Raw genomic sequence first — 57,671 nt, forward strand, 5'->3', positions numbered from 1 at the left:
ATGAGTATCTGCCTATCCTTGACTCTCTATAGAGTACGTGTTGATAAGCAGTTACACAAAATTAGTTACAGTCTCATTAGATAAGTAAATACCTGTTGTTAACTATGTAAAAGGAAGACTTAGGTCTTCCTTTTTTATTTATCTTGTTCTGGTTTACCTGCATAGTCAGTTTACTCATCATTTCATTTGTAGATGGGTAGTTTTATATGTGATTACTCAATTAATATCGCTCTTCAAATTGTTTGCTAGCCTCAAAACCCTCTTGTATGGCTGTAATGCTACGCCATTGCAAAATCCTTGCGTTAAAGTAATTATCAATATGTTGCGTAATTGTTTATTAACGCGCGTGTAGGCCTTTAAATGCCTAAGTCTCTTGCTAGTGATAATCTCCTTCTGCTACTGTCGAAATCGACCATATCAATAAGACTTGGTAAAACGACCAATAAATAAAAACCATACGGGACTCATGTTTTGAACTTAAAAATACTTGGCTCAATCGCCATTGTTGCAGGAACTGCTATTGGTGGGGGGATGTTAGCTTTACCACTTGCTACCGCAGCGCTAGGTATTATGCCTGCGATTTTATTGCTGGTAGTTATCTGGGGATTATCAGCTTATACCTCTTTATTAATGTTAGAAATTAACTTACGTACTGGTGTGGGTGATAACGTCCACGCCATTACAGGCAAAACCTTAGGCAAGGTTGGTCAACTTATTCAAGGCGGATCGTTTTTAAGTTTGTTATTTGCCCTGACCATGGTGTATCTAATGGGCGGATCATCGCTACTTGAATCTCGCTTAGAGCCATTATTAGATGTCGATTTAAATAACCAAGTGTCAGTACTGCTATTTACGTTAGTATTTGGTGGCCTAATTGCCGTTGGCGTGAAGTGGATTGATAAAGTATCTCGGGTGTTATTTACCGCGATGATCGTGTTATTGGTTCTAGTGGTGGCATTTTTGCTACCTGAAGTAAACCTTGTGGCATCATTAAGTAATTTTTCAGCCAATGTCGCCGAAGGCGATAAGCTTGACCATTTATGGTTAGCGGCTATTCCTGTGGTATTTACCTCATTTGGTTTCCATGTGTGTATTGCGACCATTGTTCGTTACTTAGACGGTGATGCCGTTTCGTTAAGAAAAGTGCTATTGATTGGCTCTACTATCCCGCTAGTTTGCTATATCTTATGGATTTTGGTCACTTTAGGTACCTTAGGCGGTGAAACGGTAAATGGTTTTGCAGGGTCATTACCTGCGCTAGTTAATGCATTACAAGCTGTAGCTAACTCAGCGGTTGTCAGTCAGTTTATTGATTTATTTGCCAATCTTGCACTCGTGACTTCTTTCTTAGGCGTTACCATGAGCTTGTTTGACTATGTTGCCGAGTTAACCCGAGCAAAAGATGATAAAGCAGGCCGTGCTAAAACTTGGTTAGTCACTTTCGTGCCGCCACTATTATGTGCTTTATATTACCCTGATGGCTTTTTCCAAGTGCTCGGCTTTGCGGCCATACCGTTAGTGGTTATGATTATCTTCTTGCCGATAGTCATGGCATTAAAACTGCGTAAGCAACAATTAGGTGGCTATGAAGTGTGTGGTGGCAAGCTTGCCTTAGCTATCGCAGGTCTATTAGGTTTGTTGATTGTGGTTGCTCAGTTGATGGTGGCTTTAAGCTAAAAAAGCCAATAAATGAAGCTGTGTTGTCGATAAGCTTTGTAACGGCATTTTTCAAAGACTATTTCTTTGTAGAAACAATATGATAAAGTCAGGCTATCCGCCTGACTTTTTTATGCCTTAAATCTGAACATTGTTGCTTCAATATGACATTGTGACCGCATTAAAATACAGGCAATTTGGGGCTCTTTTATTAAAAATGGAATAATAATGAAAACATGGTTATTAAGCGCTGCAATTTTGGCAACATTTGCCAGCCAAGCAGACGAAGGAATGTGGCAGCCTTATCAGCTACCTGCAATGGCTGATGAGCTTAAAGCAAAAGGATTGGAGATTGATGCCAAATCGATTTCAAAATTAACCGAATTTCCAATGAATGCCGTGATTAGCCTAGGTGGCTGCACAGCATCATTTGTGTCGCCTAAAGGCTTGGTTGTTACTAATCATCATTGTGCTTATGGCGCTATTCAGTACAACTCAACCCCAGAGAACAACCTGTTACAAGATGGTTTTTTAGCTAAAACTTATGCAGAAGAATTACCTGCTACACCGGGTTCACGTATTTATGTTACTGAAGCTGTTACTGATGTCACCGCTAAAATAAAAGACGGTGAAATGAGCAAAACTGGTAATGACTTTTACAAAGGCATTGAGCAAAAAGAGAAATCATTAGTCGCAGAGTGTGAAGCGCAAGATGGTTACCGCTGTAAGGTTTATAGTTTTCATGGTGGTCTTGAGTATTACTTAGTTAAACAGATGGAAATCCGCGATGTTCGCCTAACTTATAATCCTGCAGCCAGTGTGGGTAAATATGGCGGCGATATCGATAACTGGATGTGGCCACGTCACACTGGCGATTTTTCATTCTACCGTGCTTACGTCGGTAAAGATGGTAAGCCTGCCGATTTCAGTAAAGATAATGTCCCATACGAGCCTAAAAGCTTTCTTAAAGTGTCTGCAAAAGGCGTAAGCGAAGGGGACTTTGTTATGGTGGCAGGTTACCCCGGCCGTACTAACCGTTATCGCATCGCGAATGAAATCGAAAACCAATTTGAGTGGGCTTATCCGCAAGGTAAAGTGTTGCGTGAACGTTTAATTGAAATCATCAAAGACACAGCCCCAGAAGGCAGTGATGAGCGAATTAAATATGAAAGCTCAATTGCAGGATTAGCCAATTACGCTAAAAACTTTACTTCGATGATTGAGTTTTACGGTAAATCTACCATGTTAGATGAGCGTAAAAGTTTAGAGCAAAAATTAGCTAAGTGGATTAGCAAAGATAGCAAGCGTCAGGCGAAATATGGTGAAACATTAGCTCAGTTAGATAAGTTAATTGCCTTAGACCAACAAGGCCAAGAACGTGACTTACTGCTGAGTTACATGGGTTATTCAACCATGAAGAACACCGCTGAGCGCCTATATCGTTTAGCTCATGAAAAAGCGTTACCGGATATGCAGCGTGAGCCTGGCTATCAAGAACGCGACATGACTCAGTTTACCTCAAGTATGGAGCGTATTGACCGTCGTTATGCTGCCAGCGTTGATAAAGCCATGTTAGCAGACTTACTCAAGCGTTATGCCGCTTTGCCAACCTCTGAGCGTTTAGCTGATTTTGATAAGGCTTTCTCGATTGGTAAAAACTTCGATGAAGCCAAGCTAATGAAAACCCTTGATAGCATGTATGCCAATACCACACTGTCAGATAAAGACGTCCGCTTAGCTTGGATGAATAAGTCGGTAGCTGAGTTTAATCAGTCGAAAGATCCGTTTATTCAATATGCGGTGATGACCTTTGATGAAAAAATGCAACGCGAACAAGCGCAAAAACAACTTGCTGGAGACTTAATGAAAGTGCGTCCACAGTATATGGATGCGGTCATTGCCTATAATCGTGAGCTAGGTAAACCGGTTTACGCTGATGCTAACTCAAGCTTACGAGTCACGATTGGTAACGTAAAAGGATACTCGCCCCAAGATGGTTTAGTGGCGGCGCCGTTTACTCGTCTTGAAGGTATTGTTGCGAAAGATACTGGTGCAGCTCCATTTGATGCACCGACTAAGCAACTTGAGCTTATTAAGCAAAAGCAGTACGGCGATTTCTACATGAAATCAATCGATTCTGTACCGGTTAACTTCTTATCGACTTTAGATACCACTGGTGGTAACTCAGGTTCTCCAACTTTGAATGGCCGCGCTGAATTAGTGGGTTTACTGTTTGATGGCGTTTACGAAAGCATCATTGGTGACTGGGGTTATGATCCTCAAACTAACCGCTCAATCCAAGTGGATAGCCGTTACATGCTGTGGGTGATGAAGTATTTAGATAATGCTGACAACTTACTTGAAGAAATGGACATCGTAAAATAATTGATAAGCAGCTACAACTTAAGTAGCTGCTGCAGTGTGACTAATTCTGCGGCCTCTAGGGGCCGCATTTTTGTTTCTGGCAACTGAGCAAGCTGACAATTCATCATGCTCACTCTTAGCAAATCAACAACGTGATAGCCCAGCGCTTGGGACATTCTGCGAATTTGTCGATTAAGCCCTTGGGTTAACGTTATCTCAAATTGGCACTCGTCAATGACAGAGACCTTACAAGGTTTAGTGGTCACATCTCGATAGCTGACTCCTGCACTCATTAACGCGGCAAAATCATTTTTAAGTGGTTTATTTACCGTGACTTGATAGACTTTTTCATGGCCAAAATCAGGATGCATCAGTCGATGAGTTAGCGCGCCATCATTTGTCAGTAGTAATAATCCGCGCGAGTCCTTATCTAATCTTCCTGCAGGGTACAGCCGGGGTGAAGCGGGTAAGTGATGGATTAAACTGGAGGCTAACTCAGGTAATAAGCGGCAATCAATGCCCACGGGTTTGTGATATAGCCAATATTGTTTGCTCTCTAGTGGCGCAATAGTTTCACCGTCTAGTAAAATATTGGGGTTTACCACATTGGGGCTGACGCGATCTAACTCTGAGGCGATTTGACCATTAAAGCACACTCTACCTGCGGCAATAAGCCTTTGGGCTTGGCGCCTTGAGCAGACTCCGCAGTGAGCTAAATACTGCTCTAAGCGCATATTATTGGCCAAAATTAGTTTCCTACAAGCGATAAGTTGGCAAGGTGATGTTGCTGCTTAATACGGTTTTTCATATCAATGGCTAACACCATACACCACAAAATATTGGTTTGAGTCAGTACCCACATCACCAAGGACATCCAACAAATGTCACTGGCAGCATGGCTGCAAGGATCAAAATCTAATGTCGACCAGTTAAGCAAAGACATCAATATTATTGAAAATATTAACCCAATAATATTTAGAGCGAATAATGGACTGGTTAAAGCGCTACGCTTGCGAAAGTATTCCATAAAGCAAAAACAATGCAGCAAAAAGGTGCAAATGAGATAACCGGTTGAAAACAGACGGTGTTGCTCTAAAAAGTTAATTGGAAAGATACCAATGAGTACAATTAATACGCCTAAGGTAGCGCCAGTGACGGTAATACCTCGGCTGTAGCCATCTTCAAAGACAAAGTAGCGCGCTGACATAGCCAGTATTAAACACATTCCAGCAATGACTAATGACATATTGTAAACAATGGCTAACGGTGAACTCATATAGTCACCTAAGGTATCAGCTCTAATGCTCAGTGGGTTAATACCCAAACGAGACACTTCAGCAATTAACGCCGCCCCAATGCCAAGGCCACTAATTACAGCAGTCGCTAACGACATGAAAATAATCATTAAATATAAATCGTAATGTTTATTAAACTGAATTGATTGGCTCATGGGTTGTTTGATATACAAATGTTAACTTTAGACTAACACTTTTAAACCGCTCTTTTATATAAAATAAAACCTGAGTTCAACCATCATTAAGTCGGTTGTTCTCAGGTTTTATGCCGTTGGTTTGACAGTGAATTAAGCGCGTTTACGCAATATCACAATTGAAATAGCAACCACAGCTAAAATCATACAATACCAAGCGTGTGAAATAGCAGCTAATGGGCTAATGGCAAAGGTTGATGCTATCAATAGTGCTTGAGCGCCATGGGGAATTAACCCTTGAATGATACAAGCAAAGATATCTAAAACACTCGCCGCGCGCTTAGGTGCAACGCCATGCTTGCTGGCTAAGTCTTTGGCAATGTCACCGACAACCACAATCGATACCGTATTGTTAGCGACACACACATTGGTTGCTGCAACCATACCTGCCATACCTAGTTCAGCAGCGCGGGGTGATGCGTCAGCTTTGGCTTTAGAGAAGCGGGCGATCAAAGATTCAATCTTCTGGCTTACAAAGGTTAAACCGCCTTGTTGTGTCATCAGCGCAGCTAAACCACCAACAAGCATAGATAGAATGAAGATTTCTTGCATGTTGGTGAAACCAGCATAGATATCTTGACCAAATTGGACCGCACTATAATCCATAGTGAACAGGCCTGTAGCGCCAGCTAGCAGTATGCCTACGGTTAGTACCACAAACACATTAACTCCTGATACTGCTAAAAATAATATCGTTAGGTAAGGAATAACGTTAATGAAGTCAATTTCTTGGGCGGCAATGTCAGCTTGTCCCTGACCCGCAATAGCAAATAACACTAAGGCAATTGCTGATGCTGGCAGCGAGAAAATTAAGTTCTCACGGAACTTGTCTTTCATTTCACAGCCCTGAGTACGGGTTGAGGCAATGGTGGTATCAGAAATAATAGATAAGTTATCACCAAATAATGCACCAGATAATACTGCGCCAGCCATTAATGCATAATCAATTTGCGCTTGATCAGCAACGCCTAATGCAATCGGCGCTACCGCTGCAATGGTACCCATTGAGGTGCCCATCGCGGTAGCAATGAAGGCAGCAATAACAAAAAAGCCGGGTAATAATAAGTTCGATGGGATCATTGATAAGCCCAGCGCAACCGTAGCATCAACACCACCAGTCGCTTTAGCGACAGAGGCAAAGGCGCCTGCCAATAGATAAATCAGACACATAGCAATAATATTGCTGTGACCAATACCGGCAATGAAAGTATCAATGGATTGATTTAATTTTTGCTTAGACAGTAATAACGCCAAGATAATCGCCGGTAAAATCGCGATAACACTAGGTAACTGATAAAAAGCAAAGTCTACACCTTGGCTTTGAAAGTAAACCCCAGCGCCAATAAATAAGGCTAAAAAAGCAAATAGTGGCAGTAAAGCAACAAAGGAGGCTGGGCTGGTGGCCGATTTTTGTGTTTGTGTGGTCAAGTGAGTCTCTCTTATTATCTTATTCAATTCATTGATGGTTATTGGTGCTGCACCAATAGGCTGCGAGTTACTTTAGCAATCCATGTTATTTCAGTTTCAATGATGATAGCTTGTGCAATGATAGTCAGCATAGGAGATCTACAAATTAGTGTCAATCTAGACGTCTAGACTTCTTTGCTTCTAGGGTTGGTTTTACTTTAATGGCACATGCTAACTGTATTTGCAGCACAATAAAGTATACATCTCATTAACCTTGAGGCGGTTTGGTGGCTGTATTTTGACCTTTAACAGCCGCTGCAATATTATCGGCGTTCATTGATGCAAGAGCCGCTTGATTATGAAACCAGATAGAATGACTGCAATGCAGCAACTTATAAACCAAGTTAAAGATACCTTTCCCTTAGATGATCCTGCTTTAGCCGTATGTGGTTTTAATAGTAGCTGTATTGGCTGTCCCAAAAAACTGCTTGAAATTGTTGATAGTGAAGTGAGTTATTGGCAATCATCGCTGGACAATAATGCCACCCCGAGCTTTGGCGATTTAGAAAAATTTGCCAAGTTATGTAAAAACGTTCATCGAGGTTTAAAGCGCAACGGTTTGTTTGATAGTCAATAGTGCGAATATTGCCTGTGAGGGCTTGATGGTTATTAGGATTGTTATCAAGCTGCCTTTTACTACCTCACTTTCCTGCCTCAAACTCCCATATCCGCTGTAATTTTAGATTTCATTTTTTCCCTTAAGATGGTTAGCATTGCCTAAGCTATGTTGATAACCGATAACTGACTAGCGAAATTGATAAAGCGTACTGTTGTGGCACAAAGCAATAGGCTATCTTAGCGAGGTAGCCTCACTATAGGAATAATAATGGCACTGACACTTTCGCAAATTGAAGCTTTTTGTTTGGTCGCAGAGCTGGGCTCTGTGTCAGAAGCGGCGAGACAAACAGAACAGAATCGCACCAAAATGACCATGGCGATTAAAGCGATGGAAAAAGATCTCGATACCGCATTATTTGATCGCACCGGTAACCAAGTCACATTGTCCGAAGCAGGTAAGGCTATTTATAAAGATTGCCAAAGTATGCTGACAGCGGCGCAGCGGATCCGCCAAACCTGTCGTCAAGTTAAAGGTGAGTTTGCTGCAGAAGTATGGATTGCCCGTGACGACTCTTTACCTGACGATATTTGGTTAGAGTTGACTCATCAGCTTAATAATCACTTTCCAGCAACCTCATTTAATATTGTGCTGGCCTCCACCGGCGATCTGGCCAATTTAGTTGAAACTGAGCAAGTTAATTTTGCTTTTGGAATTGACTATGAAAGCACTGATAGTGCCATGGTGACATCACATCCTTTAGGTAAAATTCGCATGATGTCAGTGTGCCGTCATGACCACCCCTTGGCAGCAAAACGCCGAGTGTCAGATGAAGACTTGCGCAGCGCCATGCAAGCATCAATGGTATATTTAAATGAAAAGTCCAATCCTGAATTACAGCCTTTTTCCCGTAACTATATTGGTTTTTCAAGTTTTGATTACATTCTTAGCTCCATTCAAACTGAAGATGCTTGGGGTGTAATGCCTGAACCCTTGATTAAACATTTATTGAGGCAGCAATCCATTGCGGTGATTAAGCATACTTACGGTTTATTGCAGGAAGACTATTGCATGTTTGCAGCAAGTGGCCTTAATGAGCATCCCGCGACAAACTGGTTAGCCGATCAGTTAAATGACTATCTATTTGCTTTTTAATCTTGTGTTCATGATAAGCCCATCCTCGATGGGTCATTAAATCAAACTGTTCAACTGGTCCATTTCAATAACCAGCTATCACCTTTGTATTAGCTTATTCGTGTTATTTCGGATTCATGCCAAGCACTCACTGTCAATATAATTGACAGATGGTTGCTAAACTAAGTCATTGAATAGCCTTGCTATAATAATATTACTATCAAAATAACCTCACAGACGTTGAGTTTGTCATTGCTGATTTAATACAGAATGCCAAACTGTACTCAATTACCTATACGGGTAAATGATTAATTTTATGAGGAATTCATATGTGTGTGCCATCTCAAGCAATAGAGCAAAAAGTGTTGATACTGTCTTCAGTATTTGCGCTGATGTTTGCTGTAGGCGGCTTGGCGGTTGGGCTGATATTGGGTTCCTTAGTCATAGCCTTTGATGGTTTATACTCGTTAATTAGTTTGCTGTTAACTATTTTGTCACTGCTCGCCGCTAAGCTTATCCATTCCCCGAAAGATAAGCGTTTTCCCAATGGTAAGGCGATGTTTGAACCTATTGTTATTGCGATCAAAGGTTTAGTGATTATGAGTCTAGTGATTTATTCACTGTTCGGCGCAATCGATAGTTTAATACAAGGTGTCAAGCCGTTAGACATTGGTGTAGCGAGTGTTTTTGGGCTGGTAAATACCCTTGGTTGTGGTTTTGCTTGGTGGAAAATAACCCAAATGAGCCGCGAGTCGCACTCAGGGTTAATTGAAGCAGAAACTAAGCAGTGGCAGATGGATACTTTGCTCAGCATGGCTATTACGCTGGGGTTTGTTATCGCATGGGGCTTAACGCAAACTTCGCTGGCTCAATATGCAGGTTATGCCGATCCACTCATGATGATATTAATTTCAGCTTACTTTTTGAAAGTTCCTTTTTCTATGGTGAGTCAAGCGGTCAAAGAGTTATTGCAAATGGCACCACAACAAGAACTGATTGCAGAAGTATCCAAAGGCATGAAAGAAGTTGATAGCCAAGAAACCCTGCATTTAGGCAGTGTCGTCAAAGTGGGAAATGAGCTTAGAATTGATATCAATGTCGTACCTAGTGAAGAGTCAATTATAAAGACCGGTGATATCAAAGTATTTCAGCAAAATCTCAAGCAAAAGTTATCAGCGCTGCCATACAAGTTAGAGCTTAAAATGAATATTGCCATTTAACCATTTAGTCATCAAGCTATTGCTAGTCACTACAATAACCATATTCGATTATTGGTACCATTTGAGTCTTAACGAAGACTCACTTATCCGCCGCAACAACCACTAACTTGCTCATTACGCTTCATTTAGCGAGACAAACTTGATGCTAAATACGGCCTTTCAATAATGGCTTTTTTGCGCTATCTAGGTGCAGCTTGCACTACTTACAACCATTTTCAAAAAATCTAATTAGATTAGGGTATTGATTTATAAGCATTTATCAACCTTGGTATGAAGTTGGCTTATTAGCAGTCAACTACATAACTATAGGGAATGCACTATGTCATATATCGAGCCAAAGGAGTTTGCTACCAAGATGGTAGATGCTGGGGAGCAAAAAATCTTCATGTCGACACGAGATACATTAGTTAGGGCATTTATGGCTGGCGCGATACTGGGACTTGCCGCTTTTTTTGCCATTACCGTTATCGTGAAAACAGGTAGCTTGTTAGTCGGATCATTATTATTCCCGGTTGGGTTTATTATGTTGTATCTGATGAAGTTTGATTTGCTGACAGGTGTATTTACCTTAGTGCCTTTAGCTGTCCTTAACAAGCGACCGGGATGTACCTGGGAGCAACTTTTTAGGAATTGGGGGTTAGTGTTTGTGGGGAATTTTGCCGGCGCGTTAACCGTGGCATTTTTTGCATCCTATATCCTAACTTATGGTTACAACACTGACGGTGGAGTATTAGCGGCTAAAGTGAGCTCAATTGGTGAGTCACGTACGTTAGGGTATCAAGAGCATGGCGTGGCAGGCTGGTTTACTATTTTTATTCGCGGCATGTTGTGTAACTGGATGGTGTCTATGGGAGTGGTAGGCGCTATGATCTCAACCTCAGTGAGCGGCAAAATGGCTGCAATGTGGATGCCTGTGATGCTGTTCTTCTTTATGGGTTTTGAGCATTCAATCGTTAATATGTTCCTATTTCCATTTTCAATGATCATGGGCGGTGACTTTACTGTTAGCGACTACCTATTGTGGAATGAAATCCCAACGGCATTAGGTAATTTAGTCGGCGGCTTTTTACTCGTGGGCTTACCTTTGTACTTAACCCATGTTAAGACAAGCCCTGAGCGTAAAACTGCTGCTGAAAAAGAAAGCTTAGCTTTATAAGCAGTGCTAAGGCCTATCCTTGTCTCGATTGGGCTTTGTTATGGCGATTCAAGTGATACCTGCTTACTTAATGGTAAGCCGTTGATGGTTTTATCGGTAAATACTATTAGCTTGAACACTATTAACCTAAATAAAATAGCTTGAACAAAAAATGCCCGCAGCTGCGGGCATTTTTATGGTTTCAAACCTGCTAATTATTAGTCTTCAGCATCACCAAGGGACAATAACGTCGCGTTACCGCCAATGGCAGTAATATTGTTGGTGCGGGTTTTTTCAGTAATAAAACGAGTAAGGTAGTGTGGTCCGCCTGCTTTGGGGCCAGTACCTGATAAACCTTGACCGCCAAAAGGCTGTACACCCACTACTGCGCCAATTTGGTTACGATTAATATAGACGTTACCCACATCAACCTTGTCTGCAAGATTTAACGCATGGCCTTCATTGCGGCTATGAATTCCTAAAGTAAGACCAAAGCCGGTGCTGTTTATCTCGTCAATAACCGCGGCTAAATTAGCGGCTTTATAACGAATAACGTGCAAAATTGGCCCGAAATGTTCTTTCTCAAGCACTTTAATTGAATCAATTTCTACCGCTGTTGGCGACACAAAGTGGCCATTTTCAGTGCCTGCGGGTAAGTCGATTTTCTTAATTAACTTACCAACTTGCGAGATATGATCAATATGGGCATTTAGGTTCGCTTTTGCAGTGGCATCAATCACAGGGCCAACGTCAGTTTGAACAAAGCTTGGGTTACCAATACTGAGCTCTTCCATCGCGCCTTGCATTACATCTAATACGCGATCGGCAATATCTTCTTGTAAGAACAGCACTCGCAATGCCGAGCAGCGCTGGCCTGCACTGGTAAACGACGATGAAACCACATCTGCAACCACTTGTTCTGCTTGTGAGGTCGAGTCAACTATCATCGCATTTTGACCGCCAGTTTCAGCGATGAGCGGAATGATAGCACCTTCACGATTAGCTAATGTGCGGTTAATCAATTTGGCAGTGCCGGTTGAACCAGTAAAGCACACACCGCCAATACGTTCATCAGCGGTGATCGCTGCGCCAACAGTAGCGCCAGTGCCTGGTAAGAACTGCAGTACATCGACAGGAATGCCTGCTTCATGAGCTAATTGCACAGCGCGGTAGCCCACTAATGACGTTTGCTCAGCGGGTTTGGCAATCACGGTATTACCAGCAGCTAGCGCCGCAGTAACTTGGCCCAAGAAAATCGCTAATGGGAAGTTCCAAGGGCTAATACAAACAAAGATGCCGCGGCCTTGAATGAATAGTTCATTTAATTCACCCGTCGGCCCAGGAAGCAAAGTTGGCGCCGCCATCATTTTCTTGGCTTGAATAGCATAGTAGCGACAAAAATCTACTGCTTCACGGACTTCATCAATGCCATCTTGTAAGCTTTTACCTGCTTCACGAGTACAAAGGGCAATCAGCTCTTCGCGGTTCTCTTCAAGTAAGTCAGCCAGTTTTTGCAGTGCAGATGCACGCTGCTCAACGGGGGTATGACTCCAACGATGAAAAGCGCCATGGGCAGAACTTAATGCAGCTTCAATTGCCTGATTATTGGCAAAAGCTACTTGTCCCACCGTTTTAGTGGTGTCAAATGGGCTGAGTACATTTTTGGTTTCGCCGCTTAAGGTCTCGCCATTGACTAATGGCCCAGCAGTCCATTGGGTATCGTTAAATTGGTCAACGCCGGCAAAAAATGGCGCAGACTCAGAAATGATGTTCATGTTTAATCCTTTAGAGTTTTTACGTTCTATACCAAAAATATCTTCCGGTAGAACAATTTTATTATTAGCTAAAGTTTTATAAGCTTTTAAAGTGGTTAATGGATGCACCACTAAGCTTTCGATAGGGGTTTTCGGGTCCACTAATTTGTGAACAAACGAGGTGTTAGCGCCGTTTTCTAATAGGCGCCTTACCAGATAAGGCAGTAGATCTTTATGGGCACCAATAGGCGCGTAGATACGCACGGATTTTGCGCCACTTTCAGCCAGCATAGTGTCGTAGAGCTCTTCACCCATGCCATGTAGGCGCTGGAACTCATAGTGACGATTCGCGCCCATCGCACTGATACTGGCAACTGTTTGGGCATTATGGGTGGCAAATTGCGGGTATATGGCGCCTGTAGTGGCGTCAGAGAGTAAATAACGAGCACAGGCTAAATATGATACGTCCGTGCCGGCTTTGCGAGTGTAAAGTGGGTAGCCACCGTCGCCAGCTTGCTGAGCCCATTTTAACTCACTGTCCCAATAAGCGCCTTTTACTAGTCTCACTGGAATTTCATCGCCTTGCTCGCGGGATAACTTAGTTAACCAACATAATACCGGCAGGGCACGTTTTGAGTAGGCTTGAACCACAATCCCCAGTAAGCCCCAACCTTGAGTTTCGTTGGCGTTATATAGCTTCTGGAATAACTTGAGTGATAATTCAAGGCGATCCATTTCTTCGGCATCGATTGAAATACCGATGTTGAGCTCGCGCGCTTGCACGATGAGTTTAATGACAGTGTCATATAATTCACTGAGTACACGTGATTCATTGGCGACTTCATAGCGTGGATGCAGCGCCGATAATTTGATTGAGATTGTGGGGCGAGGAGCGCTTGATAGATCGTATTCTTGTGCGCCTAATTCAGCAATCGCATGGCTATATTCAGTGTAATACTTATGTGCATCTTTAGCGGTTAAGGCGGCTTCACCGAGCATATCATAGCTGTGGGTGTAACCTTGCTGGCGCTTAGCAACACTGTTTTTAAGGGCCTCTTTAACCGTTTGTCCCAACACAAACTGTTTACCCATAATCTTCATCGCGGCATTCATTGCTTGACGAATAACAGGCTCACCAACACGATTAACTAAACGGTTTAGCAAGTTACTAGGTTTGCCGTCGATGTTTTTATCTAACTTAACGATTTTACCTGTGAGCATTAAGCCCCAAGTGGATGCGTTAACTAACACTGAATCACTTTTACTTAAGTGCGCATCCCACTTAGCGCCAGAGAGCTTATCTTCGATTAAGGCATCTGCAGTAGCGGCATCAGGGATACGCAATAATGCTTCAGCAAGACACATCAAGATAATGCCTTCTTGAGTTTCTAAGCTGTATTGCTGCAAGAAAGCATCAATGCCAATCATTAGGCCTTTCTTTTCAAATTGGCGCACTTTCAAGACCAGTTGATGGGCTTTATCAGTGATTTGCTTAATTTCAGTATCAGACGATGGCACTAATTTAATAAGCTCAGATAAATACAGTTCTTCATCAACGATGTAATTATTAGTTATGGCTGAGAATAGCTCATCTAAGCTAGCATTATTGTAATGACCGTTTAGGACTTCACTGGCATTGAACATAATTTTCATTCCGTCTTGAGCTGTTTACTAACTTTGTAAACAAGATGTTTATTATGATGTTTTTTATTTTGTATACAATGTACGAAATCGAGGCGAGTATACGATTAAAATGTGATGTTGAGCAAGATTTAGTGTCAGTTGTGATGATGAAATATAGCCTAGGTGTTTTTTATACCTCTTGCAGGCAAAATTACGACTTTTTTGAGGGGGTAAATATTGTGCTTTTGTTGCCAGCGTAAGCTCAAAAAGCAGAAACAAAAAAGCCAATGCAATGGCATTGGCTTTTCAGGTAAGATAAGTCGCGTAATTGAGCTAGGACTACATCCAGCGGCTGTTCTTCTTACGTTGTGGTCTTGGTAGATAGACTAGGAAAATACCGATTAAGGCGCCTAATCCAGCAATTAATGCGCCTTGTTGCCACATTCTTGATTGAGCATTATCTTGAATCGCATTCAATTCTTTAATCGCATGGTCGCGCTGTTGAGATGCGCTAGCAAGCTCTGATTCTAGAGATAAAATCTGTTGGTTAGCTGCTGTTAGCTGTTGGGTTACAGACTCAGAGCTTTGATCTAGCTGCGCTAAAGTTTGCTTGGCTTTAGCGAGTTCTGCTTCAACAATTGGCAAACGGTTTCTAAGGCCGGTGCCTTTTTTAACTAACTCAGAAATCACCCAACCTTCACGGTTTTTATGATCACGAATTTTACTGTAATCGTTTTGGCTTTCGTTTAATAAGGTAACTGATTGGCCTGCTTCGATGGTGCCTAAAATACGGTATTGAGTCCCTGGACCACTATGCATGTAAATATCGACATCATCGGTAATGAAATGCGTCGCTTGTTGCGCCATTAAGCCATTTGAGAGCAGTAGTAATACTACCATTGTGAACATTCTTAACACGTTATTTTTCCATACCATTAGAACTACCCGTCATGCTATTTATTTAGCGACTTGATTGCAAGGAAGAACGCAAAAGTCTTATTCAAATAAGCGATATTACTGATTAATCTAATGGGATTATGCGTAAAACGTTATGCTTTGGCTAAATGAAGCGAATAATTAGCCCGCTGATTAACGAAAGTTTGCTATTTGAAACAAAAAAGCCGGACATTAATATGACCGGCTTTTGCGTGGTTAGCTTAATAACTGACGAGTTATTAGCTAAATATCCCTTTGATGGTGAAGAAGAACAGGATAGATAATGCCGCACCCGCAGGTAAGGTAACAACCCAAGAAACAACGATGTTACGTACTACACCGATATTAATTGCGGCAATACCACGAGCCATACCCACACCTAATACCGCACCAACTAGTGTTTGAGTTGTCGAGATAGGTAAACCGGTACCTGATGCAATAACAACTGTTGATGCTGCAGCAAGTTCAGCAGCAAAACCACGGCTTGGGGTTAAGTGAGTGATGTTTTTACCAATGGTTTGCATTACACGCTTACCAAAGATAGCTAGACCCATCACAATACCAACCGCACCTAATGGTAAAATCCACCAAGCTAAAGCCGCTTTAGAGCCAATTTCACCGCCGCTGTTAACAACTGAAACTACAGCTGCTAATGGGCCAATGGCGTTAGCAACGTCATTTGAACCGTGAGCAAATGCCATACAACAAGCGGTAACTACCATTAAGATAGCAAATACTTTTTCTACATTTGCATATTCAGTTTGGCGATTAACGTCGGTGCTCATGTTTAAGCGGCCGATCATAATCTTACCAAAGATACCAATAACAACGGCAACAATAGCGGCTAAGCCATAGGCTTCAGCAGTTGAGAAGTGCAATCCAACATGCTTCAAACCTTTAGTAATAGTCACAAGTGACATCACAAAGCCTGCAAAAGCCATGTAGAAAGGTACATAACGCTTAGCGTTGGCTAACGGATCATCAGTGTTAAAAATGAGTTTTTGAACACTTTGGAAGATCATAAAGGCGATGAAACCGGATATCGCAGGAGTCACAACCCAAGAGCCGACAATGCCAACAACCTTGCCCCATTCAACAGAATCTACGCTAACACCTACTGCAGCAAAGCCAACAATAGCGCCAATAATAGAGTGAGTCGTAGATACAGGCCAACCTAGAGCTGAGGCTAGGATCAGCCAAATACCTGCAGCAAGTAGAGAACCTATCATGCCGTAAACCAGTAATTCAGGTGAATCGACGAAATAACTCGCGTCAATAATCCCTTTACGAATTGTGCTGGTCACTTCGCCACCCGCAAGGTATGCACCTGCGAATTCGAAGATCATTGCAATGATAATAGCTTGTTTAATAGTGATAGCATTAGAACCCACAGAGGTTCCCATAGCATTAGCGACATCGTTTGCGCCAATACCCCATGCCATCAAAAATCCAAATACAGCCGCAATACCAATAAGCATTGGGCCATTGGTGACTAATACATCAACCATGTTGTTTCCTTGATAACCTTTTTAGTTATGAACTGCGAGCTAACATTAGCTCTAGGCGAGAGCCTACACGCTCGGCTAAATCTGCCAAGCCTCCAACCCATTCGATAATCTTGTACATAAACATGACATCGATAGGATTCAAATCTGCTTCCAAGCTTAGTAGTAAGCGACGTACTTGGATTTGCAAATCATCTGAATCAGCTTCAATACGATCTAATTCATTGATCATTTTGGCGACTAATTCGACTTCACGTCCTCTAAAACCTGTTTCGAGAAGGTCATCGAGTTCGTTAATTGCTTGCTTAGCAAGAGAGACAGCATCTAAACAACGTTTGAGATAAGCTTTAAACGGTGCTTGCACTTGTTGAGGGAAAACTAATTGGCGACCAATAATACGGCCGGAGATGTCTTTTGCCTTGTTAGCGATTTTGTCTTGTTGAGTTAATAACTCAAGCAAGTCAGTACGCTCTACTGGCATAAACAACCCACTAGGAAGGGTAAGGCGGATCTCACGCTTTAGCGTATCTGCCTCATTTTCAAGTAAGCTTATTTGCTTACGGACTTTGACCGCTTCATCCCAGTCACCTGAGGTCGTTGCGTCAAAGAATGGTACAAGTAGTACTGCACATTCATGAACTTTGTCGATATGCTGTTCTAAGGGCTTAAGGGGTGATTTTGCAAACACTCCTAAAATAGAGTTTACTGGCATTGCGGTTAACCTATTTAATGATTCCAATTTTGGAAAAGCGGGCGCATGTTACCTTAAGCGTCCACATAATGAAACTGTGTTTTTAATTTAATCTACAGTTGATATTAGTCAGTATATAGAACTGAGTAACGCTATCCTAAGGGATTTTTATTACACTAATGTGACATTATGAACTAATTATGACGCATTAATGAAGATTTAATGACAAGGTGAAAAAGAAGTCAATGGACTCTGAGATAGAACTTAAGCTGTTTATACAGCCACAATACCATGATTTATTGGTAAAATTACTGAATGAATTGGACGGCGCTACCCCTCAAGAAACTTGTCAGTTATCAAACAAATACTTTGATACACCTCAATTACAATTAAGACAACATTTGATGGGGCTTAGGGTACGCCAAACTGAAAAGTATACCGAGCAAACCATTAAAACTGCGGGCAAAGTTATTGGCGGTATTCACTCTCGGCCCGAATATAATGTGGCTATTGAGCAAGATTTCCCCGAACTGGCATTATTTCCTGACACCATTTGGCCGCAAGAAATGCTGGTTAGTGAGCTGCAAGCTGAAATCAGCTGTATTTTTGAAACTAATTTTTGCCGTCAATCATGGCATGTTTATATTGGCGATAGTTTAGTTGAGATTGCATTTGATACCGGTAATGTCCTGGCTAACGGCAAAGCCGATCCCATTTGTGAAGTGGAGTTTGAACTGTTAGCTGGTGACACGTCAGCGCTATTGCAGTTGGCTATTGACGTTGCTCGTCATGTTCCGGTGAGATTAGGTAAAGCGAGTAAAGCCCAGCGCGGCTATTTACTTTCAGGTCACTCACAAGCGCAATCATTAAAGAGCATCGATTATATTCGCTTACCCAGCGATAAAAGTTTATCAAAAACCTTGGAAGTATTATTAGAGTCGGGCATCGAACGCTGGCAGATCATTGAATCAATCTTGCTTGATAGTGATGAAATTTCTCAGCAAGCACAATTATGGATGCAACTGCGGGCTTGTATTCGATTGTTGCGACTGACTCTAAGCCAATTTGGATTATTGAATTCACAAGTGCTCAGTTACTTCGACACGTTAGAGCAACAACTACAATTTATAGAGCCGCTGCAAAGCCTCAGTTTAATTATTGATGAGCGTCAAAACTTATTCGGTAAATCCATTAATAAAGCGCCGCTAAAGGCATTAGCTAAAGCCAGTGCGGCTAAGCTTGTTGCTGATAATAATCTCGAGGCTTTTTGGCTTAAACCTGAATACGGTCAATTACAGCTTGAATTAGTGGATTTATTATTAAAAACTGCCAATGGTTCCCACCGCTTAGTGGATTATCCTGAATTGGGTGTGTTTGCTAATCGTTTACAACAAGATTCATGGCAGCGGATTGTAGATGTAATGCCAATGAGCGCGGCAATGGATAGCCTTGATTATCAAAAAGTGGCCCATTGCTTAGATGAAAGTATCTTGGTGGGGTTTGCTTATGGTGAATTGTATCAAGCAGAAGACCGCGAAGCATTCAGAGCGCCTTGGCAAGATTTAGCCTTAGGTATTCAAACCTTAGGTTGTTATCAATTGTTGGCTAAACTGACTGCAGAGACCGACGTGGATATTGGCCGTTGGCTTGAAGATAAAGAGGCTAGTTTGCTGTTTGCCATGGAGCATTCTCGTAAAAGTGCCTTAAAAAACCAGCCATACTGGTAAGCTAAACATTTAAACATAAGGCCTATCAGTTGATAGGCCTTATTTTTTTATAGATGAAATACTCCGAATGTGGTGAGTGCTGGTTAATTCTTGTCTATAAGCTGCTGTTTTAAAATGGCTATTTCATCAAGCATTTGACGCTGGTTTTTTTCCATTTGTTGCTGGTTTTGCTCCATACGCTCCAATGCTTGCTCTAATGCAGATTTGATATCCTGTTTATTAGTTTCTTCACGCTCTTCACGTTCATTGCTGTCTGGCGCGACAAAAACCGATGCCATGTAACCAGAAATCACCCCAAAAAAACTCACGCCACTAATAATTACAATCGCGCCAATGATATGGCCAATTGTGCTAACTGGATAAAAATCACCATAACCCACGGTTGATATGGTCACTAATGCCCACCAAATGGCTTGCTCGGCAGTTTGAATGTTGGCGCCTTCAACCCCAGTTTCAACTAATAAAATTAGCACGGAAGCTGCGCCCAAAATAAACACCATTGCCACTAATAACCCGGCTAAGGTGGTTTGTTTGCTTTGTCTTAATAGCGGAATGATTAGTGTGCGTGTGGCACGAATTAATCTGATCACCCGTAATATTTGGAAAACACGGGCGATACGCAGTGCTTCAATTGCAGGGATGCTGGCAACAAAATCAATCCAGTGATGTTTTAAATAAAACTTCTTACTTGGGGCTTTAAAAAGTTCATAAAAAAAGCGCGACATAAACAAGAGGCAGATACTGGTATCAATAAACAATAATACCCGTCTGGTTTCAGGATCTATTTTGCTGAAAGTCAGCATAATCACAATAAAGACTGAAAAAAGCGATAACACCATCATCGCCAGTTCGAAAGGGCTGGGACCATTTAAGGTTTTTAATGACCAGCGTTTTTTATCTATCATCGATACAAATCCGTTTTGCAAAAGCAGTGCAGTGATGCTACCAATCATGGGGTATGGCGTAAACCTTAATTGCAGCCAAAAAAAACACGCCTTAAACAAGGCGTGTTTTTTAAAATCCAAACATCAGCTATTCGTCTACAAATTGCACTAAATCATCTAAAACGCGCTTTTTAATTTCAAGTTGTGCATCTGAATTTAACCCGTATCGCTGGGCTAGTAAGACGTAATCATCTTGGCTTAACGATACGGTTAATCTGGGCCTTTTGGGGCGCTTAGTGACGCTTAAACCAAGTATTGAGCGAATTTGATCTGAAGGGCTGACCCCTGCATCAAGGGCGGCTTTTCGGATCTGGTACTGAAACTTTTCATCTAAATCAAACGCGACTTGGGTTGCCTTGGCCGCTTGCTGATTTTTTATCCAGGTTTCTGGTAACGATTTACCTTTACTCATGGTTGGTTTAACTCCCTAAAACCGCTTTAACTTAGCTTGCCGGCCAAAACTCGCGAATATCCGTTAATGGACGATATAGCGTCAACATGACTTCAGTATCGCCACCTTCATAAACTTCGACATCCACAGCGTGGCTTTCATCGCTATCAACTAATGAGTAGCTTTCAAAGCCATCGCCTCGTTGTTGATTACTATCATCTTGAGGTGGCTTTTGACCACGGTAATCTTGACGATGGAAATAACCAAAAGTGGCAAATTCAACTTGATGATAAGCATCACTTAACCAGCGTGCGTATTCACTGTCTAATTCATTTGAAAGCGGTAGTGTTTTGAGCTCAGCATTACCGGGCTCTTCAAATAACTGTGAGAATTCATCGAGATCAAAAATTTGCTCAACGATAGAGCGATTTACTTTGACAGAGAAACTTAAGTAAGCTTCATCTTCTTCAATGTAAGACATGAAAATAGCGGTGCCACTGTGACCGCGAAGTAACCACTCACATTGTTGTGAACGTTCATATTCATAAGTATGAATCGCTTCAACTTTAAGTTGCTGCCCACGTAGTTGCTCAGGTAAGGCAAAACTATCATCAAGGGAGATCATATCTCCCTTGAGTAGCTTGTTCACATGGTCAAGCTGACGTTTAGGGGCTTCTTTCTTGCCAAATAGGCCACGCAGAAATCCCATAGTCAATTAACCTTTTTTCGCTTTAAGACGCTCTAAAACAGCATTAGCACTAGACTTTTGCTCACCAATTCCTGCTTCTGCTAGCTTAGCGTGTAAAGACTTGTCGCTATTCTCTTCAGCTAAGGTTTCTGATGCTTGTAGGCGATCATCAAACTGTTGCTGGCGAGCTTTAATACGCTCTAGTGAATCTTTTGCATTCATTAACTTTGAGTTACTTGATGCAAATGAATCAGTAATAGTCGCGGTGGCTTTTTGTACGCTTTCAGTGGTTTTAACCATGCTTAGCTGACGTTGATAATCAGTTAATTGACGCTCGGTTTTCTTCACTAATTCTTTTAAGCGTAAAGCATGTGCAGAATAGCTGCTGTTCGCTGTTTCGTGTTCTGCTAGCTCTTGATCTAACTGAGCGATTTTTTCAGCAACTTCAATAGCTAACGCTTCGTTATCTTTTTCAAGTGCTTGAGTTGCATAACCTTCGTGCTCAGTGATGCTGCGTTTCAGGCGATCGATTTCACGGCTTGCTTGCATTTCTTTCGCCATAACGTCAGTTAACTCACGTTTTGCTTTAGTTAAATGCTTTTCTGCGTCACGAATTTCTTGTTCAAAAATACGAGTAGAGTTTGCATCAACAATAGTTTGGCCGACTTCATTTGCGCCGCCACGAAATGCCGTTAAAATTTTATTTAAAATGCCCATGATATGGCTCCTTACTTCAAAAATTCGACAAGTTCGTCGATGACTTCTAAACAGTTATCAGACAATACTGATAATTCCTGCTCGATCTCTTCCATGCTTGAGGTGACTGATAACGCCCCGTAAACCACATATTTATCATCAATTTTTGCAAAAGATGACAAAGGCATTGGAATGTTTAGTTCAAGCATAGTTTCAAACATTTGGGTACGAGTTTCAGTTTTTACTTCGCTCTCATCCCATAAATAACTGATACATAAGATTTGATTGTCAGTTACCGATACAAATACCGGTAATTCTTCACGGCCAGCAACGTTGACTTGTAATACTTCAACATCACCATCAATTGGAAAACAATCAAACTTCAAACCGGTATGGCTAAGGTCGCCAAGTTCTGTCAAATGGTTAGCAATCTTATGGATATTCATATTCGTCCTTATTGACATATTATGTCTTAGGTTTCAAAGATAGCACTTAGACATATTATGTCAAGACTATTTTTGAGTTGGTTAAAAAAGATTCATCCCTTGGTTGTCAGACCAAGATGCTAAGTGGTAATGGTATAGCTGTAATGAGCCAATTCTATTCACTTTGATAGTGTCAGCATCATTATAAAATGTGCCAGGAAACTCAAATGCGCCATGTATAAGCCCAGGAGTCAGCCATTGCTCATTAATGGGCAACGTCTCGTTATGGGCTAGACGTTGCTTGGCATTTTGTCCTGATAAGGTGGCGATAGACCAGCCCCATTCACCAAAGCTTGGCACGTTATGATGGTATTGCTCGACCGAAAACCCTGCCGATTCAATGGTTTTTCCTACAGAAATAAAGGCATTTTGGGCATGATAAGGCGAAGTCGATTGTACCGTCATTGCCCCATCAGCGCTCAATAGCTCGACCAGTTTTCGATAAAATAAATCAGAATAAAGCTTATTTAAATCAGGGTGACTCGGATCTGGCAAATCCACAATAATGGCATCAAATTTTTGATTGTCAGCAATCAGTTTATCAATGCCATTAAAGGCGTCATCATAAATAAGCTTAACGCGAGGATCATTTAGTGCATCGCCATTAAGGGCTAACATGGCATTGCTAACACGCTCTGGCATGTTCTCATGGGGCTCTCTAAACAAGTCGACGAGCTGTTCATCTAAATCCATTAAGGTGACCGATTTTGGATCCCATTTGAAAACTTGCTTAAGCCCTAAGCCATCTCCGCCGCCAATAATTAGCACATTATCCTGCCTTGCACTGGCTGCAAGTGTCGGGTGAACTAAAAAGCTGTGGTAGATGTGCTCATCAATACTGGAGAACTGTAATCGACCATTAATGTATAGCGAATACACTGGCGCTTGACCTTTGCCTCGCAGCCGCTCGGTAAAGGTTAACTGCTGAAAACGGGTAGCTTCTGAATACACCACTTTGTCTTTATATAGCAGGTTATTGAAATTTTGCTCCCAACTGGGGCCGTGCAGTGCCAGTAGCACTAATACTCCTGTGGCGATAAAATGTCCTGCGAGGATCAGTTTAGCCCAGCGGATTTGCTGCCAAAAGCGCCAAATAAACACAAAGCCTGCTAACAAGTTAACACTGGCGGTGAGCGCTGCTGCGAGCTGAATATCTAACGACAGCATGAACAGTACCCAAATAGCCGCGCCAGCACCCGCACCGACATAATCAGCGCCATAAATGGTGCCGGCATTGTGCAGCAAGTGCTCTTCAGATAAGGATTGACGTACGCGGGCAATCAGCGGGATCTCCATGCCGATCATCAAACCTAGAATAACCCCCCAGATATAGGGTAAATATTCACTAAGATTTTGTAATACGCCAATAAAACCGCCGTCAGGTAAATGATCTGGTGGCAGGCCTAAGGTGTTGGCAATAATTAACGGTAATTGCTGGCCAAATCCAATCACGGCGGCGGTAATTAAAATCGCTAATGATCCACAAAATGCCACAATAAGTTCAAGCATCGCAAAGCCGGTGAAGGCACAGCGAATTTTACGAGCGGCAAAGGCGCCAATGCCCATAGACACAATCATAATGCCTATCATGGTGTAAATAGCAGCTTCTAAGGCGCCGAGAATGCGGCCTGCATAGTGGGAAAGTAGGTATTCGTAAATAAGACCACAGCCTGCCAGTAAGGCCATAATGCCCAACAATAGGGCATCATCAAACCAAGCAAGGCTGCGTTTATTCGCTGGAGGCAAGGTGCCTGTTTGAGAAGGGCTATTTTGCTTGTCGCAGCCCTCCTGGCTCTGTTCAAGCAAAGTATTATTCATCTATTTATGCCATTAACGCCGCTAAAATGAGTGCAACAGCAACACTAATTGCTAGTTCAACTGCAGCCACACCGACGTTGTGTTGTTTCTCAACTTCGTCAGTTAGGTTGATTTGAGCTAAAACTAGCTTTTTAACCACAGCAAGTAATAGCGACAACACTACCAGCATGATTATCGAGAAGGTTAACCAGCCGACGATATTCATTAAGTAAGCAGTTGGATCATAGATAATAAAGTGACTGGCCGCTTTAAAGGTAAATGCCATGGCAATCATGTAACCACTGTGACGAATCGCAACGGCTATTTGGCCTTGCTCTAGTGCTTTTTGCATTGAGGCATCTTGATTACGTTTAGCGTATTGGTGCTCACGAAAGCGAGTTAATAACACTAACATTAATTGCGAGATTAAGAAGGCGGTAAAGATAGCAATGAAAGTATCTAAGGTAATATCTTCTGCCCACATTAATACCGATCGAATGATAATTGCTGTGGCAACAGCAGCGGCGGCATCAACGATGGCAACCGACATATTACCATTGATAATTTGGCTGTTTTTATCGATTTCATTTAAGGCAATTTTGTCGTGTAGTACTCGACCAAACTTGATTAAAAGTAAGCCAAATAAGCCGTAAGCTGTCATGCCAATGGCTTCAACAATATACGAATCAGCAGCTTCACCTGTAATCGCCCCTGAAAGTACAATCCCTAATGCCAGAACGGCACCCGCAGTACTAACCCCAAAAGCAAAGTTATCACGCTCTGCGAGTTCAGCGCGGCTGTTTACTCTCACGCTCCAGCCTTGTAAGTAGCGCATTAGCGCCAGTAAGATCACCGCGATGGTCAGATCAATCGCTAAAATTATCGCTAAATCTAGGGTGAGTCCGAAGTCATTTAAAAATGTCATGGTTAGTCCTTATTTGCCTCGGCGTACACCGCGTGTGGTGCGGCTAGTTGAATTACGGAAACTGCTGTCTTTGGAATAATTTGAACGGAACTTACTTGTGCTACGTGCTGTTTTGGTTCCGGCAGTACTGGCTTTAGGTGTTGCAGTACTTTGTCTTGATAAGCTGGTTGAGCCTGTACGTGATTTCGCATACGGGCTATTAAATTGCTTACCTTGAGAATTAAAGGTTTTCTTGGTGTTCTCAAATGTACGATTTTGCGCGCTCGCCTGTTTAGGAGACGTATAACGGTAGCGACCGACATCATTGTAGTAGCTGTAACCACGATTGTTTGACCAGCGGTCATAGCGTACAGGATTCATGATGTTAGAGAACATCGAATACATGCCATACCAGGCCCAAAATGACATGCCGCTTGAATTAGTTTGCCAGCTACCATAAGCGGGGTTACCCACTAGCTGGCTTCCTGCACCAAAATCTTCGCTACCGTTGGCCATTGCTTCGGCTTCACGGCTGATGGCGTTAACCCTTGCCAGCTGTCCACCTGATAAATCAGCCACCACATTAACGGGATCGGAAAGCATGTCATTAAACAAACTTGAATCAGCTGCTTGATAAATATTTTGCGCTTCTTCGAGCTGCTGATCTAAATCAACGAAGTTGGCAGAATCGGCCAGTTCACTGGTTCTGCGTTTTAGTGATTGGTACATAGGGCCACTTGAGGTCGCATCACGCGCCAGTTCATCAAGTAGCGGCACCAGATCAGGCTTACTGTTTTTAAGTAAGCTGGTATATTGTGTCAGTAAGGTGGCATTACGAAGCTCACCTGCGTTTAGCATTGAATCGAGTTGAGTCAATCGCTGCTGTGACAGCTGCTGATATTGCGTAATTTTTTCAGGTCTGTCATCACCACAACCTGATAATGTTATGCACAAGATCAGCGCTGAAAATACTGCAAGGACACGAGGAAGCATGCCAGCCATGTGTTCTCCAAATAGTATAAAATACATATATAAATATAGTATCAAGTCGCATAGTTATATGCTTAAAACTGACTAAATATTTACATGGTTCGGTATTACTGTTGTAAAGGATATAGTAGTCTTAATCGAAGGTACAATATCGACTAGCTATTTATGCGATCGTTGATTTTATTGTATAACACACCTTGACATAATATGTCGAATTGAAATGTGTAAGTCTTAGTCATTTGCCAAAGGGATCGGATAAACATGCACAACCAAAGTAACAACGTCTTGTCTGCAGAGCTTAATGAAATTGCAGCACGTTACTGGTTAAGGCTTTGTGAAACATGGCCTGAAATCACTGAAAAACTAACCCTGTCACAACAAGCTGAATTAAAGTTAGTGTTAGGTTTGAGTGATTATATTGCCGAGCAATTGTGCCGTAATCCCCAGTGGATTGAATTGCTATTCGATGGTCAGTTAACTCAGCTCGATAGACAGTCTTTTACTGGTGAATTACACACTAATTTAGCCTCATCAAGCTCAGAAGAGCAGGTTAAAAAACAGCTACGTCAATTTCGAAACTTCCAAATGGTACGTATCGCTTGGCGAGACTTTTTAAATTATTGCGATGTTGAAGAATCACTACTGGATTTATCTAGCTTAGCCGAAGTGCTGGTAATTGGTGCTCGCGATTGGCTCTACACCGATATGTGTCAGCAAATCGGCACCCCAACAGATGAAGAGGGCAATCCACAGCCGTTACTTATTCTCGGTATGGGTAAGCTTGGTGGTCGAGAACTGAACTTTTCCTCTGATATTGATTTGATTTTTACCTTTCCTGAACATGGTGAAACCATCGGTGGTCGCCGCGCTCAAGCTAACCAGCAATTTTTTATCAAAATGGGTCAACGACTGATCAGTTTATTAGATCAAATCACCGTTGATGGCTTTGTGTTTCGGGTCGATATGCGCCTGCGTCCATACGGTGAAAGTGGCCCGTTAGTGGTCAGTTTCAGTGGTCTTGAAGATTACTATCAAGAGCAAGGTCGTGATTGGGAGCGTTACGCCATGGTTAAGGCGCGAGTACTCGGGCCTTGGACGCAATATAGTGATGACTTACATGACTTATTAAGGCCTTTTATTTATCGTCGCTATATCGATTTTTCAGCCATTGATTCGCTACGGAAAATGAAACGACTTATTGCACAAGAAGTTAGACGCAGACAGCTCACAGACAACATAAAGCTGGGAGCTGGCGGGATCCGCGAAGTTGAATTCGTGGTGCAAAGTTTTCAGCTCATACGTGGCGGACGAGAACCTTCACTGCGACAGCAAAGTTTGTTTGGCGCAATTGATACCTTATATAACTTAGGTCAGTTAGAGTACTTGGCCGTTGATGAGCTAAAACACAGCTACATTTTACTGCGCCGAGTTGAAAACCTACTTCAAGCTCTTGATGATAAGCAAACCCAAACATTGCCCGACAATGCCACTGATTGGCAGCGACTATGCTATGCCATGGGCGAGAGCGATGAGCACAGCTTGCGGGAAAAAATTGCCAATGCCATGGGCAACATTCATCGCCACTTTAAAGATACTGTCGGTGGCGAAGATGAACAGGACTCAAGCGAGCATTGGACTTGCCAGTTATGGCAAATTCATGATCAGGAAAATGCCTTAGCGTTACTTGAAGAGCATGATGTTGAAGATGATAGTTTATGGCCAAGCTTAGATGATTGGCGCAGTAATGTATTAAAACGCTCAATAGGCCCCAGGGGACGTGAAACTCTTGAAAAATTAATGCCTAAATTGTTGGATGAATTATTAGAGCAACCAGTCCCGAGCGTGGCATTAAAAGCGGTATCAGGGGTGTTAGATAAAATTTTAACCCGTACCACTTATCTTGAATTATTGTGTGAGAACCCCGGCGCCCGTCAGCAGCTCATTAGCCTTTGTTGTGCTAGCCCCTGGATTGCCGAAGAGTTAGCGAATTTTCCGATGTTACTGGATGAACTCATCGATCCGGCTCAGCTTTACGATACCACCCCGCTGGATGACTACCCAAGTGAGTTAAGGCAGTACCTATTGCGCGTTCCAGAAGATGACATGGAACAACAGATGGAAGCGTTGCGCCAGTTTAAGCTGTCACAACAGTTAAAAATTGCCGCCGCTGATATTACTGGCGTGCTACCTGTGATGGAGGTGAGCGATCACTTAAGCTACCTTGCAGAAGCCATCATTGAGCAAGTGGTATTACAAGCCTGGCATCAAATTTCCTCAAGGCACGGCATACCTGCAGGTACAAGCTCTGAGAAAATGGGCTTTGCTATTATTGGTTATGGAAAATTAGGTGGCATTGAGCTGGGATATGGCTCTGACTTAGATCTGGTTTTTTTACATAACCATCAAGGCGCAGGCGCTACAGATGGTAAAAGACCGATTGATAATGGCCATTTTTATTTAAAACTTGCGCAGCGCATTGTGCATTTATTTGCTACCCGAACCACTTCTGGAGAGTTATATGAAGTGGATATGCGCTTAAGACCTTCTGGCGCTTCAGGCTTATTGGTTAGCGAGATTGAACAGTATCGCGAATACCAGCGAGATGAGGCCTGGACATGGGAGCATCAAGCTTTGGTGCGCTCACGTTTTGTTTATGGCGATCATCGCTTAGCGGCACGTTTTAGTGAAATTCGCACAGAGGTGCTATCGCATCAGCGCCAGCTTCCTGAACTTGCGAAACAAGTTCGCGATATGCGCATTAAAATGCGCCAGCATTTATTGAAAGCATCAAACGGTAAGTTCGATTTAAAACAGAGTGCGGGTGGCATTGCCGATATTGAGTTTATGGCCCAGTATTTAGTGTTAGCCTACGCTAACAAAAATAAAGAGTTGTCCATATGGTCTGATAATGTGCGCATTTTTCAGCTATTAGCCGAGCTTGAGATTTTACCTGTGATGACTGCTCAATACCTGACTCAAACCTACTGTTGGCTACGGGATGAAAGTCATCGCCTGACTCTTCAGCGCGCTAAAGGCGAAATCGATGCAGATAAAGCCAATAACAAGGTCAGCGAAATTATTAATATTTATCAGCACATTTTAGGTGAAGAGCTATAACGTCTTGTCTAAAACCGTAGATTTTTGGTTTTGTTAGGATAACGGTGCGGGAAAATAGTGACCTGCACCGTTTTATATAAATTAAAAGCGGTGCAGCACGGCATTCACACACTGATTCAATTTGATACACCATCTTCATATAAAATTTGTCTTTCTCAGGACTAACTCACAGTCTTGTTACTGCATTATTTTACACTGATTGTTTTGAGCCACCTTAAGCGCGCATTCGTATTGATTGCTTTGTCTATTAGGTGTTTAGTGAACAGGTTTTCTTTGTAAGGATGTAGTGATGAAAAATGCCATTGATATATATGAAGCGCTAAAAGTATTTAATAAGATAACCGACATGGGGCAAAAGCTGGCCGCTGCAGATGGCGACAACTCTAGCTATGAACTATGTGGCTTAAATGCGCAAACAGGCTTTGATGGCTACACAATTATTCTTAGTGACGGCCGAACCTCTTTAACGATTTATTTCCATAATAAATATCAATTTGATTACCCAGATAATGCTGCGTTTGATAATTTTATGGCGCGTTTTGCTGAGGTGATGAAGTACTCAGTATAAACAGCACTATGTCATCAAAAAAATTTTGCGCTTTAGTTGCGCTTTGCTGCACGCTAAAGCTTACCTAAGTGCAATTAATGTTATTTTCTGTAGTTAATTCTCAAAGCTGTTAACTCGCACCATTTAACAGCTAGCGTTACAAATTAGCAGTGAGCTAATTATATACATTTAAATTTTTAAACTTGTGCAAAGGCGTAAGAAAGCTGCCCACGGCTGGATATTTTGGTTTTTTTGAACATATTCTGAATATGCATTTTTACTGTATTAATCGATATGCCTAAATTGGCAGCGATTTCATCATTGGTTAAGCCTTGGCATATCAGGGTTAATACCTGCTGCTCTTTCTTGGTCGTTAATGACAGTAATTCATTCTGGCGTTGGGTATTGGGTTGTCGTTTCTTTGATTGAATATAACGTGACATGGCATCGTGGCTGAAATAAAGCTTATTAGCATTAATGCTTTTAAGGGCTTCAATAATGTCAACTTCAGTTGCGGCCAATGGGAGTGCGCCATGGAATCCATTAGAGATAAGTAAAGTTTCACACTCAGTATCTAGTTGAGGGCAAAAGACTAAATGCTTACCTGTTGTAAGAATATCAGCTGAAATTAAATAGGCGTGTTTATGAGGGGCTTCTAAATAGTGAATAAGAAATTTTGGCCTTTTATCGGCAGCTTTACAGGCAAAGTTTAGTGAGTCATAGAAGGCGGTTTCAATATTGAGTAATCCTGAGATTTTAGATACTTGCAGGGCCTGTGGTTCTGGAAGTTGTTTAAAAATCACATCTGAAAAAATCATTTCGGCTACATCCCTGTTATTTGGGCTACTATTGAAAATCCGTTCAATAGCAAATTTATATATTAAAGACAGGCTCTTTTACTAATAGCCGATACATTAAACTATTAAGTTTTACTTTTAAAGCGAAAAGCTCGGAATTGACCTGCAATTTATGTAAAAGAAATGTTATTTGTTGTTTTAATAAAGTTAGTTTAGTATATGTCGAAAATTAATAATAAAGGAAACTGATTGGTATGAATAACAAAGGAAATGGGGTTACTTTTATTGGCCCTGATACTTCATTGGATGGAGATATGACTGTACAGGGACCTGCTTTGGTTGCCGGTAAAGTTAAAGGTGTTATTCGTTCAACAGACCAAGTTAAAATTGAAGTTGGTGGCGAAATTGACGGTGAGCTTTTTTGTCAAGAATTAAGAGTTTGTGGTGAATTTAAAGGTAAATTACATTGCAACAGTTTAGTGATTGTAAGCTCTGGTGTAGTTGAAGGTGATGTATCTAGCCATAAAATGGAAATTTATGATGGTGGTCAATTTTTAGGTGCCAGAACCAAGGGCCCTGAAGAAGGCGTATTACCCCAAGCAACTGTTGAAGATAAGCCAGAAGCACAAGTCACAGAAGCCTATGCTTTCCCAAAGACTGAAGCGCCTGTTGCAGAGGCGCCGATAGCTCAAGCTGCAAATAAGGGACATTTTAACAATCTTAAGCCAGAGCCTGTAGTAAAAACTACCGTAGCGGTTCAGGTGAAAACAGATGTTAATAAAGCCGAACCTAAGAAAGTCGATGTTAAGGCTGAACCTGCACCTGCACCTGCCACAACTCAGATTAAACCACAGACTCTTGCAGAAATTAATTCACAGACCAGTGGTAGTAGCGCTGCAACTGCAAATTCTCGAGTAGAGCCTCAAGTAAATACAGATGCTCATAATAACCCGAAGCCAGTTGCAGAACCTAAGCCTAAGTCAAAACTTGAGATTAAGCCGCAACCGAATCCTCAAGCTCAACTTGCTGCAGCAGAAGCGGCGAGAAAGGCTCAAGAGAAATCATCAGGTTCAGGTGCTAAGCTATTTGTCGCGGCTATCGCTGTTGCTGCAATTGCTGGCGCGGTTTATAAAAAAGATGAATTGACTCAATTGATTGAATCAAAGCCTGTTACAGCTTCAGTGGTGAAACCGGCAACGACGGTTATTGATATTGAACCACAGCAAATACAGCCAGCAGAAAACCAAATTGAACTTGCTAAGGCAGATGAAGTACTTGAGCCTTCAGTTAGTGTTGCGCTTACCACTGATATTGACGAGTCTGAAATTGTGACTACTGCAAATGATGCGCCTGACTCGGCAATTGAAATGCAAGCAACTGCATCAGCTGAAACAGAAGCAGAACTTGAAGTGACAGAAACTGCTTTAGCTGATGAAACTGAAGACTTGCTTGTCAGTGTGAATGAGGCTGTTGTAGCAGTTGAAGATGAAGTGGTCAGTCAGCCTCAAGTTGATAGCTTAATGGCAGATCTACTCGCTGAAGAGACGACTGATGAGGTTGCAAGTTCAGCAGAAGCAACTGACACGGTTGGCAGCTTATAAATTTTTAAAAGCTAATCTGCAAATAAAAAGGCCTTCATTAGAAGGTCTTTTTATTTATGCTTTCTTTAATGTGTTTATTTTTATATCAGTAACATCCCCCCCTTCCGCACAGCTTTTCTTTGTTCATTTTGACACTTTTTTAACTGCGTAATTCTTATTATCAAGTATTCAAATAGTTATAAACGCTTCGCTCTAATGTTGTGCGCGCCAAATTAAAGTTGCACCTTATTAGTGCATGAAAAGACTTTTTTATTTAACTTATATTTTAAAATGCTATACGAATCATGGTTTTACATGATTGGCCTGATGATTGAATTGTATTTGCAAACAAATTTATAACAATCACACTTTTGGAGGTCGAGATGAAACTCGTCAGCGCTATCATCAAGCCATTTAAATTGGATGATGTCCGTGAAGCTATTGCAAGCATGGGCATTGAAGGAATGACTGTTACCGAAGTAAAAGGTTTCGGTCGTCAAAAAGGTCACACTGAGCTATATCGTGGCGCAGAATACCAAGTCGACTTTCTTCCTAAAGTGAAGTTGGAAATTGCTACTAAAGCAGAAAACTTAGATATGTTAATTGAAGCCATTACGACAGCGGCTCATACCGGCAAGATTGGCGATGGCAAAATTTTTGTTACTGATCTTGAGCAAGCTATCCGTATCCGTACGGGTGAGCTAGATAACGAAGCACTATAAGGGGAATGTAATGGAAGAGTTAGCAACGTTAGGCACAACCGTCACCGAATTACGTTTCGCATTAGATACGTTTTATTTTCTAATATCAGGTGCGTTTGTCATGTGGATGGCAGCAGGTTTTGCAATGCTTGAGGCGGGCTTAGTTCGTTCAAAAAATACCACAGAAATTTTAACTAAAAATGTATGTTTATATTCAATCGCCTGTGTGATGTTCCTGTTAGTGGGTTACAACATCATGTATGTCGATAACACTGAAGGTGGCTGGTTACCATCATTTGGTTCATTAATTGGCTCACAAGCCGCTGATGCAGATCATGCGCTGGAGTCTGACTTCTTCTTCCAAGTTGTATTTGTTGCAACGGCAATGTCAATTGTGTCTGGTGCAGTTGCAGAGCGAATGAAGCTTTGGTCTTTCTTAATCTTTGCAGTGGTATTAACCGCGGTTATCTACCCAATTGAAGGTTACTGGACTTGGGGCGGTGGCTTCCTTTCTGCTGCTGGTTTCGTTGACTTCGCTGGTAGTGGTATTGTACATATGGCCGGTGCAGCAGCAGCTATCTCAGGAGTACTATTACTGGGTGCTCGTAAAGGTAAGTATGGCCCAAATGGTGAAGTTCATCCTATCCCAGGTTCAAACTTACCAATGGCGACATTAGGTATGTTTATCTTATGGATGGGTTGGTTTGGCTTTAACGGTGGTTCACAATTATTAGTCTCAGACGCAGAAAATGCTTCAGCAGTGGCTAAGATTTTTGTAAACACTAACTCAGCAGCCGCTTTCGGTGCAGTTTCAGCATTATTAGTTTGTAAAGTTGTCTGGGGTAAGGCTGACCTAACCATGATTTTAAATGGTGCATTAGCGGGCTTAGTGGCTATTACAGCAGACCCATTATCACCTTCACTATTAATGTCAGGTGTCATTGGTATCGTCGCTGGTGGTGTGGTTATCTTCTCAATTGTTGCCTTTGACCGCATTAAAATTGATGACCCAGTAGGTGCAATCTCTGTACATGGTGTTGCCGGTTTCCTAGGTCTAATGCTAGTACCATTATCAAATGCTGATGCAAACTTTGGTGCTCAGTTATATGGCGCAGCAGTTATCTTTGCTTGGGTATTCTCAGCTTCATTCGTAGTATGGTTTATCCTTAAAGCGACAGTGGGTATCCGTGTTACTGAAGAAGAAGAGTACAACGGTATGGATGCATCTGACTGTGGTGTTGATGCTTACCCAGAGTTTGTTTCAATCAAATCAGCTGGATAATAGATTGCTTTAAACACTGAGCATGTTAAAACTAAAAGCAGAACCTTAGGGTTCTGCTTTTTTGTGACTCTTAAAAAGTGAACAAGTGTGACGAGTGAATAAGTGCAATGAGGTTTAACATGGTTAATTACTTTCAAGTATTGATGATTGCTTTACTTATCAGTATCAGCTTTTTCGCCACTGCGGGAAAAGTGGTTGTGAGAAAGACATCTGAACCATTTGACGCTTTTGCAATACGAAATCAAGTTCAGCAGGACTATCAATGGCAGCAAATGCTCAAAATGCAGCAGCAAATTAATATTTTACAAGCTCTGCCGAATGGCTGTTTGGTATTCGCTGCGCCATACCGTTATTTTAATTGCGCCGGTAATTCCTACCGACCATACACCTATCAAAACCAAGAGGTGTTTATTCAAATTGACCCGCCAGTTGCCAAGTAATAATGAAATTCAAATATTCGCCACTGGCTTAAGCTTTTTACATTCATCTTTTGTAACTTTTTCAAAATCGCAATTCTGCCACTAACTTCTATGCTTAATGATAGGCTTTTATGTGGGGTAGAATTATGTTGCATCATGATGACGTTTCTTCGAAAAATTCATTAATAATTCAATCTTTTGGTTTTTCACGCCTTAATCTCTGTTTTTATTTACTAATATTGATTTTTATTTCAGGCTGCTCTAGCACGTCGAGTATCAATAAAGCCAAGGTTAATGTCAGTGGCTTATTTAACGATAGTTATTTTAATGAGGTAGATATTCCCGCTACAGCAGAGATTTACAATTTACCTGATGAGATAGTTACTGAAATACAGCGTGATTTTGCTCGCTCAGGTGGCGTTAACGGCCTTAAAATACCGGTAAACCTTTGGCTTGCTGAATACATCAATGCTCAAGAGGGGGGCTTTGAATATCGAGATCACTACACCCGAATGGCCAGCGTGACAGCCCTTGAGCGGGCGGGTAACTGCATGTCGCTGGTGGTACTGACAACTGCTATCGCACAGGTACTTGATGTCCCTGTAAAGTTTCAAGATATTGATGTAGAACCCATATGGGATAGAAGGGGAGGTTTTTACCTCGTAAATGGTCACGTAAATATGAAACTACTGCACCGTGACGCTCCCAATAGTATTAGTCTTCACGGTTCGGACATATTAGTGGATTTTTTGCCTGAGCGCTCAATACGCTCATACCGTGTTAAGCAAATTAATAAACAAACCTTATCTGGAATGTACTTTAATAATGTTGCAGCAGAAGCATTAGTACGCGGTGACTACGACTTAGCGTATGCATTGGTAAAACGGGCTATTGAGTTAGACCCGTATCACGTCAATAGTATTAACACTCTGGCGGTGATTTATCGTCATAAAGGATTAGATGAACGGGCAGAAAAAGCCTATCGCTATGTGCTTCAGTTAGAACCTAAAAATATCACTACCCTGTATAATCTTGCATTAATATTAGGTGAGCAAGAGCGACTAGAAGAGTGGAAACAGGTTCATAAAATTCTTGAATTAGCCCGCATTAATAACCCATTCTATTACTTTGATATGGCCCAAGAGGCGTATTTTGAAAAGCAATATCAAGAAGCCTTAGTGTGGTACAAACGTGCGGTTGAACGGGCGGATTACCGCCATGAGTTTTATTTTGGTTTGTCCCGTGCCTACTGGGCAACAGGCGATCAAAGACGTGCCAAGAAAACCATGCAAAAGGCGCTAGATCTTAGCCATGATGAGACCAATCAAGATCGTTATAAAGGTAAGCTGCAAGCTATGATGCGCCATTAATATAATAAGGCCTAGTTACTTTAGCCACTTACAGCGTGTTAGCTGCAAGTGGTTTTTTATTGCTTGATATATTTTGATAGCAATAATCGAAGGAACAGACTCAAGATTAAAGCGAATTGAATTGAAGATAATTTTAGAAATGAATGAATTTATTAGATATTTTATATTTTGAATATGAAAGCTATTTAATAACAGTAATTTAAATTGAATAATTTGATAAAACCGTAGATTGGATGTTTTATTGTATGCTAGTGTTTGAAATATAAAGCTGTCCGTAATGCTTTACTGCTCAACGTTTAACGTTGGCATAAATAACTGTTTGCTGGAGTTGTATAAACTATGTATTACAAAAATGATGACGTTAGAATTGATGAGATAAAAGAATTATTGCCCCCAATTGCTATTTTAGAGCGATTTCCGGCGTCAGAAGCAGCATCAGCAACAGTGTTTAATGCACGAGATAGCATTCATAGAATTTTAAACAAACAAGATGATCGCTTACTTGTTGTTATTGGCCCTTGTTCAATACATGATCCCGTCGCAGCTTTAGATTATGGCAAGCGTTTAATTGCTCTACGTGAGCAATTTAAAGATCAACTAGAAATTGTAATGCGTGTTTACTTCGAAAAGCCTCGTACTACGGTAGGTTGGAAAGGGCTGATCAATGATCCTTACATGGACAATAGCTTTAAGCTTAATGACGGCCTACGAACAGCGCGTAAATTATTGGTCGATTTGAATGAATCTGGCATACCAGCCGCCGGTGAGTTTCTTGATATGATCACGCCGCAATATGTGGCAGATATGATGTGTTGGGGAGCCATCGGTGCCCGTACTACAGAGTCACAAGTGCACCGTGAGCTTGCTTCAGGTTTATCGAGCCCTGTAGGCTTTAAAAATGGTACTGATGGCACCATTAAAGTGGCGATTGACGCGATTGGTGCAGCAAGTGCTCCGCACCACTTTTTGTCAGTCACCAAGTTTGGTCACTCAGCTATTGTATCCACGAAAGGTAATCCAGATTGCCATATTATTCTGCGCGGCGGTAAAGAGCCTAATTATAGCCAACCTCATGTTAGTGCTATTGAAACTCAATTAGAGAACGCCAAATTGCCTGCTAACATTATGATTGATTTTAGCCACGCTAACAGCAGTAAAGACTTTAATAAACAGATGCTAGTGGCTGAAGATGTTGCTGGGCAAATTAGCCAAGGCAATCACAATATTTTTGGGGTGATGGTTGAAAGCAACATTGAAGAAGGCCGCCAAGATCTCGTGGTCGGCAAGGAGTTGTGTTACGGCCAAAGCATAACTGATGCATGTATTGGCTGGAGTGATACTGAAAAGCTATTAGCCACGTTAAATCAAAGCGTATTAAATCGCCGCGGCTAACAGTGCTGCTTGTCTCCAATAATTAAGGCGCTTTTTAGCGCCTTAATTATTGCTATTAGCTAAATATTCATTGGCTTTTGCAAGGCTACCAAAAGCAGAAATAAGATTATTTCTTCCCTTATCCTGAAGCTCAGGGTTACCAGACTCAATCATCATCCACACCCAAGTTTGAATTAATTGCATTGGTGGAGCCTGCGTTTTTGCTGCGTCTAACATATTGCGTCCTTTGAACTGGGAATAAAGGTGAATGATTAATGGAAATCGCTAACAAGTAACGAGTAAAGAGTAGCAAATTCTTTTTCGTTGCAGAACTGTAAACCAAGCTGATTTTGCAATATTTTGTGTTTTTTTGCTAAAAAATAACCTTTGATACTAGCAAATGATAATATCTGTAAGTCTAAAGTGCTATTAGCGTCGATATTAAACGCTATGATGATTTAATTTTGGCTGCTTAAAACAAATTCTTTAGTCTTGCTCAAATCAAGTCACACTAAATTGGCGACTAAGTGTTAACTTAGTGTGGTGGCAAAAGTAAAAGCTAGTTTCGAAATAAACATTCTTAAATTTAATCATTGGTGGTAATGAATGAGACCGTCGGCGTATTTTGATGGACCAGTAGGCAAGCTTAATTGGAAAGTCGTTGGGTTATTAGTGCCCTACTTATTTGAGTTTAAAGGTCGCATCTTTTTGGCGATGTTGTGTTTGGTCATTGCCAAACTTGCTAGTGTTGGTTTGCCATTTATTTTAAAAGACTTAGTCGACAGTTTAGATGGCCAACGCACCGCAGCTATTGTTGCTGTGCCTATTGCATTAGTGCTTGCATATGGCGGGGTGCGCTTTTTAAATGTAGTCATTGGCGAAATTCGTGACACCTTGTTTGGTCGGGTGACTGAAAGAGCCATTCGCCGTTTAGGCTTGAGCGTATTTGAGCATTTGCACCGCCTAGATCTTGATTTTCATTTAGACAGACGAACCGGCGGGTTATCAAGAGATATTGAGCGCGGCACCAGTGGTGTGAGTTTTCTGATGCGCTTTATGGTGTTCAATATTGTGCCGACATTATTAGAAATTGCTTTAGTGGTTGGCATTTTCCTTTATAACTACGGTGTTGGCTTTGCGCTTATTACCTTGGTTGCCGTGGTTGCTTATATTGGTTATTCAATTGTGGCCACTGAGTGGCGTACCGGCTATGTTAGGGATGCTGCAAGGGCTGACTCTTTATCGAATACTCGTGCCATCGACAGCTTATTAAATTATGAAACAGTTAAATACTTTAATAATGAGCAATATGAGTCAAATCGCTATGATTCTGCACTAGAGCAGTGGGAGGTCGCAAAACGTAAAAACCGTCTATCATTATTTGCTTTAAATGCGGGCCAAGCGTTAATCATCGCTGTGGCGATGACGGCGATGATGTGGCTAGCCGCTTCAGAAGTTACCGCAGGTAATATGAGCTTAGGTGATTTTGTATTAATTAATGCTTTTATGATGCAGCTGTTTATCCCGTTAAATTTCTTGGGTTTTGTGTATCGTGAAATACGCGGGGCACTGGCTAATATTGAGCGGATGTTTGATTTATTGGATAAAGTGCCCAGCATTAATGATAAAGCGAATGCCACAGATATCTCGCCAACGATTGGCGCGTTGTCATTTCATGATGTGAACTTTAATTACGATAACAGACCCATTCTTAAAGGGGTGAGCTTCACTGTACCAGCGGGACAAAAAGTCGCAGTGGTGGGTGAAAGCGGCGCCGGAAAATCCACTTTAATAAAACTGTTGTTTCGCTTTTATGATGTAAACTCTGGCGCTATTAGTATCGATGGCACAGATGTTAGAGGCCTATCGCAACAAGCGCTGCGGCAATCTATTGCAATCGTCCCTCAAGATACTGTTTTGTTTAACGATAGCATTTTTCAAAATATCCAATATGGTCGCCCTGATGCGACTGAAGCTGAAGTTAAAAGTGCAGTAGCGCTGGCGAATTTAACTGAGTTTATTGAGTCATTACCACAGCGCTGGGATACTAAAGTCGGCGAGCGCGGTCTTAAACTTTCTGGCGGAGAAAAGCAGCGCGTTTCCATTGCCAGAGCAATATTAAAAGCTGCGCCGATACTAGTCTTTGATGAAGCGACATCATCTTTGGACAGTAAATCAGAGCAAGCAATATTAACGGCGATAAAAGATGCTGCTAAAGGTCATACGAGTTTGGTGGTGGCACATCGATTATCCACCATTATTGATGCCGATAAAATTGTGGTACTTAAAGATGGAATGGTGGCTGAACAAGGGACCCATAACACCTTGTTAGCGCTTAATGGGGTCTATGCCAAACTATGGAAAATTCAAAATGAGCAGGCGCTCTCCCTCTGATAAGTGGCTGTTAGCAGTTTTATCTCTTTGATAGTGGCGTTTTTGTGTATAATTAGTATTAATTGCCTTGAAAGGATTGAGTTCGTATAGGTAAGTAGGAAGTTAGTTGGTAATTAAATCTAGGTATGGAGGTCGTGGGTGCAAAACATTTCTTTAATAGCAGCCTTAGAAGGTACACAACATAAAGTGACTACTGATTGGTTTGCAATTATGGCAACGCTTGAAAATCGAGAAATGAATCAAGATGAACTACAAACTGTTTATGATGAGTTGTGCGCAGGATTGATTGTTACCACTCGCGGTTTAACCTTGGCTAAAATCAATGACAATAACAGTGAAGATAGTTTACTAAAAGCCGATGATAGTGCCGAAGATGTTTTTATTTAAATCACCGACTAGTCATGTTTAGCTGCGAATATAGTAGCTAAATAGCCATCAAGCTTAAATTACCACAAGTTTCCAAGCCAGAAAAAGCAATCTAATTGCTTTTTCTGCTAACTATAATCTGTTATTGACCTTTGGTGGATTTAGCCTATTAAGGGAATGCTTTTAGCGCTCACCACTGTTATAGCAAAGACTTAAATAGTGCGATTTATTAACGGCTTATTAAGCGTTTTTAGACCAACTATTACAAACCATTTTAATGATTGACTCTGCGTTAGCATCAAGGGTTAATCGTCTGATTTCGCCTTGGTTAAAACAGATTTTCTCACCTTCAATTTCTGACATCCTTTCGCAGTTATTACAGGTTAATGATATTGTCTTTGCAGACATCATTGGCGTCATTAATGAATGTGATACTTTCAAATGTAAACCCTTTTGATAAAAGCTTGCTCTAAGTCACGATTTTACACCTAAATGGGGCTTAGTTCAAAATTAGAACTGGCCAATTAATTAGCGATAAGTCTAATAGCTATAATACGGCTACTGGTATAAGTGCTGCGGATCATGTGCGTCCAAATCAGTATTGCCGATAAAACTTATCTAATGAAATAGATACGCCACTGTCAGTGACTATTCTCGTATGATGGCGGGTCAATTGTCTTGGCTCACTCACCCCACAAGAATGAGCAATAACCTTTAAATCATAATGCAGTGAGCGATTGTAGCTTGCCACTCTTGCCGACTTATTGCGCGGATCTAAGCCTTGCTGTAATTTTTTGTTATGGGTCGTGATACCCGTTGGACAGGTGTCTTTGTTGCATTGCAATGCTTGAATGCAGCCTAAAGCAAACATATTACCTCTCGCTGAGGCAATAAAGTCTGCCCCCGTTGCCAGTGCCCACGCCACTTGCGAGGGCAGCACCATTTTACCGCTGGCAATAATTTTTATGCGTTGTTTGAGGCCTTTGTGTTTTAACAGGTTAACTAAAATTGGCAGGCTTTCTTTAAGCGGTAAACCCACATGGTCCATTAATGCCTGCGGCGCAGCGCCAGTGCCGCCTTCTGAGCTGTCTAAAGTAAAAAAATCCGGCGCGTGTTCAATGCCTCGTAGCAGTATTTCTTCACATAAATTAATGAGCCATTGCTCGTCTCCAACGACGGCTTTGATACCTGTGGGTTTACCGGTGATATTACGGATATGCGCGACCATATCCAGAATATCGCCGACCTGATTAAATTCAGGATGGCCATTGGGGCTTATTGAGTCTTCCCCAACAGGAATGCCTCTAATGGCGGCGATCTCACTGGTGACCTTAAGGCCAGGTAGGATCCCGCCTTTACCGGGTTTTGCGCCTTGGCTTAACTTAATCTCAAACATTTTTACCTGATCATGGGCTGCGATTTGCTCAAGTTTTTGATCATCCAATAACCCTTGCTCATTACGTACACCATATTTGGCGGTACCAATTTGAAATACTAAGTCACAGTTACCTTTAAGGTGATGTTCACTTAATCCGCCTTCGCCAGTATTTAACCAGCAACCCGCTTGGGCCGCGCCATGGGATAGCGCAGTAATCGCTGGGCGCGAGAGCGCACCAAAACTCATCGCAGATATATGGCATACTTTCGCTGTCGCATAGGGATGAGTACAGTTTGTACCAATGGTGATGACAGCGTCATTATGTTCATCAGAATCGTATTTAGGAAAGGCCGCATTTAAAAACATAATGCTGCCAGTTTTATCGTGGCTTTGGGTTGAGCCAAAGGCAATGGTGCGGTTTATGCCTTTGGCAGCGCGATAAACCCAACTGCGTTCGGCGCGATTAAAGGGCAATTCTTCTCGATCTTGGGCAAAAAAATACTGCCTGAAAAATTCACCCTGTTTTTCAAATAAGTATCTAAATCTGCCAATAACTGGATAGTTATGCCTAATCGCTTGCTTGGTTTGTAATTTATCTGCGAGATACATATAAATTATCGCGATAAAGAACAGTGCGATAAACGCAAGAAATAATCCCGTAAAAACTTCTAATCCCCAAATAAACCAATTCTTCTGCATTTTTGTTCCTTAAAAATGATCTGTTTGATGCAAATTTGACGCTAGCCTGTGATTATCTGCGTTTATTTTAACCAGATATGCAGATTTATGACTATCCTCAGTATGGCTGATGGGGGATATTTATGACAAAAAATTTGACCTTGTTCTAGCTAAGTATAAGTAAGCGATAGAGTTTGATTGCTATTAAAACAGTTTTACCCAGCTATTGCCGAAGGCGTTGATCAAACCTATAGTTTAATACAGTAAGGTCTAGCCAAATGTTGTTTAAAGACCCTGCCAGTAGATAAATAGCAGATCTAAAATCAAGGAATTACCCTATGTGGACAACTGGTACTGTAATTGAACGTATAGATTGGAATGACAAGTTGTTTTCGCTGCGTATTCGCGCCGATGTTGAGCCATTTATTGCCGGTCAGTTTATTAAACTGAGTCAGATGCGTGACGATAAGCGCATTGCTAGAGCCTACTCTATCGTTAACCCACCCGGTAAAGATTATGTCGAAGTGCTGGCCGTCGCTGTTGAAGATGGTCAGTTATCTCCAGATTTACAGGCACTTAAAATTGGCGATAACATCGAAGTAACCACCAAGGCATCAGGCTTTATGACTTTAGATGAAATCCCCTCAGGGGCACTTCAAGGCCCTGATTTGTGGTTTTTGGCAACTGGCACTGCCGTGGGGCCTTTTATATCGATTATGGAAACAGCAGAGCCGTGGCAACGGTTTGAAAAAGTGGTGCTGGTGTACGGTGTGCGGATGATTGCAGACTTGGCTTATTTACCCCAATTACAAGCGCTGCAGCAACAATATCCCGAAAAATTTGAACTGATACCTATTGTCACTCGTGAAGAATATAAAGACGGCTTATCTTGTCGTATCCCTGATGGGTTAAGTAGCGGTCTCATTGAACAAGCGGCTGGAGTTACCTTGTCGCAAGATAACTCACAAGTACTTATTTGTGGTAATCCAGGAATGATTTCTGATGCGCAAACGGTACTAATAGAAAAGGGGTTAGTGAAGAATCTACGTCGAGCACCAGGGCAAATTACCGTCGAAAAATATTGGTAGCCTGCTTTTAAATAGACTTTCGTTAGCGAGTAACTAGCGAGCTGTAGCTTGTTAGTATTTCGGCAGTAACATTGCTGTAACTCGCATTATCAATGGCTAAACTGTTTATTCGCTTGCTGCGAAAAGCGCAGAAGCTGTAATTAATGCAGTACATTTAAAAAATATATTTTAATCTTAGTTAGCTTATATCCTTAAACAATACTTGCTCCTTAGATAGTGATCTATTACCCTTATCGCAATTGATAACTGTTATCATTTCTATAAGCAGTTACTCGTTAGTATTATGAAAGTCCCCCTGTACGGGGCCATTATGCTGATAAAAAGTAACGCAACGCCAAGGAGAATTTGGAATGAAGTCGTTTAAGCGTCTGGCACTGTTAGGATTAGCAGCAGTATCGTCACTAAGTTCAATTTCAGCAACCGCTGCTGAAGATCTTACTATCTATTCTTATCGTCAAGCTTTTCTAGTAGAACCCATTTTAGCGCAATTTACCGAACAGACTGGCATCAAGGTGAATGTGGTTTTTGCCAAAGATGGCATCGCTGAGCGTATTGCTCGTGAAGGGCGCTTATCTCCTGCAGATCTAGTGTTAACCTCTGACTTTTCTCGTTTAATGGAACTCGTTGATAAAAAATTAGTTGTTGATGTGAATAGCGAGACTTTAAATCACAATATCCCGGCCCAATACCGCTCACCGAGTAACGATTGGTACGCATTAACCATGCGGGTACGTAATGTTTATTCTTCAAAAGAGCGTTTAGGTAAGCTAGATATTAATTATGAAGATTTAGCCTCTGAGCAATATAAAGGCAAAATCTGTACTCGTAGTTTCAAGCACCCTTATAACATTGCCCTGGTTGCTTCAATGATTGCCCATCACGGTGAAGCTGAAACCAAAACGTGGTTAGAAGGGCTTAAAGCCAATTTAGCTCGTAAACCACAAGGCAATGATCGCGCGCAAGTTAAAGCGGTAAACGAAGGTTTATGTGATATCGCCTTAGGTAACAGTTATTACTTTGGTAAGATGATTAAGGACCCTAAGCAAAAAAGCTGGGCTGAATCAGTGGAAATCAACTTCCCTAACCAAGATAACCGCGGTGCCCATATAAATGTTTCAGGTATGGCACTAGCTAAGTTTGCCCCAAACAAAGATAATGCTATAAAATTGATGGAATTTTTATCATCTAATGTAGCTCAAAGTCTTTACGCAGAAGTCAATATGGAATATCCGGTAAAAGCCGATGTTGCCCCTTCTGACATGGTAGCCTCTTGGGGGGACTTCAATGCAGATAGTCTTCCAATCTTTAAGCTAGCAGAAAACCATCAAGCGGCAGTGAAGCTAATTGATGAAGTAAAATTTGATCTGTAAGGATGCTTTATTTCGCCGCGTTAACCGATAACGCGGCATAGACTGGAAAGTATTTATGATCTTAGGCTTAACCAGAGGCTGGTCGTTCGCTGGTTATGCGATTGCGGTAATATTAATCTTGCCGCTTTTTGCACTTTTAGTACAAGCTACACTCCCTGACGAAGCTGTTTTTAGTCACTTAATGGACACCGTTTTACCGACCTATATTAGTAACAGCCTATTGCTGATGCTGAAGGTCTGTGTCGGTTCCTTAGTGATTGCAGTGCCAGCCGCTTGGTTGGTAGCTCGTTGTCATTTCCCTGCTAGACGTTACTTTCAATGGGCGCTGCTATTGCCACTGGCAATGCCTGCTTATATTGTCGCGTATGTGTATACCGACATGCTTGATTACGCCGGTCCTGTACAAAAGTTGCTAAGGCAAGTGTTTGGCTGGACGTCCCCGCAAGATTATTATTTCCCTGATATTCGCAGCCTAACCGGCGCAGCAATTATGCTGTCATTGGTGTTATTTCCTTATATCTATTTATTAGCCAGAACGGCTTTTATGGAGCAATCTTCCAGCCTATTGCACGCCTCTAGAATTATGGGCTGTAGCCCGTGGAAAAGCTTTTGGCGTTTAGGCCTGCCAATGGCAAGGCCGGCACTTGCAGTAGGGATGGCATTAGTGGCAATGGAAACCGCTGCCGATTTTGCTACAGTGAGTTACTTTGCGGTGCCAACCTTAACCACTGCGGTATACGACACTTGGCTGGGTTATGGCAGCTTATCGGCAGCAGCAAAATTATCAGCCATTATGTTGCTGGTGATTTTTGCCATGGTGGGTTTTGAGCGATTTGCCAGACGCAAACAAGAGTTATATCAAAAGCAGTCTAGGTTAACTGAATCAGACAGATACCAGCTAAAAGGTGTTAAAGCTTGGCTCGCCTTTGGCTATTGTAGCCTGCTGATTGGTCTCGCGTTTTTATTACCTTTTATTGTATTAAGCGGCTACGCCATCGACTACTTTGACCAGAGCTGGAACAGCCAGTTTTGGCAATACAGTTTCAACAGTTTGTATATTGCCCTCGTCGTGAGTTTTATATGTGTGCTACTGGCATTAGTGTTGATGTTTGTTAGGCGCGTAAGCCCCCGTCGGGCAGACCTATTACCTTCACGATTAAGTAGCACAGGCTATGCCATACCAGGCACAGTGCTGGCTATTGGCGTGTTGGTGCCATTAACGTATTTAGATTTTGCTATAAATGATGTCTATGACTATTTTGGTGCGCGCGGCCCAGGATTGTTATTTACCGGTAGCGTTATCGCGCTAATTTTTGCTTTTTGCGTTCGCTTTGTGGCGATATCTATTGGCAGCATTGAAAACAGCTATAAACGTATTTCGCCTTCCTTGGATATGGCCAGTATTACCATGGGGCAAAAGCCGACTAAGTTATTATGGCGAGTGCATTTACCGCTGCTACGCAAAGGCATTTTTGCAGGGGCATTATTAGTGTTTATTGAAAGCATGAAAGAGCTACCCGCAGCGCTATTGTTAAGACCCATTGGTTTTGAAAACCTCGCCACCTATGTATTCCAGTTTGTCTCCGATGAACAACTCGAACATGGCGCTTTGGCTGCTATCGTGATTGTGTTAGTTGGGTTAGTGCCATTGATTTATCTAAACCGTTCATTGGAGCAAGAGAGCTAATATGTCCACATTGACCATTCAAAATGTAAAAAGTGACTACCAAGGACAGGTGATTCTTAAAGGGCTCGATCTCACTTTAGAACAAGGTGAAATCGTTGCACTGCTTGGCCCAAGTGGTTGCGGAAAAACCACCTTATTACGTGCTATTGCAGGTTTACAGGCCATCAGCCAGGGCTGTATTTCAATTAATGGTGAGTGTTTAAGTGGTGACAACACGTTTGTTGCCAGTGAACATCGCGGCATTGGAATGATTTTCCAAGACTATGCCTTATTTCCGCACTTAACTGTCAGTGAGAATGTGTTATTTGGGGTCAATGGGCTGGATAATAGTCAACGTAAAGCCCGGCTTGAAGAGATGCTACAACTGGTCAAGCTTGAAGGGCTAGAGTCGCGTTACCCCCATGAGTTATCAGGTGGACAACAGCAACGGGTATCTATTGCTCGTGCATTAGCCTATGAGCCTGAATTATTATTACTTGATGAACCGTTTTCTAACATTGATGCCCAAGTACGAAATGAAATGATGTTAGAGATCAGGCAAATATTAAAACAGCGTAATGTCAGTGCGGTGTTTGTGACCCACAGTAAAGATGAGGCCTTTGTGTTTGCTGATAAGCTGGCATTGTTTAAAGATGGCGCCATTGTACAACACGGTTTAGCTGAAACCCTCTATGCTCACCCTAAAGAGCGTTATGTGGCTGATTTTCTTGGTGCGGGTAATTATTTATCTGTGATGGTGAAAAATCAGCAGCAAGTGTCATCTATTCTGGGATTAATTGAAAGTACCTCTGAGTTATCTCAAGCTGCTAACTATCAAGGCCAGTTGCTACTTAGACCGCAACAGATTGATCTACAACCTGCTTCTCAAGGCCATGGTGAAATTATTGAGCGTCGTTTTCTAGGTACAATTTGTCATTATTGGGTTAAGGTAGGACAACAAACGCTCGAAGTTAGAAGCCAATTAACTGAACTGACCTTAGGTCTGAAAGTCAATTTATCAATCTCGCCACATTCACTGGTTATTTTTTAGTGATGCGTATCAAAGTTGTTAAAAAATTGAGCTTGAGCACAAGGAATTAATTGCTCAATTACCTTACAATTATGCTCTCTTATATTTGATAAAGGTGATTGATTCCAACATGGAAAATCAGAATATGCCTCGCGAACAGTTAGGGGTTTGTGCCGAAGGTAATTTGCATAGCGTCTATTTGATGTTTAATGCAAATGACGCTGTTGAAGCTCAATTACGCCCTTGTTTAGCCAATGTTGCTCAATACATCTATGAGCTCACAGATCAATATGCAGATAGTGCCTTTAATGGCTTTGTAGCTATTGGCGCTAACTATTGGGATTCACTTTATAGTGAACAACGTCCTAAACATTTGCGTCCATTCCCAGCGATGCAAGCTGAAAATCGTGATGCGCCTGCCATTGAATATGATTTATTTGTGCATATTCGTTGCGATCGTTACGACATCCTTCATCTAGTGGCCAATGAAATCAACCAAATGTTTGAAGGCTTGGTTGAGCTGATTGAAGAAGAGCGTGGCTTCCGCTTTATGGATAGCCGTGACTTAACTGGTTTTGTTGATGGCACCGAAAACCCGAAAGGCCGTAATCGTCAGCAAGTGGCTTTAGTTGATGATGAGGATGCCAGCTTTAAAGGTGGCAGTTATATTCATGTGCAAAAGTATGCCCACAACTTAAGTAAATGGAATCGTTTACCGAATAAAAAACAAGAAGATATCATTGGTCGTACCAAGCAAGATGATATTGAATACGCCTCTGAAGATAAGCCGTTAACCAGCCATATTAAGCGAGTTAATTTAAAAGATGCCCAAGGTAACTCAATGGAGATATTGCGTCAGAGCATGCCATTTGGGTCGCTTAAAGAACAAGGGTTAATGTTTATTTCAACCTGTCGCACGCCGACCAACTTTGAAGAAATGCTTCGCAGTATGGTGCATGGTGACGGCCATGGTAATCATGATCATTTGATGCAGTTTACCAAGGCATTAACCGGCTCATCATTCTTCGCGCCTTCGCTAGATTTTTTAGCCCGTTTTGCCAATGATTAAACGCAAATAACAAATTAGCCGACTGTAGCAGGTTAATTATCGATAAAAAAAAGCAATGCCTAAGCATTGCTTTTTTTGGTCTGTTATCTGTTAGAGCGCGGTGCGTTTGTAACGGCGATATTCAGGTTCCCAGAAATTACTTTCAATTTGTTGTTGCAGTAATTCATCTGGACAAGGTAGGGCTAATTCTTGCTCGATAGCTTTTTTAGCCACTGCAAAAGCAATATATTTGCTCACTTGCTGAATGTCTTCCCGTCTTGGCAGTAGTTAGAACGCGGTGCGTTTGTAACGGCGATATTCAGGTTCCCAGAAATTACTTTCAATTTGTTGTTGCAGTAATTCATCTGGACAAGGTAGGGCTAATTCTTGCTCGATAGCTTTTTTAGCCACTGCAAAAGCAATATATTTGCTCACTTGCTGAATGTCTTCCAGTCTTGGCAGTAATGAGCCGGTACCATTTTGACCAAGGGGTGAACACTCTGCCAGCGCACGACTTGATGCCATCAGCATTTCATCTGATACCCGAGTTGCGCCACTTGCTAATACGCCTAAGCCAATACCGGGGAAGATAAAGCTATTGTTACATTGAGCAATTTCAAAGGTTTCTTCTTCAATTACAACTGGTTCGAACGGGCTACCGGTAGCCACAAGTGCTTGGCCATTGGTCCAATGCAGCACATCTTTAGGCGTTGCTTCAACGCGGCTGGTTGGATTAGATAGCGGGAATACAATCGGGCGCTTGCAATGGCTATGCATGGCTTTGATTATTTCTTCGGTAAATAAACCTGGCGCACCAGATACGCCAATAAGCACAGTTGGCTTGGCATTATTAACCACATTAAGTAATGAAATGTGATCGCTAAATCCGTCCCAGTTTTCAATATTAGCGGTTTTTTGTGCCAGTTTTTGCTGGAAGCCTAACAGGGTTGGCATGTTATCAAGTAACAGTCCCCAGCGGTCGACCATAAACACTTGTGAGCGTGCTTGCTCGTCGCTAATACCTTCAGCAACCATTTGCGCCACAATGGCTTCAGCAATACCACAGCCGGCACTACCAGCGCCTAAAAAGGCGACTCTTTGCTTACATAATTGCGTGTTTGCAGCTTTACAGGCTGCTAGTAATGAACCTACAGTCACTGCTGCAGTACCTTGAATATCATCATTAAAGGTACAGAATCTATCTTTGTAGCGCTCAAGTAATGGCATGGCATTTTTCTGAGCAAAATCTTCGAATTGGATTAATGCTTCAGGCCAGCGACGACTAACCGCTTGCATAAACTCTTCAACAAACTCAGCGTATTCTTCACCGCCAATACGCTGGTGGCGCCAGCCCATATACATAGGGTCTTCTAGTAAATGAGGGTTGTCAGTGCCGACATCTAAGGTGATCGCCAAGCAGTACGCCGGACTGATCCCGCCACAACTGGTGTATAAAGATAATTTACCAATGGGGATCCCCATGCCACCAATACCTTGATCGCCTAAGCCTAAAATGCGCTCGCCATCGGTTACCACAATGACTTTTACTTTATGACGGGTCGAGTTATTGAGGATGTCATCAATACGGTCTTTATTGGAATACGAGATAAACAGACCACGGTTACGGCGATAGTTTTTAGAAAAACGCTCACACGCTAAGCCTACCGTAGGGGTATAGATGATTGGCATCATTTCACTGATGTGATTACGCACTAAACGATAAAAAAGCGTTTCGTTGGTATCTTGAATATTACGCAGGTAAATATGCTTATCGAGATCGTTAGTAAAGTTTTTATATTGATCATAAGCACGCGATGCTTGCTCATCGATAGTTTCAACCACCCAAGGGATAAGCCCTTCAAGGTTAAAGTAAATGCGTTCTTCTTCGCTAAAAGCAGTGCCTTTATTGAGCATAGGAGATTCAAGAATCGCTGGACCTGCGAAAGGAAGATAGAGAGGGCGTTTATTCTCGTCCATTGGAAACCTTATTGTCAGTGACGTATTGCAGTTATTTTTATCTACAGTTAGTTAATTTTTATCTCAAAGATAGAATTTTGTTGTTAATCGTAGACGTATCTTGTTATCGGTGCAGGTTATCACATCTTGATTTTATTGTGGTCTGTTAAGTGAGCCTAATCACAGATTTTTATTGATGTTTTTTTAGGCATTGGCTATTTACCTTTATGGTAAAGGCTTAAAAGTCATGTGGATGTATTTACTGAGGTTTTAGATAATCCACACAATCAGCTGTGATTTTGACAAAGTTGGTTACATTTTTAGCGGCGTAATTTAGCGCGGTTCTGCCATGATGATTTTAAGGTGTTTTACATATTGGGGTGTTATGGCAGTTCCTTTTATCTTGTTAGGCAGCGCAGCAATCACAGCAATGCTGGTGGCTGACGAGCACAAAAAGCGTCAATTGCTCCATAGACAACGCTATTTAGGTCGTGCGCCAGCGGTGCCTGATGACAACAATTTCAGCCCATTACTGCCAAGTATATTGCATCATAATAAGGTCAAGGTAAGCCCAGAGCCTGGGGCCATCGTGTGCTGTTTTGTATTTGGGGTCATTGAACATACAGGCGTGTGGCTTGGGGATAATAGCTTGGTGGAGTTACATGGCAGTGGCTTAATTAGGCCTATTTCGTCGGCGCGCTTTTTAAAAAGCCGCAGTGGCAGCCGGATTTTTCAAGCTTGTAATCATCTTCATCAACCCCTTGTAGCTCCTGAGGCGCTAGAAAGGGCGCAGCAATCATTATTTCAATATCGTGAGTATGAGCTATTCAATAATAACTGTCATCGGTTTGTGTGGTCTTGCATTAGCGGTCAAGAGGTGGCGATTTCAAATTTTGACAAACTTAATCAACGCTTAGCCCAGCATTTTAAACAAGCCATTTATTGGGATGAGCTGGCATCGCCAGATAGGCCTTATTGATACAAATAAAAATGCACAGCCTAAGCTGTGCATTAAATAAGGAAGCTTAAACGCTAAGGAAAATATTACATTCCGCGATGTTTAAGTGATAAACCTTTAAGGAAGTTACGTAAAATCTGATCGCCACAGGTTTTGTAGTTTTTATGGCTAGGATTACGGAATAACGCGCCTAATTCAGACTTACCAATAGCCAAGTCAGCAGAACCAATCAGCTCAATAATGTCATCTTCACGAAGTTCTAATGCGATACGTAATTTCTTGAAAATTAAGTTGTTGGTTAGATCTTTTAGCGGTGCAGGTACTTCACTACCTTCACGTAAACCACGTTTTTCGATGATAAAGCCATCTAAAAACTGACACATTAATTTGTCATTACAAGCTTTATAACCTTCTTCCTCTTCTTTCTTTAATAAGCTAATGATTTCGTCATTGCTGACTTCAACATTTGCTTGAGCGAAGATTTTAGTCATTTTGGCATTTGAGTAATCAAATACAAAACGAAGGCGGCGAAGGATGTCATTGTTAATCATAAAGGTCTCTGGGCGCGGCTGCGCTGGTAAAGTAAGTGCTTATGTTTAAAGTTACCTGAACGATATTACTATCACATCGCTTTAGGCTTAAAACACATTGAACAGTGATTATACCTGAGTTGAGGGCATTAGGTCAGATTATCTACCCACAGATCCGCTCTCTCATAATTATGATGCGGATATGCCAGTTCATGCTATGGCTTATTGTGACTGACTTATTGACATTGTAACTGGTTAAATTTGCTTTTAAAAAGCGATTATAGAATTAATTTCCAGTAAATAAATACAGCTGAGAAACCGACTAAATAGGTTAAACCAAACCAAGATAATATTTTCATTTTCAAACCATATCGATGTTCTTCAGGTAATGAATTACTGGTCATCAAGCGATAATTAAGCCAAGCAAAAATAACCGTGGTCATAAATGCTAGGGTCATAACAAACTCAAGCAGTGGTAATAGGGCGCCTTTAAAGAACCAAATTAAAGCCATTGCGAAGGCGGAAACCAGCAACATAACTCGGGTTAATCGCGCCGAGCAGTCTGGTTTATGGGTTAAAAGCTGCCAGCCAATATCTAAGGTTCTACTGTAACCATCAATCACGGTTACTGTGGTACTGAAAATACATAAAAAAGCGACAAGGGCAATCAAATAACGACTTTCTTGGCCCATAACATCGCTGTATAAATCGATCAGCTGGCTGGCAAATTTAGCCCCAGAGCTGGCAAATTGCTCACCACTACCATGCATAACCAGTGCCCCTAGGGCGAGAAACACAATCGCTAAAATAGCGGTGACAATAAAGCCTAAGTTAAAGTCAAAGATGGCTTGCTTACTGGTGACAGTTTGTGTTTTTTTCTTCTCAATTAACCATAGAGAATTCCATGCACTGACTTCAATTGGCGCAGGCATCCAGCCCATCATTGCCACTAAGAAACCCACATAAGCCCATTGCCAAGGTGATTCACTGTGAACTGTTGCTACCGATTCTGCTGAGTGGTTAAAGGCTAATGTCACAGCGATTAGCGTGGTTAATGTCAGGGCTAGCATGATGACTTTAGTCAGTTTATCGAGTAGTTGGTAATGGCCGAAGATTAATAGCGTCAGCGAGCTGACTAATACCAAAAAAGCCAGTACATCAATGGGGAGTGGCACAAACTGAGTTAGCATTGCTGCGGTTAACATGCACACACCGGCAGTACTGGCGATAGCGGCAATGGTATTTAAACAGGTAAACATTAGCAGGTAACCACGACCTTGCTTTAAATAGCCATGAAGTAAACTTTCATTGGTGGCGGCGGTATAACGAGCACCTGCGGCAAAGAAAGGGTATTTGAGTAAGTTAACGGCTAAAACAACCCAGGCTAATTGCCAGCCAAACTCGGCGCCAGCACGAGTGGAAGAGACTAAGTGAGATGCGCCAATGGCCGCTGCAGCCATTAAAATTCCAGGCCCTAGGCTCGCAAAGAGGGTGGTAAATCGGCTAGAGCTGCTTGTTGCTGGCTGAGCTGTTGTCATTATTTGTCTCGTTATTCTTCACGTCATGGGGCTGACATAAAATAGCTGCTTATTACACTATCTTATTGTTTAAATTGATAATGACTATGTCACACTTTATCAATAGTTGAATATAGCAAATTAATGGCTTACTGGTACGATTTGTTACATTTGCCTAAAAATCAATCTTTGACATCCTGTGGAAATTACTTAGGTTAGTGTATTGCGAAGTACTAATATACTGCGCGGTATTAGAAACTCAATCGAAAGAGTTCAGCTAAACCAGACTTAAAAATGATGTTGAGTCTAAACAAGTTAATATTTTAAATTAGGGATAATTATGTCACGACCTCAATTCTGGCGGAGCGCTTGCGCTACTGCCGTATCACTTATGCTCACCCCAACGTTTTAACGCAGACCGCTTTTGCTGCCGAACCCGAAGTCGAACGCATTGAAGTTACTGGTACTCATATTAAACGGACCGATCTCGAAGGGGCTTCACCAATGACGGTGTTAAGCGCTGAAGATATTGCCCGTTCTGGCGCTCAAGATATTTCACAACTGCTCAGTAAACTCCCGGTATCGGGTAGTGGTACTTTTTCTACCCAAGGTAACAACTCAGATGACACTGCTAATGGTGGCGCAGCTGTGTCACTTCGTGGTCTTGGCGCTGATGCCACCTTGGTGTTATTAAACGGTCGCCGTATTGCGGTATCGTCGTTTGCAAAATCAATTGATACTGCCTTTGTTGATATAAATTCAATTCCGATTTCTGCAGTTAAGCGAATTGATATCGTTAAAGACGGCGCTTCTGCAACCTATGGTTCAGATGCGATTGCTGGTGTGATAAACATCATCATGAAAAAAGATTTCGAAGGCTTTGAGGTTAACGGCAAGATTGCTGAAACCGTTGAAGATGGCGGTGGTCAGCAAGCTGGCTCTATTTTGTGGGGCACGGAAGCGGCGAATGGAAAGTCTCATACCACAGTAATTTTTGATTATTTTAAAGAGCGTGAAACCTTATTTGCCGATCGTGATTATTCACGTTCAGCAGATCAAACTGCAAATGGCGGTAGCGACTTTAGATCGTCTGCGGGTAACCCTGGTTCATACATTCCTGCAACCATTGGTATGGATGGCTCAATTACCCCTAAATCAGACTTGTTTGGCTGGACCCCTGATGTTAATTGTCCCGCTGATAGTGTTAAAGGCAGTTACTGCCGCTATGATTACGCGCCAGAAATGACCTCAGTGCCAGAGTCGAGCCGCATGGGCTTATCAGTATTTCAAAACTATGAATTTAATGATGATTTAAGTCTATTTGCTGAGCTTATGTATCAGCATAATGAAAGTGTGATTAAAGGCGCTGCCAGCCCATCTTTTGGTGAGTTTTACATGCTCAACGATAACCCACTGTTTACCAGTGGCGCAGCTATTAATCCGTTTCCTGGTGAAGACTTGACCATGCGTCGGCGTTTAACTGAAACTGGGCCGCGACAAAAATCATCAGAATCAGATAGCGCCCGTGTGGTGTTAGGCTTAAATGGTATGTTGTCTGACTGGGAATGGGAATTAGCTTACACCTATTCTTATAACCGTAACCTTGAATTTGGTGAGCAAGGCTTTGTGTGGACGCCACGTTTACAAGAGGCCATAAACTCAGGCGCGTTTAACCCGTTAGCGACGACCCAGCAAGGCACTGTGATTGACGATATCAGTGTTAATACCACCCGAAGTGGTAAATCAACCACCAATGCTTTCGACGGTAAAATCAGTGGCGACTTAATGGATATGCCTGCGGGCAGTTTAGCCATGGCGGTCGGTTTTGAGTACCGTGAAGAGTCATTGTCAGATAATCCTGATGAGCTGTTTAAGCGTGGTGAAATTTTTGGTACTGAAGCCACAGAAGCTGCAGGTGAACGCGATCAAACTTCATTATTTATTGAGTTAGCGGTACCGATTTTTGAGCGTTTAGAAGCGCAATTAGCGCTGCGTTATGAAGATTACAGCGACTTTGGTGATACCACTAACCCTAAAATAGCACTGCGTTATACCCCGCTTGATAACCTCACATTGCGCGCCAGTTGGGGCGAAGCGTTTAGAGCGCCATCACTGGTGCAATTAGGTTTAGGTCCTTCTCAGGAGTCACCTGGTTTAGTGGATACCACACGTTGTCCATTAACGGGCTTAGAAGAAGATTGTACTGCCCAAGAGCGTACGGTGATATTTTCTGGTAACCCTAATTTACAACCTGAAGAGTCGACCTCATATAACGTGGGCGGTGTTTGGGAAATCACTGATGGTTTAAGTGTCGGGGTGGATTACTGGAATTACGATCAAGATGGTTTGATCACCTCTGATACCCAATACTTAGTCGATACCCAAGGTGATAATGCCAATGTGGTTAAGCGTGAACCTTCATCGACTAATGTTCCCGGGCGCATTATTGAAATTTATGACCAATTTGGCAACTTAGGTAGTCAATCTACAGACGGTGTCGATTTTGATGTCAAATATGTATTGAATACCGACTCTGCTGGTGAGTTTGGCTTTAGCTATAACCTGACTTGGGTCAATAGCTTTGATCAAGTACGTGAAGACGGTTCAACGCGTGAGTTAGCTGGCGAGTACCAACATCCCGAATATCGCTGGATTGGTGGTATGGATTGGGGTTATACCGACTGGCAAACCAGCGCACGCTTAAACTACATTGGTGAATACACTGATAATGTTGATGCAGGCGCCACAGGTCAAATTGATTCAATGCTTACTTTGGATTTAAATGTCACTTATATTGGCTTTGACCATTGGTCACTGACAGTGGGTGCTAATAACGTGTTTAATGAAGAACCACCATTTAGTGCTGCTGACTTCATGGGTTACGATCAAGCAACTCATTCAGCCATCGGCGCCTTATGGTACGGTAAAGTTAGCTACCAGTTTTAATTAAACTAGGCTAATGTTTACAGCATGAATACCAAGCGGCGCAAGCCGCTTTTTTATGGCAGTTATTAGCTTACTTTATCAAACAGGGACAGATTATGATTACTTTGTATGGCACGCCCCAAAGTCGCGCATTACGCGTGTCTTGGCTATTAGAAGAGCTGGGCATTGAGTGGCAGTTTTCCTTTGTGGATTTTTCAAAAGGAGATAACCGCGCTGAAGCCTATTTGGCCTTAAATCCCAGTGGTAAAATGCCCGTGATTACGGATGGTGAGCTGGTGTTAACTGAGTCAGCCGCTATTTTACAATATTTGGCTGAAAAGTACGGTAATGGCCGATTTTTACCTATGCCTGGCAGCGCAGCGTCAGCAAAACATCATCAATGGGTCAGTTTTATTATTTGTGAATTAGAGCAGCCTTTATGGAGTATGGGTAAGCACCGCTTTGCTTTACCAGATGAGCAGCGTTTAGATGCCATGTTGCCAGTGGCAAAGTTTGAGTTTAATCGTGCTGCGGCTATTGCTGAATTATGGGTACCAGAATCAGGCTATCTTTGTGGCAGCGAGTTAACCATTGCTGATATTTTATTGGCGCAAACGTTATTGTGGGCCACTATGTTTGAGCAAACCATTCCGCCTAAACTCACCGCTTATCGTGACCGTTTACAACAAAGCCCGAGCTTAGCGGCAGCACTTAAAAAGTCAGCAGCGGCCAAAGCGGCGGCCCAAAGTGAGTAACACTTGATCGAATTGATTGAGTGAGTTTGATGTCACTATCGCTACACCGATAAAACTGACACTAAAAGTCAGCAATAAAAAGGGAAGCCAGAGGCTTCCCATTTTAATGTCATAAAGTGCTCGCTTAAGGGCTTACAGCTGAGCTGCAGCCCATTTTGCGCGGCTCTCACGGCTTTCACTCATGCCCTTGTCAGCACGGAATGATTTGTAGCTTTCCACTTCTAAGGCCACTAAGCTGACTTCAACATCAAGTACGATTTGGCACTCTTTTTTGATGCGCCACGCCGCAGTATTATAAAGCTCAGTGTAAGGCAGTGAGCTTAAAAACTCAGGATTGTACTGAGTGTAAATAGCTTGAGTTGGGTAAACCACAAAGGCTAAACGGCGCTTAGGTTCAGTTTTAAATAACGCTTCGATACCGTCAGTGGTGTTAAGCACTTGCATCTCAATGGTGTCTTCAATTTCAAGCAATTTCTTTTGTGCAACCACAGGTGCTTCAGTTTCACCTGCTTCCCAAGCAATCACCGCTTCAGGAGTGGTTTTAGTTAACTCAGCAATTTGCTCAACCGTTAACCCTAAAGATAACCGTAAACACTGCATTTCAATTGCGTTTAAGTTGTTTGATTTAGCCATGATGTTTCCTAATTTTCTAATACTGTAACGGTATGGGTTTACT

At 42.0% G+C, this 57,671-nt stretch carries 48 protein-coding genes and 1 pseudogene; 25 read left to right on the forward strand and 24 right to left on the reverse strand.

The features are described 5' to 3' along the window. Nucleotides 1-471 precede the first annotated feature (471 nt). Nucleotides 472-1,677 (forward strand): amino acid permease, encoded by a 1,206-nt coding sequence (locus tag Q4533_RS11740; protein ID WP_303502793.1) that lies wholly within the window; start codon nt 472-474, stop codon nt 1,675-1,677. A gap of 207 nt (nt 1,678-1,884) precedes the next feature. Further along, entirely contained in the window at nt 1,885-4,041 is a 2,157-nt protein-coding gene (locus tag Q4533_RS11745; RefSeq protein WP_303446636.1) for a S46 family peptidase, read from the forward strand. A gap of 11 nt (nt 4,042-4,052) precedes the next feature. On the opposite strand, the gene Q4533_RS11750 is transcribed toward Q4533_RS11745, so the two are convergent. The 3 genes from Q4533_RS11750 to Q4533_RS11760 form a co-directional block, all read right to left on the reverse strand. Continuing rightward, nucleotides 4,053-4,766, reverse strand: a complete 714-nt coding sequence (locus tag Q4533_RS11750; protein ID WP_368389882.1) for a pseudouridine synthase — start codon at nt 4,764-4,766, stop codon at nt 4,053-4,055. Nucleotides 4,767-4,768: 2 nt separating this feature from the next. Continuing rightward, nucleotides 4,769-5,413, reverse strand: a complete 645-nt coding sequence (locus Q4533_RS11755; RefSeq protein ID WP_303502794.1) for a hypothetical protein — start codon at nt 5,411-5,413, stop codon at nt 4,769-4,771. Between the two features lie 189 nt (nt 5,414-5,602). Continuing rightward, nucleotides 5,603-6,952: a Na+/H+ antiporter NhaC family protein gene (locus tag Q4533_RS11760; RefSeq protein ID WP_303502815.1), complete on the reverse strand. Its 1,350-nt coding sequence runs from the start codon at nt 6,950-6,952 to the stop codon at nt 5,603-5,605. Nucleotides 6,953-7,274: 322 nt separating this feature from the next. Here Q4533_RS11760 and Q4533_RS11765 point away from each other — a divergent pair, with 322 nt between their 5' ends. The 4 genes from Q4533_RS11765 to Q4533_RS11780 all read left to right on the forward strand — a co-directional run bounded on the left by Q4533_RS11765 (nt 7,275) and on the right by Q4533_RS11780 (nt 11,042). Further along, on the forward strand, nt 7,275-7,553 hold the full coding sequence (locus Q4533_RS11765; RefSeq protein WP_368389883.1) for a hypothetical protein: 279 nt from the start codon (nt 7,275-7,277) through the stop codon (nt 7,551-7,553). A gap of 249 nt (nt 7,554-7,802) precedes the next feature. Then, a complete protein-coding gene (locus tag Q4533_RS11770) occupies nt 7,803-8,687 on the forward strand; it encodes a LysR family transcriptional regulator (protein WP_198589270.1) in 885 nt (294 codons plus the stop codon). 308 nt (nt 8,688-8,995) lie between these two features. After that, on the forward strand, nt 8,996-9,886 hold the full coding sequence (locus Q4533_RS11775) for a cation diffusion facilitator family transporter (RefSeq protein WP_303459548.1): 891 nt from the start codon (nt 8,996-8,998) through the stop codon (nt 9,884-9,886). Between the two features lie 319 nt (nt 9,887-10,205). After that, nucleotides 10,206-11,042, forward strand: coding sequence for a formate/nitrite transporter family protein (locus Q4533_RS11780; RefSeq protein ID WP_076540465.1), 837 nt, complete (start codon nt 10,206-10,208; stop codon nt 11,040-11,042). Nucleotides 11,043-11,239: 197 nt separating this feature from the next. Here the strand turns inward: Q4533_RS11780 and putA are convergent, their stop codons facing one another. The 4 genes from putA to Q4533_RS11800 all read right to left on the reverse strand — a co-directional run bounded on the left by putA (nt 11,240) and on the right by Q4533_RS11800 (nt 17,551). After that, nucleotides 11,240-14,428: a bifunctional proline dehydrogenase/L-glutamate gamma-semialdehyde dehydrogenase PutA gene (putA, locus tag Q4533_RS11785; protein WP_198589269.1), complete on the reverse strand. Its 3,189-nt coding sequence runs from the start codon at nt 14,426-14,428 to the stop codon at nt 11,240-11,242. Between the two features lie 309 nt (nt 14,429-14,737). Further along, the gene (locus Q4533_RS11790; RefSeq protein ID WP_241903522.1) at nt 14,738-15,307 is read right to left on the reverse strand and encodes a TIGR04211 family SH3 domain-containing protein; all 570 of its coding nucleotides are present in this window, start codon (nt 15,305-15,307) and stop codon (nt 14,738-14,740) included. 266 nt (nt 15,308-15,573) lie between these two features. Beyond that, the gene (locus Q4533_RS11795) at nt 15,574-16,842 is read right to left on the reverse strand and encodes an inorganic phosphate transporter (protein ID WP_102438565.1); all 1,269 of its coding nucleotides are present in this window, start codon (nt 16,840-16,842) and stop codon (nt 15,574-15,576) included. Nucleotides 16,843-16,867: 25 nt separating this feature from the next. Continuing rightward, the gene (locus Q4533_RS11800) at nt 16,868-17,551 is read right to left on the reverse strand and encodes a TIGR00153 family protein (protein ID WP_102438563.1); all 684 of its coding nucleotides are present in this window, start codon (nt 17,549-17,551) and stop codon (nt 16,868-16,870) included. 224 nt (nt 17,552-17,775) lie between these two features. Between Q4533_RS11800 and Q4533_RS11805 the strand changes: the two genes are divergently transcribed. Next, nucleotides 17,776-19,257 (forward strand): inorganic triphosphatase, encoded by a 1,482-nt coding sequence (locus Q4533_RS11805; RefSeq protein ID WP_102438561.1) that lies wholly within the window; start codon nt 17,776-17,778, stop codon nt 19,255-19,257. 83 nt (nt 19,258-19,340) lie between these two features. On the opposite strand, the gene Q4533_RS11810 is transcribed toward Q4533_RS11805, so the two are convergent. From Q4533_RS11810 to Q4533_RS11845, 8 genes are all read right to left on the reverse strand, one after another. Then, nucleotides 19,341-20,162: an ion transporter gene (locus Q4533_RS11810; RefSeq protein WP_102438590.1), complete on the reverse strand. Its 822-nt coding sequence runs from the start codon at nt 20,160-20,162 to the stop codon at nt 19,341-19,343. Between the two features lie 127 nt (nt 20,163-20,289). After that, entirely contained in the window at nt 20,290-20,613 is a 324-nt protein-coding gene (locus Q4533_RS11815; protein ID WP_102438559.1) for a hypothetical protein, read from the reverse strand. 31 nt (nt 20,614-20,644) lie between these two features. Beyond that, on the reverse strand, nt 20,645-21,301 hold the full coding sequence (locus Q4533_RS11820; RefSeq protein ID WP_102438557.1) for a hypothetical protein: 657 nt from the start codon (nt 21,299-21,301) through the stop codon (nt 20,645-20,647). Nucleotides 21,302-21,307: 6 nt separating this feature from the next. Further along, the gene (locus Q4533_RS11825) at nt 21,308-21,997 is read right to left on the reverse strand and encodes a PspA/IM30 family protein (protein WP_076539734.1); all 690 of its coding nucleotides are present in this window, start codon (nt 21,995-21,997) and stop codon (nt 21,308-21,310) included. Nucleotides 21,998-22,008: 11 nt separating this feature from the next. Beyond that, the gene (locus tag Q4533_RS11830) at nt 22,009-22,422 is read right to left on the reverse strand and encodes a YjfI family protein (RefSeq protein WP_076539733.1); all 414 of its coding nucleotides are present in this window, start codon (nt 22,420-22,422) and stop codon (nt 22,009-22,011) included. An 81-nt stretch (nt 22,423-22,503) separates the two neighbouring features. Further along, nucleotides 22,504-24,279: a polyamine aminopropyltransferase gene (locus Q4533_RS11835; protein ID WP_102438555.1), complete on the reverse strand. Its 1,776-nt coding sequence runs from the start codon at nt 24,277-24,279 to the stop codon at nt 22,504-22,506. 4 nt (nt 24,280-24,283) lie between these two features. After that, nucleotides 24,284-25,183, reverse strand: a complete 900-nt coding sequence (locus tag Q4533_RS11840) for a DUF350 domain-containing protein (RefSeq protein WP_102438553.1) — start codon at nt 25,181-25,183, stop codon at nt 24,284-24,286. Nucleotides 25,184-25,192: 9 nt separating this feature from the next. Beyond that, nucleotides 25,193-26,164 (reverse strand): hypothetical protein, encoded by a 972-nt coding sequence (locus Q4533_RS11845; protein ID WP_102438551.1) that lies wholly within the window; start codon nt 26,162-26,164, stop codon nt 25,193-25,195. Between the two features lie 249 nt (nt 26,165-26,413). On the opposite strand from Q4533_RS11845, the gene glnE reads away from it, so the two are divergent. Together glnE and Q4533_RS11855 are read left to right on the forward strand one after the other, a co-directional pair. Beyond that, nucleotides 26,414-29,269: a bifunctional [glutamate--ammonia ligase]-adenylyl-L-tyrosine phosphorylase/[glutamate--ammonia-ligase] adenylyltransferase gene (glnE, locus tag Q4533_RS11850; protein WP_303502796.1), complete on the forward strand. Its 2,856-nt coding sequence runs from the start codon at nt 26,414-26,416 to the stop codon at nt 29,267-29,269. Between the two features lie 289 nt (nt 29,270-29,558). Continuing rightward, a complete protein-coding gene (locus tag Q4533_RS11855) occupies nt 29,559-29,837 on the forward strand; it encodes a DUF3081 family protein (RefSeq protein WP_102438547.1) in 279 nt (92 codons plus the stop codon). A 176-nt stretch (nt 29,838-30,013) separates the two neighbouring features. On the opposite strand, the gene Q4533_RS11860 is transcribed toward Q4533_RS11855, so the two are convergent. Next, nucleotides 30,014-30,634, reverse strand: coding sequence for a response regulator transcription factor (locus tag Q4533_RS11860; protein WP_303410291.1), 621 nt, complete (start codon nt 30,632-30,634; stop codon nt 30,014-30,016). 233 nt (nt 30,635-30,867) lie between these two features. Between Q4533_RS11860 and Q4533_RS11865 the strand changes: the two genes are divergently transcribed. From Q4533_RS11865 to aroG, 6 genes are all read left to right on the forward strand, one after another. Then, on the forward strand, nt 30,868-32,214 hold the full coding sequence (locus tag Q4533_RS11865; RefSeq protein WP_303502797.1) for a polymer-forming cytoskeletal protein: 1,347 nt from the start codon (nt 30,868-30,870) through the stop codon (nt 32,212-32,214). Nucleotides 32,215-32,576: 362 nt separating this feature from the next. Next, nucleotides 32,577-32,915 (forward strand): P-II family nitrogen regulator, encoded by a 339-nt coding sequence (locus tag Q4533_RS11870; protein WP_076539720.1) that lies wholly within the window; start codon nt 32,577-32,579, stop codon nt 32,913-32,915. 10 nt (nt 32,916-32,925) lie between these two features. Then, entirely contained in the window at nt 32,926-34,176 is a 1,251-nt protein-coding gene (locus tag Q4533_RS11875; RefSeq protein WP_102438541.1) for an ammonium transporter, read from the forward strand. A gap of 119 nt (nt 34,177-34,295) precedes the next feature. Then, nucleotides 34,296-34,616: a hypothetical protein gene (locus Q4533_RS11880; protein WP_241900972.1), complete on the forward strand. Its 321-nt coding sequence runs from the start codon at nt 34,296-34,298 to the stop codon at nt 34,614-34,616. A gap of 110 nt (nt 34,617-34,726) precedes the next feature. Further along, nucleotides 34,727-35,965 (forward strand): lipopolysaccharide assembly protein LapB, encoded by a 1,239-nt coding sequence (locus tag Q4533_RS11885; RefSeq protein WP_241900971.1) that lies wholly within the window; start codon nt 34,727-34,729, stop codon nt 35,963-35,965. A gap of 339 nt (nt 35,966-36,304) precedes the next feature. Beyond that, nucleotides 36,305-37,357: a 3-deoxy-7-phosphoheptulonate synthase AroG gene (gene aroG, locus Q4533_RS11890; protein ID WP_102438539.1), complete on the forward strand. Its 1,053-nt coding sequence runs from the start codon at nt 36,305-36,307 to the stop codon at nt 37,355-37,357. Nucleotides 37,358-37,399: 42 nt separating this feature from the next. Here aroG and Q4533_RS11895 read toward each other — a convergent pair whose 3' ends face one another. Continuing rightward, the gene (locus tag Q4533_RS11895; protein ID WP_102438537.1) at nt 37,400-37,573 is read right to left on the reverse strand and encodes a hypothetical protein; all 174 of its coding nucleotides are present in this window, start codon (nt 37,571-37,573) and stop codon (nt 37,400-37,402) included. 369 nt (nt 37,574-37,942) lie between these two features. Between Q4533_RS11895 and Q4533_RS11900 the strand changes: the two genes are divergently transcribed. Both Q4533_RS11900 and Q4533_RS11905 read left to right on the forward strand, forming a co-directional pair. Then, nucleotides 37,943-39,730, forward strand: a complete 1,788-nt coding sequence (locus Q4533_RS11900; RefSeq protein ID WP_102475321.1) for an ABC transporter ATP-binding protein/permease — start codon at nt 37,943-37,945, stop codon at nt 39,728-39,730. Between the two features lie 138 nt (nt 39,731-39,868). Next, nucleotides 39,869-40,117 carry a hypothetical protein gene (locus Q4533_RS11905; RefSeq protein ID WP_102438533.1) on the forward strand — a complete coding sequence of 83 codons (249 nt, stop codon included), beginning with the start codon at nt 39,869-39,871 and terminating at the stop codon, nt 40,115-40,117. A gap of 219 nt (nt 40,118-40,336) precedes the next feature. On the opposite strand, the gene Q4533_RS11910 is transcribed toward Q4533_RS11905, so the two are convergent. Both Q4533_RS11910 and Q4533_RS11915 read right to left on the reverse strand, forming a co-directional pair. Further along, nucleotides 40,337-40,537 carry a hypothetical protein gene (locus Q4533_RS11910; RefSeq protein WP_241900970.1) on the reverse strand — a complete coding sequence of 67 codons (201 nt, stop codon included), beginning with the start codon at nt 40,535-40,537 and terminating at the stop codon, nt 40,337-40,339. A gap of 154 nt (nt 40,538-40,691) precedes the next feature. Next, nucleotides 40,692-42,173 carry an FMN-binding glutamate synthase family protein gene (locus tag Q4533_RS11915; RefSeq protein WP_303502798.1) on the reverse strand — a complete coding sequence of 494 codons (1,482 nt, stop codon included), beginning with the start codon at nt 42,171-42,173 and terminating at the stop codon, nt 40,692-40,694. A 317-nt stretch (nt 42,174-42,490) separates the two neighbouring features. Between Q4533_RS11915 and Q4533_RS11920 the strand changes: the two genes are divergently transcribed. The 5 genes from Q4533_RS11920 to Q4533_RS11940 all read left to right on the forward strand — a co-directional run bounded on the left by Q4533_RS11920 (nt 42,491) and on the right by Q4533_RS11940 (nt 48,375). Continuing rightward, on the forward strand, nt 42,491-43,240 hold the full coding sequence (locus Q4533_RS11920; protein WP_102438527.1) for a ferredoxin--NADP reductase: 750 nt from the start codon (nt 42,491-42,493) through the stop codon (nt 43,238-43,240). Nucleotides 43,241-43,590: 350 nt separating this feature from the next. Further along, on the forward strand, nt 43,591-44,610 hold the full coding sequence (locus Q4533_RS11925; RefSeq protein WP_102438525.1) for a Fe(3+) ABC transporter substrate-binding protein: 1,020 nt from the start codon (nt 43,591-43,593) through the stop codon (nt 44,608-44,610). A gap of 55 nt (nt 44,611-44,665) precedes the next feature. Next, nucleotides 44,666-46,297, forward strand: a complete 1,632-nt coding sequence (locus Q4533_RS11930) for an iron ABC transporter permease (RefSeq protein ID WP_303502799.1) — start codon at nt 44,666-44,668, stop codon at nt 46,295-46,297. 1 nt (nt 46,298) lies between these two features. After that, the gene (locus Q4533_RS11935) at nt 46,299-47,327 is read left to right on the forward strand and encodes an ABC transporter ATP-binding protein (RefSeq protein WP_102438521.1); all 1,029 of its coding nucleotides are present in this window, start codon (nt 46,299-46,301) and stop codon (nt 47,325-47,327) included. Nucleotides 47,328-47,436: 109 nt separating this feature from the next. Further along, nucleotides 47,437-48,375: a Dyp-type peroxidase gene (locus tag Q4533_RS11940; RefSeq protein WP_102438520.1), complete on the forward strand. Its 939-nt coding sequence runs from the start codon at nt 47,437-47,439 to the stop codon at nt 48,373-48,375. 90 nt (nt 48,376-48,465) lie between these two features. On the opposite strand, the pseudogene Q4533_RS11945 reads toward Q4533_RS11940, so the two are convergent. Then, nucleotides 48,466-48,642, reverse strand: a pseudogene (locus tag Q4533_RS11945) (NAD-dependent malic enzyme); the annotation flags it as partial. Continuing rightward, on the reverse strand, nt 48,643-50,331 hold the full coding sequence (locus Q4533_RS11950; protein ID WP_102475319.1) for an NAD-dependent malic enzyme: 1,689 nt from the start codon (nt 50,329-50,331) through the stop codon (nt 48,643-48,645). It lies immediately after the preceding pseudogene. Between the two features lie 364 nt (nt 50,332-50,695). Between Q4533_RS11950 and Q4533_RS11955 the strand changes: the two genes are divergently transcribed. After that, a complete protein-coding gene (locus tag Q4533_RS11955; protein ID WP_102438516.1) occupies nt 50,696-51,289 on the forward strand; it encodes a hypothetical protein in 594 nt (197 codons plus the stop codon). Nucleotides 51,290-51,354: 65 nt separating this feature from the next. Here the strand turns inward: Q4533_RS11955 and Q4533_RS11960 are convergent, their stop codons facing one another. Both Q4533_RS11960 and Q4533_RS11965 read right to left on the reverse strand, forming a co-directional pair. Beyond that, complete coding sequence (locus Q4533_RS11960; protein ID WP_076539695.1) at nt 51,355-51,819, reverse strand: DUF1456 family protein; 465 nt, start codon at nt 51,817-51,819, stop codon at nt 51,355-51,357. Between the two features lie 257 nt (nt 51,820-52,076). Next, nucleotides 52,077-53,336, reverse strand: a complete 1,260-nt coding sequence (locus tag Q4533_RS11965; RefSeq protein WP_303502800.1) for an NRAMP family divalent metal transporter — start codon at nt 53,334-53,336, stop codon at nt 52,077-52,079. A gap of 348 nt (nt 53,337-53,684) precedes the next feature. Here Q4533_RS11965 and Q4533_RS11970 point away from each other — a divergent pair, with 348 nt between their 5' ends. Then, the gene (locus tag Q4533_RS11970; protein WP_303502801.1) at nt 53,685-56,261 is read left to right on the forward strand and encodes a TonB-dependent siderophore receptor; all 2,577 of its coding nucleotides are present in this window, start codon (nt 53,685-53,687) and stop codon (nt 56,259-56,261) included. A 95-nt stretch (nt 56,262-56,356) separates the two neighbouring features. Further along, a complete protein-coding gene (locus Q4533_RS11975) occupies nt 56,357-56,995 on the forward strand; it encodes a glutathione S-transferase family protein (protein WP_102438506.1) in 639 nt (212 codons plus the stop codon). Nucleotides 56,996-57,127: 132 nt separating this feature from the next. On the opposite strand, the gene Q4533_RS11980 is transcribed toward Q4533_RS11975, so the two are convergent. Next, complete coding sequence (locus Q4533_RS11980; protein ID WP_102438504.1) at nt 57,128-57,628, reverse strand: DUF4447 family protein; 501 nt, start codon at nt 57,626-57,628, stop codon at nt 57,128-57,130. Nucleotides 57,629-57,671 lie beyond the last annotated feature (43 nt).

It is taken from the genome of Shewanella sp. 6_MG-2023 (assembly GCF_030547195.1).
Classification (GTDB): Bacteria; Pseudomonadota; Gammaproteobacteria; order Enterobacterales; family Shewanellaceae; genus Shewanella.

What these genes read in the sequence shown, in the direction of transcription:
- Q4533_RS11745 (WP_303446636.1), top strand. Translation starts at nt 1,885, where the DNA reads ATGAAAACATGGTTATTAAGCGCTGCAATTTTGGCAACATTTGCCAGC.
- Q4533_RS11755 (WP_303502794.1), bottom strand. Translation starts at nt 5,413, where the DNA reads ATGTCGTTAGCGACTGCTGTAATTAGTGGCCTTGGCATTGGGGCGGCG.
- Q4533_RS11765 (WP_368389883.1), top strand. Translation starts at nt 7,275, where the DNA reads ATGAAACCAGATAGAATGACTGCAATGCAGCAACTTATAAACCAAGTT.
- Q4533_RS11770 (WP_198589270.1), top strand. Translation starts at nt 7,803, where the DNA reads ATGGCACTGACACTTTCGCAAATTGAAGCTTTTTGTTTGGTCGCAGAG.
- Q4533_RS11775 (WP_303459548.1), top strand. Translation starts at nt 8,996, where the DNA reads ATGTGTGTGCCATCTCAAGCAATAGAGCAAAAAGTGTTGATACTGTCT.
- Q4533_RS11780 (WP_076540465.1), top strand. Translation starts at nt 10,206, where the DNA reads ATGTCATATATCGAGCCAAAGGAGTTTGCTACCAAGATGGTAGATGCT.
- putA (WP_198589269.1), bottom strand. Translation starts at nt 14,428, where the DNA reads ATGAAAATTATGTTCAATGCCAGTGAAGTCCTAAACGGTCATTACAAT.
- Q4533_RS11790 (WP_241903522.1), bottom strand. Translation starts at nt 15,307, where the DNA reads ATGTTCACAATGGTAGTATTACTACTGCTCTCAAATGGCTTAATGGCG.
- Q4533_RS11795 (WP_102438565.1), bottom strand. Translation starts at nt 16,842, where the DNA reads ATGGTTGATGTATTAGTCACCAATGGCCCAATGCTTATTGGTATTGCG.
- Q4533_RS11800 (WP_102438563.1), bottom strand. Translation starts at nt 17,551, where the DNA reads ATGCCAGTAAACTCTATTTTAGGAGTGTTTGCAAAATCACCCCTTAAG.
- Q4533_RS11805 (WP_102438561.1), top strand. Translation starts at nt 17,776, where the DNA reads ATGGACTCTGAGATAGAACTTAAGCTGTTTATACAGCCACAATACCAT.
- Q4533_RS11810 (WP_102438590.1), bottom strand. Translation starts at nt 20,162, where the DNA reads ATGATAGATAAAAAACGCTGGTCATTAAAAACCTTAAATGGTCCCAGC.
- Q4533_RS11815 (WP_102438559.1), bottom strand. Translation starts at nt 20,613, where the DNA reads ATGAGTAAAGGTAAATCGTTACCAGAAACCTGGATAAAAAATCAGCAA.
- Q4533_RS11820 (WP_102438557.1), bottom strand. Translation starts at nt 21,301, where the DNA reads ATGGGATTTCTGCGTGGCCTATTTGGCAAGAAAGAAGCCCCTAAACGT.
- Q4533_RS11825 (WP_076539734.1), bottom strand. Translation starts at nt 21,997, where the DNA reads ATGGGCATTTTAAATAAAATTTTAACGGCATTTCGTGGCGGCGCAAAT.
- Q4533_RS11830 (WP_076539733.1), bottom strand. Translation starts at nt 22,422, where the DNA reads ATGAATATCCATAAGATTGCTAACCATTTGACAGAACTTGGCGACCTT.
- Q4533_RS11835 (WP_102438555.1), bottom strand. Translation starts at nt 24,279, where the DNA reads ATGAATAATACTTTGCTTGAACAGAGCCAGGAGGGCTGCGACAAGCAA.
- Q4533_RS11840 (WP_102438553.1), bottom strand. Translation starts at nt 25,183, where the DNA reads ATGACATTTTTAAATGACTTCGGACTCACCCTAGATTTAGCGATAATT.
- Q4533_RS11845 (WP_102438551.1), bottom strand. Translation starts at nt 26,164, where the DNA reads ATGGCTGGCATGCTTCCTCGTGTCCTTGCAGTATTTTCAGCGCTGATC.
- glnE (WP_303502796.1), top strand. Translation starts at nt 26,414, where the DNA reads ATGCACAACCAAAGTAACAACGTCTTGTCTGCAGAGCTTAATGAAATT.
- Q4533_RS11855 (WP_102438547.1), top strand. Translation starts at nt 29,559, where the DNA reads ATGAAAAATGCCATTGATATATATGAAGCGCTAAAAGTATTTAATAAG.
- Q4533_RS11860 (WP_303410291.1), bottom strand. Translation starts at nt 30,634, where the DNA reads ATGATTTTTTCAGATGTGATTTTTAAACAACTTCCAGAACCACAGGCC.
- Q4533_RS11865 (WP_303502797.1), top strand. Translation starts at nt 30,868, where the DNA reads ATGAATAACAAAGGAAATGGGGTTACTTTTATTGGCCCTGATACTTCA.
- Q4533_RS11870 (WP_076539720.1), top strand. Translation starts at nt 32,577, where the DNA reads ATGAAACTCGTCAGCGCTATCATCAAGCCATTTAAATTGGATGATGTC.
- Q4533_RS11875 (WP_102438541.1), top strand. Translation starts at nt 32,926, where the DNA reads ATGGAAGAGTTAGCAACGTTAGGCACAACCGTCACCGAATTACGTTTC.
- Q4533_RS11880 (WP_241900972.1), top strand. Translation starts at nt 34,296, where the DNA reads ATGGTTAATTACTTTCAAGTATTGATGATTGCTTTACTTATCAGTATC.
- Q4533_RS11885 (WP_241900971.1), top strand. Translation starts at nt 34,727, where the DNA reads ATGTGGGGTAGAATTATGTTGCATCATGATGACGTTTCTTCGAAAAAT.
- aroG (WP_102438539.1), top strand. Translation starts at nt 36,305, where the DNA reads ATGTATTACAAAAATGATGACGTTAGAATTGATGAGATAAAAGAATTA.
- Q4533_RS11895 (WP_102438537.1), bottom strand. Translation starts at nt 37,573, where the DNA reads ATGTTAGACGCAGCAAAAACGCAGGCTCCACCAATGCAATTAATTCAA.
- Q4533_RS11900 (WP_102475321.1), top strand. Translation starts at nt 37,943, where the DNA reads ATGAGACCGTCGGCGTATTTTGATGGACCAGTAGGCAAGCTTAATTGG.
- Q4533_RS11915 (WP_303502798.1), bottom strand. Translation starts at nt 42,173, where the DNA reads ATGCAGAAGAATTGGTTTATTTGGGGATTAGAAGTTTTTACGGGATTA.
- Q4533_RS11920 (WP_102438527.1), top strand. Translation starts at nt 42,491, where the DNA reads ATGTGGACAACTGGTACTGTAATTGAACGTATAGATTGGAATGACAAG.
- Q4533_RS11925 (WP_102438525.1), top strand. Translation starts at nt 43,591, where the DNA reads ATGAAGTCGTTTAAGCGTCTGGCACTGTTAGGATTAGCAGCAGTATCG.
- Q4533_RS11930 (WP_303502799.1), top strand. Translation starts at nt 44,666, where the DNA reads ATGATCTTAGGCTTAACCAGAGGCTGGTCGTTCGCTGGTTATGCGATT.
- Q4533_RS11935 (WP_102438521.1), top strand. Translation starts at nt 46,299, where the DNA reads ATGTCCACATTGACCATTCAAAATGTAAAAAGTGACTACCAAGGACAG.
- Q4533_RS11940 (WP_102438520.1), top strand. Translation starts at nt 47,437, where the DNA reads ATGGAAAATCAGAATATGCCTCGCGAACAGTTAGGGGTTTGTGCCGAA.
- Q4533_RS11950 (WP_102475319.1), bottom strand. Translation starts at nt 50,331, where the DNA reads ATGGACGAGAATAAACGCCCTCTCTATCTTCCTTTCGCAGGTCCAGCG.
- Q4533_RS11955 (WP_102438516.1), top strand. Translation starts at nt 50,696, where the DNA reads ATGGCAGTTCCTTTTATCTTGTTAGGCAGCGCAGCAATCACAGCAATG.
- Q4533_RS11960 (WP_076539695.1), bottom strand. Translation starts at nt 51,819, where the DNA reads ATGATTAACAATGACATCCTTCGCCGCCTTCGTTTTGTATTTGATTAC.
- Q4533_RS11965 (WP_303502800.1), bottom strand. Translation starts at nt 53,336, where the DNA reads ATGACAACAGCTCAGCCAGCAACAAGCAGCTCTAGCCGATTTACCACC.
- Q4533_RS11975 (WP_102438506.1), top strand. Translation starts at nt 56,357, where the DNA reads ATGATTACTTTGTATGGCACGCCCCAAAGTCGCGCATTACGCGTGTCT.
- Q4533_RS11980 (WP_102438504.1), bottom strand. Translation starts at nt 57,628, where the DNA reads ATGGCTAAATCAAACAACTTAAACGCAATTGAAATGCAGTGTTTACGG.